General features: G+C 67.5%; 50 protein-coding genes and 1 pseudogene (2 of these 51 cut by a window edge). 26 read left to right on the plus strand and 25 right to left on the minus strand.

Translation table 11 applies throughout. The features are described from left to right. A protein-coding gene (locus AC1DZQ_RS11795) for a GTP pyrophosphokinase (RefSeq protein WP_476963683.1) crosses the window boundary here: on the plus strand, nt 1-42 show its final stretch. Its footprint begins 966 nt before the window's first position; only the last 42 of its 1008 coding nucleotides appear in the window; its start codon lies beyond the left edge, outside the window; it ends in the stop codon at nt 40-42. Between the two features lie 470 nt (nt 43-512). Here AC1DZQ_RS11795 and AC1DZQ_RS11800 read toward each other — a convergent pair whose 3' ends face one another. Further along, the gene (locus tag AC1DZQ_RS11800; protein ID WP_476963684.1) at nt 513-740 is read right to left on the minus strand and encodes a hypothetical protein; all 228 of its coding nucleotides are present in this window, start codon (nt 738-740) and stop codon (nt 513-515) included. Between the two features lie 613 nt (nt 741-1353). On the opposite strand from AC1DZQ_RS11800, the gene AC1DZQ_RS11805 reads away from it, so the two are divergent. The 3 genes from AC1DZQ_RS11805 (at nt 1354) to AC1DZQ_RS11815 (ending at nt 3385) form a co-directional block, all read left to right on the plus strand. Beyond that, nucleotides 1354-2310, plus strand: coding sequence for an IS481 family transposase (locus tag AC1DZQ_RS11805; protein WP_476963685.1), 957 nt, complete (start codon nt 1354-1356; stop codon nt 2308-2310). A gap of 69 nt (nt 2311-2379) precedes the next feature. Then, the gene (locus AC1DZQ_RS11810; protein WP_476963686.1) at nt 2380-2631 is read left to right on the plus strand and encodes a hypothetical protein; all 252 of its coding nucleotides are present in this window, start codon (nt 2380-2382) and stop codon (nt 2629-2631) included. A 268-nt stretch (nt 2632-2899) separates the two neighbouring features. Beyond that, the gene (locus tag AC1DZQ_RS11815; RefSeq protein WP_476963687.1) at nt 2900-3385 is read left to right on the plus strand and encodes a hypothetical protein; all 486 of its coding nucleotides are present in this window, start codon (nt 2900-2902) and stop codon (nt 3383-3385) included. Nucleotides 3386-3739: 354 nt separating this feature from the next. Here the strand turns inward: AC1DZQ_RS11815 and AC1DZQ_RS11820 are convergent, their stop codons facing one another. After that, entirely contained in the window at nt 3740-4408 is a 669-nt protein-coding gene (locus tag AC1DZQ_RS11820; protein WP_476963688.1) for an LGFP repeat-containing protein, read from the minus strand. A gap of 150 nt (nt 4409-4558) precedes the next feature. Here AC1DZQ_RS11820 and AC1DZQ_RS11825 point away from each other — a divergent pair, with 150 nt between their 5' ends. Both AC1DZQ_RS11825 and AC1DZQ_RS11830 read left to right on the plus strand, forming a co-directional pair. Further along, nucleotides 4559-4699 carry a hypothetical protein gene (locus tag AC1DZQ_RS11825; protein WP_476963689.1) on the plus strand — a complete coding sequence of 47 codons (141 nt, stop codon included), beginning with the start codon at nt 4559-4561 and terminating at the stop codon, nt 4697-4699. A gap of 31 nt (nt 4700-4730) precedes the next feature. Beyond that, complete coding sequence (locus AC1DZQ_RS11830; protein ID WP_476963690.1) at nt 4731-5585, plus strand: hypothetical protein; 855 nt, start codon at nt 4731-4733, stop codon at nt 5583-5585. A gap of 538 nt (nt 5586-6123) precedes the next feature. Here the strand turns inward: AC1DZQ_RS11830 and AC1DZQ_RS11835 are convergent. Both AC1DZQ_RS11835 and zwf read right to left on the minus strand, forming a co-directional pair. After that, nucleotides 6124-8019, minus strand: a complete 1896-nt coding sequence (locus AC1DZQ_RS11835; protein ID WP_476963691.1) for a glycoside hydrolase family 15 protein — start codon at nt 8017-8019, stop codon at nt 6124-6126. Continuing rightward, nucleotides 8016-9461, minus strand: a complete 1446-nt coding sequence (zwf, locus tag AC1DZQ_RS11840; protein WP_476963692.1) for a glucose-6-phosphate dehydrogenase — start codon at nt 9459-9461, stop codon at nt 8016-8018. The genes AC1DZQ_RS11835 and zwf overlap by 4 nt, the downstream gene beginning before the upstream one ends. Nucleotides 9462-9681: 220 nt before the next feature. Between zwf and AC1DZQ_RS11845 the strand changes: the two genes are divergently transcribed. From AC1DZQ_RS11845 to AC1DZQ_RS11875, 7 genes are all read left to right on the plus strand, one after another. Then, nucleotides 9682-11262 carry a GMC oxidoreductase gene (locus AC1DZQ_RS11845; protein ID WP_476963693.1) on the plus strand — a complete coding sequence of 527 codons (1581 nt, stop codon included), beginning with the start codon at nt 9682-9684 and terminating at the stop codon, nt 11260-11262. A gap of 48 nt (nt 11263-11310) precedes the next feature. Beyond that, the gene (locus tag AC1DZQ_RS11850; RefSeq protein ID WP_476963694.1) at nt 11311-12720 is read left to right on the plus strand and encodes a cytochrome ubiquinol oxidase subunit I; all 1410 of its coding nucleotides are present in this window, start codon (nt 11311-11313) and stop codon (nt 12718-12720) included. A 9-nt stretch (nt 12721-12729) separates the two neighbouring features. Beyond that, nucleotides 12730-13773 carry a cytochrome d ubiquinol oxidase subunit II gene (locus tag AC1DZQ_RS11855; RefSeq protein WP_476963695.1) on the plus strand — a complete coding sequence of 348 codons (1044 nt, stop codon included), beginning with the start codon at nt 12730-12732 and terminating at the stop codon, nt 13771-13773. Between the two features lie 187 nt (nt 13774-13960). Continuing rightward, on the plus strand, nt 13961-14566 hold the full coding sequence (locus AC1DZQ_RS11860) for a dihydrofolate reductase family protein (protein WP_476963696.1): 606 nt from the start codon (nt 13961-13963) through the stop codon (nt 14564-14566). A gap of 496 nt (nt 14567-15062) precedes the next feature. After that, nucleotides 15063-15710 (plus strand): hypothetical protein, encoded by a 648-nt coding sequence (locus AC1DZQ_RS11865; RefSeq protein WP_476963697.1) that lies wholly within the window; start codon nt 15063-15065, stop codon nt 15708-15710. Nucleotides 15711-16406: 696 nt separating this feature from the next. Further along, nucleotides 16407-16790: a hypothetical protein gene (locus AC1DZQ_RS11870; RefSeq protein ID WP_476963698.1), complete on the plus strand. Its 384-nt coding sequence runs from the start codon at nt 16407-16409 to the stop codon at nt 16788-16790. Between the two features lie 260 nt (nt 16791-17050). Then, entirely contained in the window at nt 17051-17437 is a 387-nt protein-coding gene (locus AC1DZQ_RS11875) for a VOC family protein (protein WP_476963699.1), read from the plus strand. 175 nt (nt 17438-17612) lie between these two features. Here the strand turns inward: AC1DZQ_RS11875 and AC1DZQ_RS11880 are convergent, their stop codons facing one another. From AC1DZQ_RS11880 to AC1DZQ_RS11940, 13 genes are all read right to left on the minus strand, one after another. Beyond that, nucleotides 17613-17879 carry a hypothetical protein gene (locus AC1DZQ_RS11880; RefSeq protein ID WP_476963700.1) on the minus strand — a complete coding sequence of 89 codons (267 nt, stop codon included), beginning with the start codon at nt 17877-17879 and terminating at the stop codon, nt 17613-17615. Nucleotides 17880-18024: 145 nt separating this feature from the next. Then, entirely contained in the window at nt 18025-18666 is a 642-nt protein-coding gene (locus AC1DZQ_RS11885) for a LutC/YkgG family protein (protein ID WP_476963701.1), read from the minus strand. After that, on the minus strand, nt 18663-20228 hold the full coding sequence (locus AC1DZQ_RS11890; RefSeq protein ID WP_476963702.1) for a LutB/LldF family L-lactate oxidation iron-sulfur protein: 1566 nt from the start codon (nt 20226-20228) through the stop codon (nt 18663-18665). The genes AC1DZQ_RS11885 and AC1DZQ_RS11890 overlap by 4 nt, the downstream gene beginning before the upstream one ends. Next, a complete protein-coding gene (locus AC1DZQ_RS11895) occupies nt 20225-21028 on the minus strand; it encodes a (Fe-S)-binding protein (protein ID WP_476963703.1) in 804 nt (267 codons plus the stop codon). Before AC1DZQ_RS11895 ends, AC1DZQ_RS11890 begins: the two co-directional genes overlap by 4 nt. Then, entirely contained in the window at nt 21025-22515 is a 1491-nt protein-coding gene (locus tag AC1DZQ_RS11900) for a rhamnulokinase (RefSeq protein WP_476963704.1), read from the minus strand. Before AC1DZQ_RS11900 ends, AC1DZQ_RS11895 begins: the two co-directional genes overlap by 4 nt. 11 nt (nt 22516-22526) lie before the next feature. Then, nucleotides 22527-24566, minus strand: coding sequence for a bifunctional aldolase/short-chain dehydrogenase (locus tag AC1DZQ_RS11905; RefSeq protein WP_476963705.1), 2040 nt, complete (start codon nt 24564-24566; stop codon nt 22527-22529). A 5-nt stretch (nt 24567-24571) separates the two neighbouring features. After that, complete coding sequence (gene rhaI / locus AC1DZQ_RS11910) at nt 24572-25738, minus strand: L-rhamnose isomerase (protein WP_476963706.1); 1167 nt, start codon at nt 25736-25738, stop codon at nt 24572-24574. Next, entirely contained in the window at nt 25735-26118 is a 384-nt protein-coding gene (locus AC1DZQ_RS11915) for an L-rhamnose mutarotase (RefSeq protein WP_476963707.1), read from the minus strand. Before AC1DZQ_RS11915 ends, rhaI begins: the two co-directional genes overlap by 4 nt. Next, on the minus strand, nt 26115-27563 hold the full coding sequence (locus tag AC1DZQ_RS11920) for an arabinose isomerase (protein WP_476963708.1): 1449 nt from the start codon (nt 27561-27563) through the stop codon (nt 26115-26117). The genes AC1DZQ_RS11915 and AC1DZQ_RS11920 overlap by 4 nt, the downstream gene beginning before the upstream one ends. A 192-nt stretch (nt 27564-27755) precedes the next feature. Further along, the gene (gene rhaS, locus AC1DZQ_RS11925) at nt 27756-28823 is read right to left on the minus strand and encodes a rhamnose ABC transporter substrate-binding protein (protein ID WP_476867315.1); all 1068 of its coding nucleotides are present in this window, start codon (nt 28821-28823) and stop codon (nt 27756-27758) included. An 80-nt stretch (nt 28824-28903) separates the two neighbouring features. After that, a complete protein-coding gene (locus AC1DZQ_RS11930) occupies nt 28904-29986 on the minus strand; it encodes an ABC transporter permease (protein ID WP_476963709.1) in 1083 nt (360 codons plus the stop codon). Next, nucleotides 29979-31025, minus strand: a complete 1047-nt coding sequence (locus AC1DZQ_RS11935) for an ABC transporter permease (RefSeq protein ID WP_476963710.1) — start codon at nt 31023-31025, stop codon at nt 29979-29981. The genes AC1DZQ_RS11930 and AC1DZQ_RS11935 overlap by 8 nt, the downstream gene beginning before the upstream one ends. Continuing rightward, a complete protein-coding gene (locus tag AC1DZQ_RS11940; RefSeq protein WP_476963711.1) occupies nt 31022-32566 on the minus strand; it encodes a sugar ABC transporter ATP-binding protein in 1545 nt (514 codons plus the stop codon). Before AC1DZQ_RS11940 ends, AC1DZQ_RS11935 begins: the two co-directional genes overlap by 4 nt. Before the next feature lie 245 nt (nt 32567-32811). Between AC1DZQ_RS11940 and AC1DZQ_RS11945 the strand changes: the two genes are divergently transcribed. The 7 genes from AC1DZQ_RS11945 to AC1DZQ_RS11975 all read left to right on the plus strand — a co-directional run bounded on the left by AC1DZQ_RS11945 (nt 32812) and on the right by AC1DZQ_RS11975 (nt 41929). After that, complete coding sequence (locus AC1DZQ_RS11945; RefSeq protein ID WP_476963712.1) at nt 32812-33822, plus strand: LacI family DNA-binding transcriptional regulator; 1011 nt, start codon at nt 32812-32814, stop codon at nt 33820-33822. Nucleotides 33823-33834: 12 nt separating this feature from the next. Beyond that, a complete protein-coding gene (locus AC1DZQ_RS11950; protein WP_476963713.1) occupies nt 33835-34458 on the plus strand; it encodes an SRPBCC family protein in 624 nt (207 codons plus the stop codon). 148 nt (nt 34459-34606) lie between these two features. Continuing rightward, nucleotides 34607-34852 carry a hypothetical protein gene (locus AC1DZQ_RS11955; protein ID WP_476963714.1) on the plus strand — a complete coding sequence of 82 codons (246 nt, stop codon included), beginning with the start codon at nt 34607-34609 and terminating at the stop codon, nt 34850-34852. Further along, a complete protein-coding gene (locus tag AC1DZQ_RS11960) occupies nt 34839-34973 on the plus strand; it encodes a hypothetical protein (protein WP_476963715.1) in 135 nt (44 codons plus the stop codon). Before AC1DZQ_RS11955 ends, AC1DZQ_RS11960 begins: the two co-directional genes overlap by 14 nt. A gap of 158 nt (nt 34974-35131) precedes the next feature. Next, on the plus strand, nt 35132-35761 hold the full coding sequence (locus tag AC1DZQ_RS11965; protein ID WP_476963716.1) for a DUF4232 domain-containing protein: 630 nt from the start codon (nt 35132-35134) through the stop codon (nt 35759-35761). Between the two features lie 119 nt (nt 35762-35880). Next, on the plus strand, nt 35881-41070 hold the full coding sequence (locus AC1DZQ_RS11970) for an Lhr family helicase (RefSeq protein WP_476963717.1): 5190 nt from the start codon (nt 35881-35883) through the stop codon (nt 41068-41070). Next, on the plus strand, nt 41063-41929 hold the full coding sequence (locus AC1DZQ_RS11975; protein WP_476963718.1) for an Fpg/Nei family DNA glycosylase: 867 nt from the start codon (nt 41063-41065) through the stop codon (nt 41927-41929). The genes AC1DZQ_RS11970 and AC1DZQ_RS11975 overlap by 8 nt, the downstream gene beginning before the upstream one ends. Before the next feature lie 15 nt (nt 41930-41944). On the opposite strand, the gene yczE is transcribed toward AC1DZQ_RS11975, so the two are convergent. Then, on the minus strand, nt 41945-42613 hold the full coding sequence (yczE, locus tag AC1DZQ_RS11980; protein WP_476963719.1) for a membrane protein YczE: 669 nt from the start codon (nt 42611-42613) through the stop codon (nt 41945-41947). 61 nt (nt 42614-42674) lie between these two features. On the opposite strand from yczE, the gene yczR reads away from it, so the two are divergent. Continuing rightward, a complete protein-coding gene (yczR, locus tag AC1DZQ_RS11985) occupies nt 42675-44198 on the plus strand; it encodes a MocR-like transcription factor YczR (protein ID WP_476963720.1) in 1524 nt (507 codons plus the stop codon). Between the two features lie 276 nt (nt 44199-44474). On the opposite strand, the gene AC1DZQ_RS11990 is transcribed toward yczR, so the two are convergent. Continuing rightward, entirely contained in the window at nt 44475-45167 is a 693-nt protein-coding gene (locus AC1DZQ_RS11990) for an SRPBCC family protein (RefSeq protein ID WP_476963721.1), read from the minus strand. Continuing rightward, nucleotides 45160-45876 carry a helix-turn-helix domain-containing protein gene (locus AC1DZQ_RS11995; RefSeq protein ID WP_476963722.1) on the minus strand — a complete coding sequence of 239 codons (717 nt, stop codon included), beginning with the start codon at nt 45874-45876 and terminating at the stop codon, nt 45160-45162. The genes AC1DZQ_RS11990 and AC1DZQ_RS11995 overlap by 8 nt, the downstream gene beginning before the upstream one ends. Nucleotides 45877-46078: 202 nt before the next feature. On the opposite strand from AC1DZQ_RS11995, the gene AC1DZQ_RS12000 reads away from it, so the two are divergent. Together AC1DZQ_RS12000 and AC1DZQ_RS12005 are read left to right on the plus strand one after the other, a co-directional pair. Beyond that, nucleotides 46079-47044, plus strand: coding sequence for an RluA family pseudouridine synthase (locus tag AC1DZQ_RS12000; protein WP_476963748.1), 966 nt, complete (start codon nt 46079-46081; stop codon nt 47042-47044). Between the two features lie 27 nt (nt 47045-47071). Further along, nucleotides 47072-47707, plus strand: coding sequence for a DedA family protein (locus AC1DZQ_RS12005; RefSeq protein ID WP_476963723.1), 636 nt, complete (start codon nt 47072-47074; stop codon nt 47705-47707). Here AC1DZQ_RS12005 and AC1DZQ_RS12010 read toward each other — a convergent pair. The 3 genes from AC1DZQ_RS12010 to AC1DZQ_RS12020 all read right to left on the minus strand — a co-directional run bounded on the left by AC1DZQ_RS12010 (nt 47704) and on the right by AC1DZQ_RS12020 (nt 51797). Further along, nucleotides 47704-48009 carry a hypothetical protein gene (locus AC1DZQ_RS12010; protein WP_018774310.1) on the minus strand — a complete coding sequence of 102 codons (306 nt, stop codon included), beginning with the start codon at nt 48007-48009 and terminating at the stop codon, nt 47704-47706. The two genes, AC1DZQ_RS12005 and AC1DZQ_RS12010, sit on opposite strands and share 4 nt — an antisense overlap. Before the next feature lie 68 nt (nt 48010-48077). Beyond that, nucleotides 48078-50891: a phosphoenolpyruvate carboxylase gene (gene ppc, locus AC1DZQ_RS12015; protein WP_476963724.1), complete on the minus strand. Its 2814-nt coding sequence runs from the start codon at nt 50889-50891 to the stop codon at nt 48078-48080. A gap of 225 nt (nt 50892-51116) precedes the next feature. Then, nucleotides 51117-51797: an NADPH-dependent F420 reductase gene (locus AC1DZQ_RS12020; RefSeq protein WP_476963725.1), complete on the minus strand. Its 681-nt coding sequence runs from the start codon at nt 51795-51797 to the stop codon at nt 51117-51119. Nucleotides 51798-51965: 168 nt separating this feature from the next. On the opposite strand from AC1DZQ_RS12020, the pseudogene AC1DZQ_RS12025 reads away from it, so the two are divergent. Further along, a pseudogene (locus tag AC1DZQ_RS12025) lies at nt 51966-52157 on the plus strand (TetR/AcrR family transcriptional regulator); the annotation flags it as partial. Between the two features lie 450 nt (nt 52158-52607). Next, the gene (locus AC1DZQ_RS12030; protein WP_476963749.1) at nt 52608-53438 is read left to right on the plus strand and encodes a DUF1684 domain-containing protein; all 831 of its coding nucleotides are present in this window, start codon (nt 52608-52610) and stop codon (nt 53436-53438) included. A gap of 20 nt (nt 53439-53458) precedes the next feature. Here the strand turns inward: AC1DZQ_RS12030 and AC1DZQ_RS12035 are convergent, their stop codons facing one another. Both AC1DZQ_RS12035 and AC1DZQ_RS12040 read right to left on the minus strand, forming a co-directional pair. Continuing rightward, entirely contained in the window at nt 53459-54694 is a 1236-nt protein-coding gene (locus tag AC1DZQ_RS12035; RefSeq protein WP_476963726.1) for an acyl-CoA dehydrogenase family protein, read from the minus strand. After that, nucleotides 54691-55542 (minus strand): SDR family NAD(P)-dependent oxidoreductase, encoded by an 852-nt coding sequence (locus tag AC1DZQ_RS12040; RefSeq protein ID WP_476963727.1) that lies wholly within the window; start codon nt 55540-55542, stop codon nt 54691-54693. Before AC1DZQ_RS12040 ends, AC1DZQ_RS12035 begins: the two co-directional genes overlap by 4 nt. 194 nt (nt 55543-55736) lie before the next feature. On the opposite strand from AC1DZQ_RS12040, the gene AC1DZQ_RS12045 reads away from it, so the two are divergent. Next, a protein-coding gene (locus AC1DZQ_RS12045) for a glycoside hydrolase family 76 protein (protein WP_476963728.1) crosses the window boundary here: on the plus strand, nt 55737-56535 show its 5' portion. 392 nt of this gene lie beyond the right edge of the window; the window shows 799 of its 1191 coding nt (coding positions 1-799); its start codon is at nt 55737-55739; its stop codon lies off the right edge, out of view.

The following is a 56535-nucleotide window of genomic DNA, read 5'->3' on the forward strand; positions in this document are numbered from 1 at the left end:
CCGATTGCTCGCGTTATGGGAAAACGCTCTCAGTTTTCTTAGAGCGATTACCAAGTAGCTGTCGGCTTCCCAGATGGCAATGAATTGCACAATGTGCTCGGGGCGGGGAAACTGAACCGTGACCCGCGTCGATCCGTGGCAGCTGGCTCGCGGTTTTGCGGGCGCCCGGGCGGTCAGGGCAGCAAAAGATCCTTTGATGGTGGCGCAGTCCAGAGTTAGTGCAGCGCCCACCGCTGTCGCTTCAGATCTCGGTTCGGATAGCCAACAAAGCTGTTCGGGACTGGCTGGCGGGACCCGACGGTTGAACCGGTGAAGTGGTTTGGCATTCACGGTAAAGATTTCAGAAAAGTCAGGCTTTTCATTCCCAAGTCTCCCCGGTTGCGCTTTTGTAGCTTCGCGGAGCCTAGACCTCATTGAGCTCAGACCGGGGCATCAGCGGTCTAGAACTCTGGTCGCCGAGTGGCCTCTACAAAGGATCTGGCTCGCTCAACCTTTTCGCTTTCCGCCACACCTTAGGGTCGCTCGACGGCTTCCGGGAGGTTCTCGAGCCATTCCACGGGTTTCTCGCCCAGGCCTGCTGCGACGGCAGTCGCAGTCTCACGCCAGGCTGTGAGTTTGGCAATAACAAGTTGGGGCTGGTTGGTGGCAAAAGACGCACGAGCGGCGGCCAGGACAGCTTCCGCACAGGCTTCCTGGTCAGCCGGGCTCAGGGCCAGCATCCACGGGAAGCGGTCGCTCATGCGATCCGCAAGAGTTCCTTCCGTACCCGTTGTGACAACAACGAGCTGGGCCGCCAGTTCTAACAGTGAAGCCCGGGCTTTGTCTGTGCTCTGGGACATCAGCACCAGGGACTCGGCCGTCACGGCGGGTGATCTGGACAGGGTGGTCCGAGGCAGCTGCAAAGACTTCAGCTGAAGCGCGGCTCAGTTCGGAAGACTTGAACGTCGTTCGGGAACCGGTCGGTGTGCTCATGCCACAACACTAACTCGGAACGTGTTCTGACGTTTGGCCGACCGTCTGATCGCGCGCCGAGCCGCTTTTGACTTTAACGCCCACAACATAACAGGCATTATGTTGTGGGTTGCCTGCGCACTGTCGGCCGAGCAAGCGGCCGGCAGTCGGTGGTCGGTGTTTGCACGACGCTCCGCCGGTATCGGAACATGCGCCGACAGGGTTTTGCCGGCGGGTGCCGCGGGAGGATAGGCTCGGCTCCCGCGAGCCTAACGTCGCCTCATACTCCCGGACTAGGTGTACTGCGCCGGAACGTTGTTGACACGCAAGGCTTGAAAACGAGGAGGACCTCCGGGCTAAGTGGAGCTGTCTAGTTCACACACTTTGCACTCGGAGGTCCTCATGTCCCACGTTAACGCCCGTCTGACAGTTCATGGAAGACGCCTGATCGTTGACCGCGTGGCAGCCGGCCGCCCGGTCGCCCATATCGCCGCGGAGCAGGGCGTTTCCCGGCAGACAGCGTACCGGTGGGTCAGACGCTTCCGGGCCGAAGGGGCCGCCGGGCTGCCGGACCGCTCAAGCCGGCCCCGGTCAACACCCACCCGCACGAGTGCCGAACGTGAACAGGCGGTCCTGGACGCCCGGCGTTCCTCCCGGTTCGGTCCGCTGCGGATTGCTGCGCTCACCGGCGTTCCGGCCCGGACAGTATCCCGCATCCTGCACCGGCACGGGGTTCCGCGGCTGGCGGACTGCGATCCGCTGACCGGTGCCCCGATCCGCGCGACCCGGACAACGACCAACCGGTATGAACGGGCGAAGCCCGGGGAACTGGTCCATCTGGACGTCAAGAAGCTCGGACGCATCCCCGACGGCGGCGGCTGGCGCGCCCACGGCCGCTCGGAGCAGGTCAAGGGACGCGGGATCGGTTACGACTACGTCCACGTCGCGATCGATGACCACACCCGCATCGGCTACGCCGAGGTCCTTCCCGACGAGAAGGGTGCCACCGCGGCCGGGTTCCTCACCCGCGCTGCAGGCTACTTCGCCGGCCAGGGCATCCACAGGATCGAACGCGTCATCACCGACAACGCCCTCGCCTACCGCAACTCCACAGCCTTCCGCCGGGCCGTCGCAGATCTCGGCGCCGTTCAACGCTTCATCAAACCCCACTGCCCCTGGACCAACGGCAAAGCCGAACGCTTCAACCGCACCCTGCAAACCGAATGGGCCTACCGCCAGGTCTTCACCAGCAACACCCAACGCCACGCGGCACTTGCGCCCTGGCTCCAGCACTACAACACTGAACGCATCCACACCGGCATCGGAACCACACCCATCACCCGAGTGTCACCAACCTGATGGCTCAGTACACCTAGGTCCGAAGAGCCCCCCTTGTGCAATGGCGGAACGCCATGCAAGAGTGCGCCCATGAATGAATCCGCTGCTAAGGTCGCGCGCAAACTCAGCACAATTCCAGTTCGTGTGTCTCGCCAAATGACCGCCACCGAGTATCAGGTTCGCGTGGCCGAGGTCCTCAACCTTTTTGATATAGAAGCAGTGGGTGACGAAACGGGTGTGCACTACGGGGACGAGGGCGTTGCGCTGGAAGATCAGCCTCTACTCGCGGCCATTCGCGTACTCATTGGAAGGCGATTCGGCGTCCCGGATGATCTACAGTAGCCCGACACTAGGTGTCCTTCGGATCTAGTGTCGCGTTCCCGGGGCTTGGTCCGGACGAAGGGGTGACATCGGTCGTTCCAGCCGTCACACCGGTCCTGAATCAAACTGCCATATTCACCTGGCCCGGGCCATAGGGGTTCCGCCGGGTTCAACCCCGCAGTAATAGCGAGTTATTGGGGGTTATAGGTTTTTTCTTATAAGTGGCTATAACTCCCTATACGTGGCAATAGTTGGACAGGGAGGGTCTGATAGCCGGCACCGTGGCAAGATGACACTCATTATGGACAGGCAGTTGCGGCGCGCCCCTGACGCGGAATGGGTGTTGATGTACCGGCTCGGGCTGAGCCGGAAACGCATCGCTGATCTGGTGGGGGCCCAGCCCGCCACCGTCGGTTACCACCTCGTCATCGCCCGTCGCCGGGACCCGGAGCTCGAGGCGGGCCATCTGGCCGCCGCCGGCACCCAATCCAGACGCTCCGCTGTGGACCTTGCCCGCATGGACGAGATCATCAACTGGGTTGCGGCCGAAGGCCGGTTCCCCCGTGACCGCTCCGATGACAAGGGGGAACGATCGATGGCCCGGTGGCTCTCTGACCGCCGGCGCGAAGCCGGCGAAGGCACCTTGTCCCCGGCTTACCGAGAAGGCCTCTCCCGGATCCCCATGTGGGCCGAGCACCACAGGGCAGCAGCGGACGAGGCTAGGTGGCGGGCCACGCACCGAGATATGGCCGTCGGGGTGATGTGGTTCGTTTGAGTGCTTGTCGACTATGTGGGCGTAAATGTCATATGCCCAGTCAGCCTCCGCCCTGGACCGGTTACGCGCCCAGTTGCCGACCGCCCAAGCCAGTCCCGTACTGAGGGCAGTTGCGACGGCCACAGAGGCGGCGACAGCCTGCCAGAAAACTTCTGCATCATTCACGCCTGGAAGCCTACAGCGGCGAGCATCGGAACAGTCGCGCTAGCAGACTGCGCCGCTGCCCCCTGCCTGMTTGCGACTTGCAGGGTGCAACAGAGAGCCCCCATCAGCAAATCACGCTGACGGGGTTCCTGCCGGATGAGAGCGACGCGGATGGACGCAGAAGGGTTAGGCCAACCCGCCGCCAACGCCTTACTTGTTGAAGACGACCCATTCGTGCCCTGTAGCACTCTTGTAGACAGAGCCTCCCCTGAACTTCTGTCGAAGTGTGCTGTTAGCTTTTGTTGGGTCAACTTTGACGGGGTCCGACTTCGGGTAGCCGAGGCGGCCGTCCAGTCCGCCGTAACGGTCAAAGGAATAGACGTTGACGACGTGAGCACCATAGACGGGGTGCGAATAGATGGTGCCGTTCTTAAAGAAGGACTGTCGGCTGACGCCGTCCTTGAGTGGACCTGACTCCGGGCCCTGCGGGTACCCCATGTTTTGCGGTCCCCCAGCGCGGAGGTACGCATCCCGGATTGGGGTCCGCAGAGCCCACGTGCCGAGGGAGTACGAGACGATGGAGCCGCCCATGTAGTTTTGCATGACTCCCCAATTCGAGAGCCCGTATTTGGGTGTTCCGACCCTGCCGCGCAGGTATGGATTGCGGGCGCGCACCTCGGCGATCTTTGCGTCGATTTCCGCTTTCTTGGCCGGCGTGTAGTAGTCGTCCAGGGTCCAGGCCTCGGTTCCCACCCCGGTGGGAGGAGCCGGCGGGACTGTTTCTACAGCCTTGGCCGGTGCCGCGAACCCGGAGAGCAATGCCGCTGCAGTCAATGTGGCCAGCACCGTCGATCGACGGAATTGTTTAGTGCTTTTCAATTTGAGACCTTCCCCCCATGTGCGAATGGCTGCACTTTACAGGATGTTGCGCGTCCAAGGTGCTTTGCACATGACGAGCCGGGACTTGGATGGCGCAGCACAGTATTCCCACAGTGCCAACTTGTCGCACCTACGCTCTAATCTCAGCGCGTGGTGAAGATTGATGTTGAAGCGGTGGGCGCGATGCTCGATGAGATGCTGGCGGTCACGGGCCGCTCGCCGTTCGAGGAGTTGGAGCCCGACTATGAGTTCCTGGAACCCGCGCCCTACTGCACTTGCCGGTGCCACTAGCCGCCGGCAGGGGCTGCGATAGCATCCAGCAATGGAAGCCGACGAGATATGGGCCTACCGCGAGACCGGCAAGCATCCACTGGTTCCGGTCCGCTTCATACGCCACCGCCGCAATACCAACAAAAGAAACGCTCACTCGCAAATTCGTTTCGAGGATCCGGATGCGGACGGTCTGGAAGCCTGGGTGCCAACTGGTCGGCTTAAATGCCTCTGGGCGGATGCCGAAGCCTTCCGGGCCAGGGAGCTGCGCTGGTCTGCTGTCTTGGATGCTTCCCGGGAACGTGAGGGCGTGATCATAGCCGTTGATGAAGTCGTGATGACCTTACTCCCCGACGAAAATTGGGGTCATGACCCGCGCACTTCACGAAGCGCGTATGAAGGCGTTTACCCGTTACGTGACCTCGATTCGCTCTCGAAACTGACCAATCTATCCGTGGACGAGCTTCGCGGGGAACCGAGCGCGTTCGAGCTCGACGGAACGTGGATCGTGCCGGTTGCAACCGCTCTTAGCGTTGCTGAAAGGCTTGCTCCGCTGGACCCGTCCGCGGTTCTTCGGGGAGTCGAGCGAGAAGAGCGCGAACTGGCTGCTGTAGAAGAGGATTGGCGATTGCGCGGCCCTGCGTCTGGGCCGGACCGGCAGACTGAAGACCAGTGGGAGGAACGGCGGCTGTCTTTTGCCCTTAGGCGCAAGTGGATCGGCGAAGAAAACATCTCACTACGGGACCAAGCGCTAGCAGCGCAGCAAGAATCCGAACGGCTCACGGGACTGGTCGAATGGGCTATACGCAAGCTCGATCACTACGGGCACGGGCCATCGTCAGCAACGCTGCAACGGTACCTCGACGGGGCGCCTCTGCCGACCTATCGAAGAAAGCCTAGAGATTGACTGGCAGTGGGCACACTTTGGGCACATTTTGGGCACATCTAGCGTGAATTACCGTGATTTCGAGTTATGAACTTCCGCGTATTCTAGCGGTTTTCCTTGCCAGTGCTGGCGCGGGAGAGGTTTCAAATCCCACCGTCACCGCCAGATAGCAAGGCCCCTGCTTCCCTTTGTTTACAAGGGAAGCAGGGGCCCTTGCTTTGCCCAGGCCTGGCTCATTGGCAAAAAAATTGGCAAAGCTTAACTTCGGCGCCTCCGGCCAGCCAACAACTTTACCCTCCAGCCCCGACGTTCAACCTCGATGTCCGGCCTGCAGCGTCGGACAAGCCGTGAAGGCCTTACGCCGCACCGGGATGATCAACAGCACTGTGTCGGAGGCCTCCGATCCGCGAGATGAAACCCTCGAATATGCAAATGAGCCGAGTAAGAGTACGGCTCTGCCAGTGGTTTCTGCGGGACAAGCATCAGGAACCATCACATACCGCGACGTACAGGACCGGGTAGACGCCATCCAGGACGAGAACCAAGCCGGGTCACCTCATCACGAGAACTCCTGGAGCCACTCGGCAAGGATGATCCGCCCTGCTGCCTCGATCAGCGCGAGGTGGGAGAACGCCTGCGGGAAGTTGCCGAGGTGCCTGCCGGTGTTGACATCGAACTCCTCGGCGAAGAGCCCGAGCGGCGAGGCGACCCGCAACAGCTTCTCCATCAGGTCACGCGCCCGCTGCTCCTCGCCGATGATCGCCAGCGCGGACACGAGCCAGAACGAGCAGATCAGGAATGTGCCCTCCTTTCCGGACAGGCCGTCGTCAGTCTCGCCGGTGCGGTAGCGCAGCACGAAGCCGTGCTCTGTCAGCTCGTCGGCGATGGCGAGCACGCTGGCCCGGAGCCGCTTGTCATCTGGGGGCAGGAATCCGAAGATGGCGGCCAGCAAGGTGGAGGCGTCCAGCGCGTCCGTGTCGTAGTGCTGACGGAGCACACCCCGCTTGTCGACGCCGTGCTCGAGGATGTCGGCCTTGATCTCATCCGCGGTGTCCCGCCAAGTCGCGATGAGATCTGTGTCGCCGCGGATCTCGGCCAGCTTCGCGGCGCGATCCAACGCGACCCAGCCCATCAGCTTGGAGGACACGTAGTGCTGGGGCTTACCGCGGGCCTCCCAGATTCCCTGATCGGGTTCGCGCCAGACGGCGGTGGCGCATTCGGCTTGGGACTTGACGATGGGCCATAGCCGTAGTGGCAGCCGGTCACTGCGTCGGGTGTGTAACAGGATGGAGTCGAGCACGGCGCCGAACACGTCGTTTTGGCGTTGGTCGAACGCTCCGTTGCCKATCCGGACCGGTCGGGCACCCGCGTAGCCGGACAGTTCGTCGCGGGTGGACTCGGTCAGGTCGCGCCGGCCGTCGATGCCGTACATGATCTGCAGCGCGCCGTCGGAGTTCGGCTCGAGGTCGGCGACGAACTGGATGAACTCCTCGGCCTCCCAGTCGAGATTCAGGTAATGCAGCGCCTGCAAGGTGAAGGTGGTGTCGCGCATCCAGGTGAAGCGGTAGTCCCAGTTGCGCTCACCGCCAGGCGTCTCCGGCAGCGACGTGGTGAGCGCGGCGACAGTGGCCCCGGTCGGCATGTAGGTGAGGCCCTTGATGGCTAGCGCTGAGCGCTGGATCGGGTCGCGAAAGCGGTGGTCGGGCAGTCGCGCCCGTCCCAACCAGGTGCGCCAGAACCGCGTGGTGGCATTGATGCGGCGGGTGGCGTCCAGGACGTCGCCCGGCGCGTTCAGCCCCTCGGCCCACGACAGTGCGCAGTAGAACTCCTCACCGGCGGACAGGACGTGTCGGGCGCGGACCCGATCGCCCTCGACGCCGAGGGCGAAATCGGTCTGCAGCCTGATTGTCTGGCCCGCACCGCTGGCATCGGCGATGTGTCGACTGCCGTCGACGAGCGTCCATGCGGCTGGCGTCCGGCCGTAGTCGAACACCGGCTCGCAGACCAGCTCCATCTCGACGGTGCCGTCCAGGCAGCGGACGGTACGCACCAGCAGGTGATCGGCGTCGTCGTCGGCGGGCGGTCGGGTATGCGGGGTGACCTCGTCCTCGCTCTCCCGCGGGCCCATGGTCAAGGCGTCGCGGACCTCAACCCAACCCGTCTGGGTCTTCCAGGTCGTGCAGAGGACGTTGGTCCCGGGCTCATACACCTGGGCTGTCGGGTGGTTGGTCCCGAACGGGCCGAGCCTGAAGTAGCCGGCTCCGCGATCGAGCAGGGTGCCGAACACGCTGGGTGAGTCGAAACGCGGGACGCAGAGCCAGCCGACGCTTCCGTCGGGCGCGATGAGGGCGCCCGTGTGGCAGTTCGATAGGAAGGCATAGTCCGCGATCGGCGGGAACGGGGAGGGCGCGGCAGCGCTCTGCTCGGTGGCCTGCCGCGGAGCGTTGGGACTCATGACGGCACCCAGGGCCGGTGCCAACCGACATAGTCGGCGGTCAGTTCATCTGCAGCTGTCGGACCCCAAGACCCGGGCGTGTAGCTGTGCACCGGTGGCGGCGCATCCAGTAGTGGCTGCATGATCCGCCATGTCTCCTCGACCCCGTCCTGGCGGGTGAACCGCGTACTCTTCCCGACCATCGCCGCCTGGAGCAGCACCTCATACGGAGTCGGCCCCTCGCCCCCTTCATCGGCGAACTCCATGTCGAGATCGATGGCGCCGGGGCCGACCGTGTCCGCACGTAGAGCCTCGACCTTGAGCCTGACGCCGGTCGACGGATCAAGCTTGATGACGATCTGGTTGGGCTCTGGTCGGCGATCGGATCCGAAGTTGAAGCCGAGCCGGGGCGGGTGCTTGAACATCAGCCGAAGCTCGGTCTGAGTGACCGGAAGCTTCTTGCCGGTCCGAATGAAGAACGGCACCCCCGACCAGCGCCAATTGTCGATGTCGAGCCGCAACGCGGCGTACGTCTCCGTCGTCGAATCCGCGGCCACGCCGTTGATGCTCCGGTAGCCCTCATACTGGCCGCGGACGTAGTGGACGGGATCGGCCTCGGAGACCGCGCGGAACAAAGCGACCTGTGAGTCCTTGAGCGTTTGTGGATCACCCCCAGACGGTGGCTCCATTGCGGCCGCGGACACGACCTGCATGAGGTGATTGACCACCACGTCGCGCAGCGCACCGACGGGATCGTAGAAGTGGCCACGGTCCTCGACGCCGAAGTCCTCGGCCATCGTGATCTGCACGCATTCGATATAGTTCCGGTTCCAGATCGGCTCAAGCATCGTGTTGGCGAACCGCAGGTAAAGGATCTCCTCCAGGCCCATCTTCCCCAGGTAGTGGTCGATCCGGTACAACTGCGACTCGTCGATGTACTGGTGCAACTCCTCGGCCAGGGCGCGAGCCGAGGCTCGGTCACTCCCGAACGGCTTTTCCACCACCACCCGCCCCGTCGCGGTCAGGCCGGCCCCGGCCAGGCCCTTGACGACTGTACCGAACAGGAAGGGTGGGACTTCGAGGTAGAACACCGGGCTGTCGGCGCCCTTGATCGCCTCGGCGACCCGCCCATAGGTCGCTGCATCGCCGAAGTCGCCCTGCACATAGGACAGCCGGGCCGCGAAACGGTCGAAGACGCCGGCGTCGATCACCTCCCCAGTGCCCTCGATCGACACCCGGGCCCGTTCCACCAACTGGTCAACCGTCCAATCATCGACAGCCACCCCGACGATCGGGCACTCCAACAAACCCCGCCGCTCCAGCCGGTACAACGATCTGAACGTCATCACCCTGGCCAGGTCGCCGGTGATCCCGAACACCACGAACACATCGGCGGAACCCGGACCAGCGCTGGCCGGCTGGCCACGCCCAGCCGCGGTTCGGCTATTCATCGGTGCTGTCATGGCATCTCCTCGACGTGATCGACCCTCTACCGGCAATATGAATCTGCTCGTGGCCTCCGTGCGGGATCTGACGCAGACCGGTTTCTATCTGAGCCAACCACCGCCTCCCGGTCCCCGTCACCACCCATTTTGGGTGATGACGCCGTCCACCCCGGGGGGCAGGCTCAATGTGTAGAGGCAGCATCGGTAGATCCGAGAACCCGCTATAGGAGGATCCGGCATGACAGACGGCCAGCACTATGACGTTGTCATCATCGGGACGGGAGCCGGGGGCGGGACGCTCGGTCACCGGCTTGCTACGAACGGGGCGAAGGTGCTCTGGCTGGAGCGAGGTCCGTTCCTGCCGCGCGAGCGCGATAACTGGCAGACCGAGGCGGTGTTCGTCCGCGGAAAGTACCTTGCGAAAGAGCTGTGGTACGACCGGCACGGCAGCGAGTTCCAGCCCGAGGTCAACTACTACGTCGGCGGGAACACCAAGTTCTACGGCGCGGCACTGTTCCGCCTCCGTCCGGAGGACTTTGGCGAGCTACGCCATCATGGCGGAATCTCACCGGCCTGGCCGATCTCCTACGACGACTTGGAGCCCTACTACACCCAAGCCGAACATCTCTACCTGGTGCACGGTCAGCACGGCGAGGACCCGAGCGAAGGCCATGCCAGCGCGCAGTACGCCCACCCTCCGGTATCCCACGAACCCCGCATCCAGCAGTTGAACGACGACCTGGAGAAGCTCGGGCTGCACCCCTTCCACCTCCCGATCGGCGTCAACCTCCAGGAGATCGAACCTGGACGCGCGGCACGGGCAAGTGCGTGCATCCGCTGCAACCGGGTCGATGGCTTCCCATGCCTGCTGAACGCAAAATCGGACGCGCAAGTCATCTGCGTGGATCCGGTGCTCTCCCAGGACAACGTCACACTGGTCACCGGCGCCCAAGTGCAGCGCCTGGAAACCGACGCCTCAGGACACAGCGTCACCGGGGTCGTCACAACCTTGGACGACGGCACCGAGACCAGATTCACCGGCGACATCGTGGTCGTCGCCTGCGGCGCGGTGAACTCCGCCGCCCTGCTGCTCAGATCTCGCCAAGACCGCCACCCCGACGGGCTGGCCAACAGCTCCGGAGTGGTCGGCCGGCACTACATGCGGCACAACAACATCGCGCTGATGACCGTTTCCCGGGAGCCCAACCCCACGCTGTTCCAGAAGACGCTGGCGATGAACGACTGGTATCTGGGGTCCGACGACTGGGACTATCCGCTCGGCGGTATCCAGATGCTCGGCAAGTCCGACGACGAGGAGCTCCGCGCGCAGTCGCCGCGATGGGCCGGCAAGATCTCTCCGGACCTGCCCTTCGAGGTGCTGGCGCACCACGCCGTCGACTTCTGGCTCTGCGGCGAAGACCTACCGCAGCCCGACAATCGCGTCACGCTCGACGCGGACGACGCCATCCACCTCAGCATCGATGAGAAGAACAACGTCGAAGGAGTAAAGCGGCTGCGCCACAAACTCGACGGCATGCTCGGCAAGCTGGGCATGCACGAGCACCATCTGCTGGACCGGAGCCTCTACCTGCACAAGAGCATGCCGATCGGCGCCACCGCGCACCAAGCAGGCACCGTCCGTTTCGGCCGAGATCGCGCAACCAGCGCTCTCGACGTGAACTGCAAAGCCCACGACCTGGACAACCTCTACGTCGTCGACACCAGCTTCTTCCCCAGCATCGGCGCCGTGAACCCGTCCCTGACCGCAATCGCCAACGCCCTGCGGGTAGGCGACCACCTCACCGAACGCCTTGGCTAGTCCCCGGGTCGCTATGGCAGCTCTCAATCTCGCGGGAAGGGGTGCGACATGACGCTGTTCGCGGACGTCCTCATCCCCGTGATGGAGGTGAACCCGGTTCCGTGGGCTCGCGCACAGATGGCGTTCACGCTGGCCTTCCACATCATCTTGGTGCCACTCGGGGTGTCCTGGTCGGTGATGGCGCTGATCGCCAACTATCGAGGCATCAGGCGGGCCGACGCTGACGCCATCCGGCTCGCGCAGCGCTGGTCGAAGTACATGGCGGTCACCTTCGCAGTCGGCGCCGTCACCGGAACGGTTCTCTCCTTCGAGTTCGGCCTGCTGTGGCCTCAGTTCATGGGTCACTGGGGCGAGGCGTTCGGCGTGCCTTTCGCGTTCGAGGGTCTCTTCTTCTTTCTCGAGGCCGTTTTCATCTCGATCTACATCTTCGGCTGGCGGCGGCTCAAGCCCTGGATCCACTTCTGGACCGGTGTCCCGATCGCCGTCGCCGGCATCTTCGGCAGCGTTTCGGTGGTGGCCGCCAACGCGTGGATGAACTCCCCCGAAGGGGTCACTCTGGACACCGCCGGGAACGTCGTGGCGGTGGACCCGCTCGGGGTGATCTTCAACGGGGCGATGCCGCTGATGGCGGCGCACATGGTGATTGCGGCCTACCTGGTCGGCGGCTTCCTGGTGGCCATGGTTTACGCGACGGCGATGCTGCGCGGGCGGCGGGACCATTATCACAGGCTCGGCTTTCTCATCGCCTTCACTGTGGCCGCCATCGCCGTCCCGGTGCAGATGGGGGTCGGTGACGGTCTAGCTCGCTGGGTTTATAGCAACCAGCCGGTCAAGTTCGCCGCCATCGAGATGGTGCCGACGACCAGCAGCGACGTGCCCGAGACGCTGCTCGGCCATCTCAACTCAGAAGGACAAGTGGTGGGCGGTGTCCCCATCCCCGGGCTCGCCTCATGGTTGTCGGACCCCAGCACTGGCCGGGCGACCGTCGTGCAGGGGCTCGACACTGTACCCGCCGACGAGCGGCCGACGAACCGCCAGGTGAACGTCGTCCATCTCGCTTGGGACATCATGGTCGGCGTCGGCACTGCCCTGTTCCTGCTGACGCTGTGGTACTTGGCATCGTGGATCTTCCGACGAGACATGCCTCGCAGCAAGTGGTTCCTGCGCTGCGCCGTCGCCGCCGGACCCCTCGCCGTCGTGACCATGGAGGCGGGCTGGACCGTGAGCGAGGTCGGCCGTCAGCCGTGGATCGTCTACAACAAGATGCGGGTGGAGGACGCCGCGACCACCAACACCGGAGTCTGGATCACCTTCATCGCGGTCACGATCCTCTATATCGGGCTGGGCGTCACCACAATCCTCGTCTTGCGCGGGATGAGTCGTCGCTACCGTGAGGCACGCCGATTCGAGGAGACAGACTCCCCGTACGGACCGCGCGAGCCGGTGAAAGAGACCTAGGGGTCACCCATGGATACCGCCGCAGCCTTGCTCTTGTTCGCTGCCATCACCATCTACGCGATCTTCGGCGGCGCTGACTTCGGTGCCGGCTTCTGGGACCTGACCGCTGGTGGCGCGCAGCGTGGGGAGCGGCCGCGCGAGGTAATCGACCACTCGATCGGGCCCGTGTGGGAAGCGAACCACGTGTGGCTGATCTTCAGCTTCGTCGTGCTCTGGACGTGCTTCTCCGAGGCCTACGCGTCGATCACCTTGACCATGTTCGTGCCCCTCGCCATTGCGGCCCTCGGCATCGTCCTGCGCGGTGCCAGCTTCGCCTTCCGGAAGGCGGTGTTTCGGCAGCGAGCCCGCCGCAGCTTCGGCGCCATCTTCGCCGTCTCCTCGGTGCTGGTGCCCTACTGCTTCGGCGCCATCGCGGGAGGCATCGCATCCGGCCAGGTTCCGGCCGGCGGTCGGGCGGGCGATCCGCTGCACAGCTGGGTCAACCCGACGTCGGTCGTCATGGGTCTGCTCGCCGTATCCGTGACGGCCTACGTCGCCGCGGTACTGCTCACCTGGGATGCCCATCGCCTCTCCGACGAGGCGATGGTCGGCTACTTCCGCGTCCGCGCCGTGGCGGCTGGGGCCGTGGCTGGAGCCGTCGCCCTGGTCGGTCTCTTCGTCGTACGCAGCGAAGCCAGCTACGTGTTCGGAGGACTCACCTCACGCGCCCTGCCGCTGGTGATCATCTCGGCGGTCGCCGGGCTCGGCGCGCTTTTCCTGCTCCGAGGCCGACCCCACCGCGGAGGACGGCTGGCTGCGATCGCCGCGGCCGGCGCCCTCGTGCTGGCCTGGGGCGTGGCACAGTGGGACTACCTGCTGCCCGAAACGCTCACGGTCTCGGCGGCCGCTGCGCCGTCGGGCACGATCACGGCCGTGCTGGTCGCGGCGGGTCTCGCCGTGCTGTTGATCGTGCCGGCCTTTATCTTGTTGTACGTGCTCGACCAGCGCGGACTGCTTCCCGAAGAAGGCGTCGACGACGAGCCCGACCGGGGCTCCGGGGTCGTCCGTGCCTGACTTCGCTGACGAGGTGGCAAGAAAGGTGAGATCGACGTGGTCGTGGTCGAGGGCGGCCCGACCGGGGTAGAGTCCACCCGCGCGCTGGCCGAGCCCATGCGGGTGGGCGAGGATGCCATCACGTGCTAGGATCCCCAGAATCCGCCACACGACCGCATGCAAGTCGCAATCACTCAGGAGGTTCGCAGTGCCGGACACCACCTGCCACATGTCGATCTCGCTGGATGGCTTCGTCGCCGGGCCGGACCAGAGCCGCGAGAACCCTCTGGGCAAGCGGGGGCTGGAGCTGCACGGCTGGCACATCGGCGACCCGCGAGCCAACGATGCCGACAAAGTCGCGAACGAGTGGCTCATGCGCCCGCGGGGTGCGTATGTGATGGGTCGGAACATGTTCGGCCCGATCCGCGGGGACTGGGATGAGGAATGGACCGGGTGGTGGGGAGCCGAACCGCCGTACCACGCGCCGGTATTCGTGCTGACCCATCACGAACATGACCCGATCCAGATGGACGGCGGGACGATCTTCCACTTCGTCACCGAGGGCTTCGACGCGGCCTACTCCGCAGCGTGCCAGGTCGCCGGGGACAACGGCGTGGACATCGCGGGTGGGGCCTCGACCGTCCGACAGGCACTGATCGCCGGCGTGATCGACGAGCTCACCCTCGACATCGCACCGGTCCTGCTCGGTTCGGGAGAGCGCATCTTCGACGGGGTTGAATCCTTCGGCTTCGAACCGGCCGAGGTGCTTCACTCACCGCTGACCACCCACATCCGCTATCGCCGCGTCAGTTAACTCCGTAGGCGCTGCCGGCCTCCCACGCAGCAGGACGGTCATTATCCAGGTTGGCGGCCGCGGCCTGTGGCGCATCGGAGCCAACGACGTCGAGACCTAAGCCGATCGGGGGCGCCACCGGCTCGACCTACCGGCTCACCCGCCACGACCGGGACAAGTTTGTCCCGGTCGTGGCAACCTACAAGAAGCTCAACTACCTGAACGCTGTCCGCGTCTCAGGGCAGCGCTGGGTACCCGGACCAACCACGGTCTACTAGGGCCGGCGCGAGGGGTAGCTTTTGGGTCCGCCGCGCTGATGGTGCACTCGACGAGCTCGCGGCCAGCCCGTTCGATTATCTCAATGTGTCTCGCCCGATCAGCGACTACACGCCGGAACCGGTTGATTAGACCGCTCCTGCCCCGACGCGCAGCACTGTTGCCCGCCGCGCCTGCTTTGACTCTGCAGACGTCCGGCGTCGATTGCTGGCGAGGCCGGGGAAGGCGTTGAATGTTGCCTATGGTCGACTGGCTTCTCCTCTCCAACCTCGGCACCGCTCTCGGCACGACGGTGCTCGCCATCGCGACGTTCCTCTCCACTAGGTCAGCCAACCGGTCGGCGCGGCTGGCCGAGCGCGCACTGCTGAACGGTTTGCGCCCCATCCTGCTGCCTTCCAACTGGTCGGATGCCCCGCAGAAGGTGCGGTTTATGGAAGGCAAGTGGATGGTCGTGCAGGGTGGCCACGCCGCCCTCGAGATCGCCGACAACACCGTGTACCTGGTGATGTCTCTGCGCAACGCTGGCACAGGGGTGGCGATCCTGCACGGCTGGCATCTGCCACCGGACGCCAGAGCTCCGCTGGCACCAGTCGAGGAGTTCCACCGGCTGACACGCGACATCTACGTGCCCTCCAACGACGCCGGTTTCTGCCAGGTCGCCATCCGGGACCCGGAGTCGGCCGACTACCGCAACGCCACGGCGGGAGCCGCCGGCGACGGCTTCACCGTCGACGTGCTCTATGGAGACGCCGAAGGCTCGCAGCGCGTCGTCTCGCGGTTCTACATCACACCAGGACCCGCAGGCCTTGGCCACGACGAGGACGACACCGGGTGGCTGCTGATGGTCTCGCGCCACTGGAACCTCGATTTGCCGGCGCCGCGCGGCTGAGCCTGGGGGGAGTCGCCGGGCACGGGTCTTGTCATGCCTGAATCAGACCCACATTTGAATCGTGGCTCTCATAAACGAAGGATTCCGAGAACGATCTCAATTGAGAGCTGAAGGCGTGTAAGCCCTTCGGGAGACGCATCTCGATGGCAGTTCTCGAAATCGCACAGCCGATCAAGGTCAGCGAATCGGGTTTTGAGAATCGAAGAGGTGGTGTTGGGTATGTGTGCGGCGCATCCCGTGCCGCTGCCCGGTGGGGCGGAACTATCCGGACGTGTCAGTGCCCATAGTCCCTTGACGCATGGCAAGCACCGGACGCAAAGTTCACACGAGAGTCATGCCTCCGATGGCCGATAACCGTCCGGGCCTAGCCCTCATGCCGCAACAACAGCTGCACGGCGGAGCATATTGCATCCCTTGAGCCCCTCCCAGGCGGAGCCGCTTGCGATCAACCACGGGAGCGCTCCGGTCACCTCTTGAACAGGAGAAGTAGGGATGGATCTCGAGCAACCGCCCCCAAGCCCAAAGACTGTAACTGCGGCTACGGCCGCCAAAGACGCGGCGGGGGCGTCCATTTCCGCGTCGCGGAAGAAAGTTTCGTACGGTGCCCAGGACCGCAGAGGACCACTACTGTGGAATTCAGGCTTGGAAAGGCTCACCAACCGAACCCGTCTGCCGGGACAGCCAGCCGATGTGGGCATGAACCTGTTCTACGAGGACCTTGAGTGGAATCCGCTCTTTGGCCCGGGCGATCCCTCGGGGATCATTCCGAGGGACACGGATCAGGTTCCGCCTAGAAATATGGCTAATGCGGGCGGGCTGATTCTGCCCTGGTGCTCGAATTCGAAAGAGGTCCGCCAGAAGGCCATTGTTGTGTACCGCCTTGGGGAGGACCTGGATACGATCGAAGATCCCCTCCTGTATCTCTTCCAGTATTACTGGGACAACGTGGGGTACTTCTTGCCGGCCACTTTTGGGTCTTTCGATGAGAAGGTCTCCATGGGTGAGGGGCCCAGCTCATCCCTCAATGTGGACTTCATCCTCGGCCCTACAGGAGACCTGGTTGCCAGGGCATGGGCTTAAGGGCCTGGCCGGAGCGCGGCCGCGCATTGGGATCCGCTGTCACTTTTCGAAGTCGTCTGCACTGATAACCCCCAGAATTACGGGGGTAGTGCAGACCGGTATGGACAGGCAGTGTCCGAACCCGTTTGTGCCCTGATCGCTGTTGTTCCCCGTTGCTGAGGCTGGCCCAATGAAGGTTCCAAGGATGTAGTGCGCGCTCTTGAAATCTGAAGGGGCTGGACGTCAGATGGTGTCAGACAACCACACCCAAGGAGGCCACCATGACGGTCACTTTCAACCACACCATCATCTACGCAACAGACAAGCGCCGTTCGGCGAAGTTCCTGGCCAACGTACTGGGGCTGCCGGAACCCCAACCTATGTGGTCTTTCATGTCCGTACCCCTTGACCATGGAGTAGCCCTCGATTTCGCCACGGCGGACCGGCCCATCTCCCCGCAGCACTACGCCTTCCTGGTCAGCGAGGAGGACTTCGACGGAATCTTCGCAAGAATCCAGGCCGAGGGCATCCCCTACTGGGCAGACCCGGGACGGTCCCGCCCACAGCAGATCAACCATAACGACGGCGGACGCGGCGTCTACTTCGCGGACCCTGACGGACATTTCCTCGAGGCGATCACGCGTCCGTATGGATCGGGTGCTGCATGATTCCCAGTTGCCGGGTTTGATGTGGTTGGCGCGAGGCTAGGATCCTGGATGAGCGGGACAAAGGCCGACAGAACCAGCCCCACCGAGAAAGATCCCGGGTACGCGATCTATCGGAGCCTCGCGCGCATGGATGGCAGCGTCAGCAAAGCGCGGTTCCGGCGAGCGCTGCAGGCGTTCACGGCTCCCCGTCGAGTTGCTCCATCTCGAGGCACGCGTCCTCGTAGGAAACCTCGCCGTTCCGGAATGCCTGTTCGAGTTCCCTGGCCCTGCGTCGTGAAGAAGCCGTGCTCAGTGTTCCCGTGAGGCTAGCCTCGAGATAGTCGAGCCGGGAGTGCGTGGGCTCGTGGTTCCCGGCGATCGGGTGCCTGCGGGTCGTCTTGTGGAACCAAGTGCCAGGGTGCATCACGCGTTGTGCATAGGCTCTGGGATCGACTAAGTACATGCTTCCATGATCGAACTCCCCGCTGAGAAGACCATGAGTATCTTCTGGGTGATCGGGGCGAGCGATTCCCCGGACCCCGTCTCCGCCGAACAGGGAAAAGCCCTGCTTCCCTTAGCCGCTAGGGAAGCAGGCCCGCCCTGTCCGCCTACCCGCGCACGATCACGACGTCCAGGGTTCGCGGACCGTGGACGCCTTCGACGCGTTCGAGCTCGATGTCGCTGGTGGCGCTGGGACCGCTGATCCAGGTCTGCGGGCGGGTGGCATCGAGCCGGCGGAGGGCCTCCGGCAGGATGGCCTTGATGTCCCCGGCCCGGACTATGCAGATGTGTCGGTCCGGGACGAGGCTGATGACCCGGCGGCCCTGGTCCGGGCCGGCGTCGAGGATGATGGTGCCGGTTTCGGCAACCGCGACGGCGCTGCCGGTCACGACGGCGTCGACCCCGTCCAGCTCCTCGACGCTCAGCCGGTGCCCGGGTGCGTCGGTGACGCGGCGGCCGGAACCGCCGTCGTGCGCGTCCGCCTCCGCGAACAGGGCCTGGTCGAGGCCGTGCGGCACGGCGTAGCGGCCGGCGCCTTCGAGCAGCGCGGCGAGCCGCTGCGGCACCGCGACCGCATCCTCGACGAAGACGTTCGCCTTGTAGTCGACGAGCCGGTCCGTCAACAGCTCGATGAGCTCCTCCTGGCCCAAGGCGGAAGTGCGGCGGTAGTCGCGGGGCACGTCCGGTACCGCCGGGGCGTCCCGGAGTGCGGAGCGGATCCGGTCGAGTATTTCTGCGCGCGCGTTCACGGGTTCTCCTCTGTACCAGCGGACTCTGTGTCGGCGGGTCCTGTACCGGCGTCCCCAGTACCGCTTGGGGTCGTCGGACCGGCCGGGGCCTGGTGTTCCTTGTCCCACCATTGCCGGAAGGACTGTCCGGGCGGGGCGGGGATGTCCCGGCTTTGGGTCCAGCCGGCGGCGATGCCGGGCAGTTTGGTGATTTTCCGGTCCGGTCCCGCGGCGAGTCGGCCCAGCGGCAGCGCCTTCTCGACGAGGCCAAAGTTCTTTCCGGAGGACAGCGCCCAGGAGGCCGCCTTCATGCCCAGGTCCATCTGGCTCGGCAGTCGCTTCTTTCCCCGTTTGCTGTCCACGTCTTCGCCGCGCAGGTGCACCAGGATGTCCGGGATGTTGATCTTCACCGGGCAGGCGTCGTAGCAGGCGCCGCACAGGGAGGAGGCGTAGGGCAGGGAACTGTTCTCCTCGGCCGTGATCCCGGTCAGCAGCGGCGACAGGATCGCGCCGATCGGTCCCGGGTAGGTGGATCCGTAGGCGTGCCCGCCGGTGCGTTCGTAGACGGGGCAGACGTTCATGCAGGCGCTGCAGCGGATGCAGTGCAGGGCGGAGCGGCCCATTTCGTCGGCCAGGGCGGCGCTGCGCCCGTTGTCCAGCAGGATCAGGTGGACGTTCTGCGGCCCGTCGTCGGGCGTGACCCCGGTCCACAGCGAGGTGTACGGATTCATCCGCTCCCCCGTCGAAGACCGCGGGAGCAGCTGCATGAACACCTCGAGGTCCTCCCACGCCGGCAGCAGCTTCTCCACGCCCATGACGGTAATCAGGGTTTCCGGCAGGGTCAGGCACATGCGCCCGTTGCCTTCGGATTCGACGACGGCGAGCGTGCCGGAGTCGGCGAGGGCGAAGTTCGCCCCGGACACGGCCACCTTGGCGCTGAGGAACTTGCGGCGCAGGTGTGCCCGCGCGGCCGCGGCGAGGCGAGCCGGTTCGTTGGTCAGTTCCGGGTCCACGCCCTCCATTTCGCGCAGGAAGATGTCCCTGACCTGGCTGCGGTTCTTGTGGATCGCCGGGACCAGGATGTGGCTGGGCTTGTCGTGGTCCAGCTGGACAATGAGCTCGGCGAGGTCGGTCTCGAACGCCGCGATCCCCTGCTCCTCGAGGTACTCGTTGAGGCCGATTTCCTGGGTGGCCATGGACTTGACCTTGACCACCTCGTCGGCGCCCTGCTCCCGGATGAGGGCGGTGACAATCCGGTTGGCTTCGCCGGCGTCGCGGGCCCAGTGGATGGTTCCGCCGCGGGCGGTGAAGTTCGCCTCGAACTGCTCGAGCAGCTCCGGCAGCCGGGCCATGACGGATTCCTTGATCGCCCGGCCCGCGTCGCGCAGCTCCTCCCAGTCGGGGAGCTCGGACACGACGGCCAGCCGCTTGTCCCGGATGGTCCGGGTGGCGTGGCCGAGGTTGGCCCGCAGCTGGGTGTTGCCGAGTTCGCGGTGCGCGGCTTTCGGGAAGGGCTCGTGTTCGTGCAGGTTGCCGATGCCGAAGACCGGCAGGGACGGCATCCCCAGGAATGTGCCGCTCATCGTGCGGTCCTTCCGGTGGTGAGGCGGACGTCGCCGGTGACGGCGGCGGGATGCTCGAGGGTGCTGGCCAGGATCTCGGCGAAGTGCATCGTGGTGACGCCGCTGCCCTGCCGTGACAGGCCACCGCCGATATGCAGCAGGCAGGACGCGTCGCCGCCGGAGCAGAGATCCGCGCCCGTGCCGCAGATGTTGGCGGTCTTGTCCGCGAGCATCGCCGAGGACACGTCCGCGTTCTTCATCGAGAACGTGCCGCCGAAGCCGCAGCACTGCTCGGCTTCCGGCAGCTCGGCTACCTCGATGCCGGCCACCGAGCGCAGCAGGTCCAGTTGCCGGTCGCCGAGCCGGAGCAGCCGCATGCCGTGGCAGCTGGGGTGGTAGGTGATCCGGTGCGGGAAGTAGGAGCCCAGCTGCGCCGCGGCGTCCGTGACGCCCAGGACATCGACCAGGAGCTGGGAGAGCTCGTAGGTTTTGTGCCCGAGGGCGGCTGCCCGGGCTTCCAGCCCGGCGTCCCCGCAGCGGCGGGCGATCATGGGGTGCTGGTGCTTCACGGAGGCGACGCAGGAGCCGGACGGTGCGACGGCGACGTCGTACTCATCTTCTTCGAATGCCTTTACGTGGTTGGCGACGACGGGCAGCGCCTCCTTGAAGTAGCCGCTGTTGACGTGCATCTGCCCGCAACAGGCCTGTCCGGCGGGGAAGATGACCTCGTGGCCGAGCCGTTCCAGGATGGACACCGTAGCGCGGGCAGTGGCCGGGTACATGGCGTCCACGATGCACGTGGCAAAAAGAGCGATCCTCACAGGGCACCTCCGGCGCTCTGGTGTGCGGCCCGGTGTGAGGGCACGTACTCCGCCGGCTGCTGGGAGGCACGGACGACGGCGCGCAGCTCGCCCAGGCCGCCGCCGAGCGCGCCGGCGGCGCGGGCCTGGACCAGGACGTTGCCCAGTGCCGTGGCCTCGACGGGTCCGGCGATGACGGGTTTGCCAGTTGCGTCGGCGGTGAGCTGGCACAGAAGCCGGTTCTGGGATCCGCCGCCCACAATGTGCACGACGCCGGCCCGCAGGTCCGCGAGCCGTTCGGCGTCGGCGATGGTCTGGGCGTAGCCGGCGGCGAGGCTGTCCAGGATGCACCGCACGATGTGCGCGGGATGCTCCGGCAGGACCGTGCCGGTGGCGCGGACGGCGGCCCGAATGCGTGCGGGCATGTTGTCCGGGGCGATGAAGTAGGGGTCGTCGGCGTTGATGACCGGGCCACCGGGAGGAAGAGTTGCAGCCGCGTCGAGCAGCTCCTCGAGTCCGGGCCGGTAGCCCTCGGCGGCCCAGGTGCGCTGGCATTCGCTGAGGAGCCAGAGGCCGCCGACGTTGCGCAGGTAGCGGATGGTGCCGTCCACGCCGCGTTCGTTGGTGAAGTTGGCGGCCCGGCTGGCCTCGGTCAGGACCGGATGGGTCAGCTCGACGCCGACCAGCGACCAGGTGCCCGAGGAGACGTAGGCGAAGTCCTTCCGGTCCGCGGGTACGGCGGCGACGGCGGAGGCGGTGTCGTGCGAGCCGACGGCGACCACCTTAGTGGCGGCGGGCAGGCCGGTCCGTTCCGCGATCTCCGGCAGCAGGGTGCCGAGGATCTCGCCGGGCTGGATCAGCGGCGGGAAAAGGTCCCCGGGCAGGCCCAGGGCGGTGAGGAACTCGGTGGCCCACTCCCCCGCGACGGCGTCGAAGAGCCCGGTGGTGGAGGCGTTGGTGGCCTCGGTGCGGCGCCGTCCCGTCAGCAGGAACCCGATGAGGTCCGGGATCAGCAGCGCCTGCAGTCCGTCCAGGCCGGGCTCGGTGGCGAGCTGGTAGATCGTGTTGAACGGCAGGAACTGCAGCCCGGTGGTGGCGTACAGCCGGGCCGGGTCGAGGTCCTGGTGGACCCGGGCGACGGCACCCCGGGACCGGTCATCGCGGTAGCTGAACGGCGGGGCGACCAGTTCGCCGGCGGCGTTCACCAGGCCGTAGTCCACGGCCCAGGTGTCGATCCCGATGCTGGCGATGCCCTCGCCGCGGGCCGCGGCCGCCGTGGCGGCGGCCGCGAGCCCGGTGAGGACCTCGGCGAACAGCACGTCGAAGTCCCAGCGGAGGCCGCCGTCGAACTCCTTGACGCCGTTGGGGAACCGGTGCACCGTCTCGAGCTCGGCCCGGCCGCCGGTGACCCGGCCCAGGATGACCCGTCCCGAGGAGGCGCCAATGTCGACGGCGACAAACAGGCCGCCGCTGGCTGGTGCGGTATCCGCTGGTGGCACCGTATTCATCCCAGGAAGGCTCATCGCAGGAAGGCCGCGGCCACGCCGGCGTCCACGGGGATGTGGAGCCCGGTGGTGTGGGAGAGCTCGCTGCCGGTGAGCACGGCGGCGGCGTTGGCCACGTTTTCGGGCAGGACTTCGCGCTTGAGCAGGGTGCGCTGGGCGTAGTACTTGCCCAGTTCCTCTTCCTGCACCCCGTAGACGGCGGCGCGCTTGGCGCCCCAGCCGCCGGCGAAGATCCCGGAGCCGCGGACCACGCCGTCGGGGTTGATGCCGTTGACCCGGATCCCGTACTCGCCCAGTTCCGCGGCGAGGAGCCGGACCTGGTGGGCCTGGTCTGCCTTGGTGGCGGAGTAGGCGATGTTGTTCGGGCCGGCGAACACGGAGTTCTTGGAGGAGATGTAGATGATGTCCCCGCCCATCTCCTGCCCGATCATCACCTGCGCGGCCGCCTTGGCCACCAGGAACGAGCCCTTGGCCATGACGTTGTGCTGGAGGTCCCAGTCCTTTTCCGTGGTTTCCAGGAGCGGCTTGGAGATGGAGAGCCCGGCGTTGTTGACCACCAGGTCCAGGCCGCCGAAGGCCAGGACGGCTTCCTGGATGGCCGCGGCGATCTGGGCTTCGTCGGTGACGTCGGCCTGGACGCCGATCGCGACGTCCGCGCCGCCGAGTTCCGCGGCCACGGCCCGGGCGTTGTCCAGGTTCAGGTCCGCGATGACCACGCACGCGCCGTCGGCGGCGAAGCGGGTGGCGATCGCCTTGCCGATGCCCGACGCCGCCCCGGTCACCAGGGCGATCCGGCCAACATGGGATTTCGGCTTGGGCATCCGGGCCAGTTTGGCTTCCTCGAGTGCCCAGTACTCGATCCGGAACTTCTCGGATTCCTCGATCGGGGCGTAGGTGGAGACGGCCTCGGCGCCGCGCATGACGTTGATGGCGTTGAGGTAGAACTCCCCGGCCACCCGGGCGGTCTGCTTGTTCGCCCCGAAGGAGAACATGCCCACGCCGGGAACCAGCACGATCGCCGGGTCCGCGCCGCGCAGGGCGGGGCTGTCCGGGGTCGCGTGCCGATCGTAATACTCCTGGTAGCCCTCGCGGTAGGCGGCGTGGAGTTCCTTCAGCCGGGCCACGGAGTCCTCCACCGGGGCGTCGGCGGGCAGGTCCAGGACCAGCGGCTTGACCTTGGTGCGCAGGAAGTGGTCCGGGCAGGACGTGCCCAGGGACCCGAGCCGCGGGTGCTCGGCGCTTTCCAGGAACTCCAGGACGGCGGGGTCGTCGCTGAAGTGCCCCAGCTGCGGCTTGTCCGTAGAGGCGAGTCCGCGGATCACGGGCGCCAGGGCGGCGGCCTTCGCGCGCCGCTCGGTCTCCGGCAGGGCGGCGTAGCCGGGCAGCTTCGGCCCGAACGGCTCCGTCCGGCCGTGGTCCTTGATGTACTGCTCGGCCTGCTCGATGATCCACAGCGAGTTGGCTTCGGCTTCCTCGCTGGTGGCGCCCCAAGCGGTGATGCCGTGGCCGCCGAGGATGGTGCCGACCGCGTGCGGGTTGGCGTCCTTGATCGCGGCGATGTCCAGGCCCAGCTGGAAACCGGGGCGCCGCCACGGCACCCACGCCACCTTCTCGCCGAAGATCTCCTTGGTCAGGGCCTCGCCGTCGGCGGCCGTGGCGATGGCGATCCCGGAGTCCGGGTGCAGGTGGTCCACGTGCGCGGCGTCGACCAGGCCGTGCATGGCGGTGTCGATCGACGGCGCGGCGCCGCCCTTGCCGTGCAGGCAGTAGTCGAACGCGGCCACCATTTCGTCTTCACGCTCGACGCCGGGGTACACGTTTTTGAGCGCCTGCAGCCGGTCCAGCCGCAGCACGGCAAGACCCTCGGCCTTCAGCGTGCCCAGGTCCCCGCCGGAACCCTTGACCCACAGGAGTTCGACGTCCTCGCCGGTCACTGGGTCCTTTTCGGTGCCCTTGGCGGAGGTGTTGCCGCCGGCGAAGTTGGTGTTCCGCTTGTCCGCGCCGAGGCGGTTGGAACGGGCAATCAGTTCTTCAACAGTCTTGTTGTCAGTCATAACTCTTAGGCGCCCCATCCGGCTTGCTGGCCGCCGACGCGGTCCTCGTTGATCTTCTTCTGGTAGCCGCTGGCCTTGAAGGCGGCCATCGGGTCCGCGGGCAGCCCGCGGGATTCACGCCACTGCGCCAGGGCGGGGCGGACATCGGTGTAGAAGGCATCGTTGAAGATGCCGTTGGCGGTCAGGACGTCGCCGCTGCGCTGGGCCTCGGCCAGCGCGTCGGTGTCGATCAGCAGGGCGCGGGCGGTCATTTCCTGAACATTGAGCACGGAGCGGATCTGGCCCGGGATCTTTTCCTCCAGGTTGTGGCACTGGTCCAGCATCAGGGCGACGCCGGACTCCTTACCGAAGCCGCCGCCGCGGATGACCTCGTGCATGATCCGGAAGAGCTGGAAGGGATCCGCCGCACCGACAATCAGGTCATCGTCCGCGTAGAAGCGGGAGTTGAAGTCGAAGGAGCCGAGCTTGCCCAGGCGCAGCAGCTGCATGACGATGAATTCGATGTTGGTGCCCGGGGCGTGGTGGCCGGTGTCGAGGCAGACGAAGGCCTGCTCGCCCAGCGCCAGGGTCTGGGCGTAGGACGTGCCCCAGTCCGGAACGTCGGTGTGGTAAAAAGCCGGCTCGAAGAACTTGTATTCCAGCACCAGGCGCTGTTCCTCGCCCAGGGCGGCGTAGATCTCCTGCAGGGATTCGGCCAGGCGGTCCTGCCGGCCGCGCATGTCGTCCTGGCCCGGGTAGTTGGTGCCGTCCGCGAGCCAGATCTTCAAATCGCGCGAGCCCGTGGCGTGCATGATCTCCAGGCACTCCAGGTGGTGGTCGATGGCCCGGCGGCGCACCGCGGGGTTCAGGGAGGTCAGCGAGCCGAACTTGTACTCGTCATCCTGGAAGGTATTGGAGTTCACCGTGCCCAGGCCCACGCCCAGACCCGCCGCGTACTCCTTCAGGGCCGCGTAGTCATCCACCTTGTCCCAGGGAATGTGCAGGGCGACCGTGGGTGCCAGGCCGGTGAGTTCGTGGACCTTCGCGGCGTCGGCCAGCTTCTCCTGGATGGTGCGCGGGGTGCCGGGGGTGCCGAAGACCTTGAAGCGGGTGCCGGAGTTGCCGTAGGCCCAGGACGGGACCTCGATGGCGAGTTCCCCGAGGCGGCCCAGGGCCGTATCTGTGGTGTTCATGATTGTTCCTTTTGCGGTTGGTGGTTGTCCCCGGAGGCGTTGGCCGCGGACAACTGGTCCTCGAGATTGAAGATTTCGGTGAGCTGGAGGAAGCCCTGGTCCGGCGCTCCGGCGAGGTCGTCGAAGAATCCGGCCATGTCGGCCTGCCAGCGGGCGTTGACGTCCGTGGCTGCCATCCGGGCCTGGGCTTCGGTCAGGCTGTCCGTTTCGAAATAGCCGATCAGGAGCCCGTCGGGCCGGAGGAAGAGTGAGTAGTTGTTCCAGCCCGAGGCCTTGAGGGCCCGGAGCATCTCCGGCCAGACGGCGGCGTGCCGGCGGGTGTATTCCTCGATCAGCGCGGGCCTGACCTGGAGCTGGAAGCAGACGCGGTGCGTGCTCATGAGAGCACCACGTGGCGGTGTTCGATGCCCAACAGGGACGCGGCGGCCTTGATTTCGGCGGCACGGTGGCCGACGCACAGGGCCCAGTGGTGGCCGATTCCTGTCTGGCTCCACAGGTCCACCCAGAGCCCGGGGTCCCCGCCGAAGTCCACCCGGGAGGTCGTGTTGCCGATCTGCAGGAGCGGGCCGGGGACCACCTCGCCTTCGGAAGTGACGAACACGTAGCTTCCGTCCGGGTCCTGGCCGAGGCCGAAGGTGGTGACGGGGCCGTGGCGCACATCGAATTCGACCGAAACGCCCCAGCCGCGCTTGCCGTGGTAAATCCCGAGTCCACGCAGGAGCGGGTCCTGGCCGGACACGGCGAGGTGGGCCGGGCCGTCGTGTCCCATTTCGACCACGTTGTCCACGAAGTTCAGGGCCTGGATCTCGGTAAATGATCCCCCGGCGCCGATCGCCTGGGCCGCCAGCATGGCGATGGAGGTCCGCAGCTCGAACTCGCCGGCCATCGGAATGCCCCGGGCCGTCAGGATGGAGGAGCCCAGGATCATCCCGGCGCCCAGCCGTTCGTGCTGTTCACCGGCCAGTCCGCGGTGGTAGTAGGCCACGGAGTCGAGGTCAAAGTCCTCCACGAGGCGGTCCAAACCCACCGACACCTTCGCGCCCCACGCGAAGTCGTCGTCGTTCACGGAGTCATCCACCACGAAAAGTTCGCGGGCAAGCTCCAGGCGTTCGGTCACCTCCGCCTCCGTCACGGCGTTGACCCGCTCGCGGAGGTCATCGAATTCCAGCACCTCCACGTGGGAGCCAAAAGTGGTGGAGACAGTGGTGAGGTCGGTGGCGACATCCAGCATGCCCGGATAGAGGTGGCCCATGAGTCCGTGCCGGGCATTGCGGAGCCGGGCGCGGACGCCGGCGGCGTGCACCCACGCGGTGATCCGCTCCCATGCGGACTCCTGCTTCAGGTGCCCCGAGACTGAGCGGAAGTCGATCCCGGCCCGGCGGAAGACGTTGGCGACCTCCGGCACCGGGCATTGGCCGCAGTAGGCCAGCCATTTGCCGGTGTCAAAGTTGGCGTGGTCCATCGCTTCGGTTGGCTGCAGGTCGATCACCAGGACGGGGGTCTTCGCCCGCTGGGCGATCGGCAGGACCATGGAGGACGTCAGGTACGTGGTGAGGAAGATGACGATGAGGTCACAGTCCGCGACGCGGAGCTTTTCGCCGGCCGTCGCGGCTTCCTGCGCGTCGGAGATGAAGCCGGTGTCGACGACGTCGGCGTCGAGCCCCTGGAAGCGGCTGGTGACGTAGCGGACGGAGTCCCTCAGCTGCGGCAACAGCTCCGGGAACTGGGGCCAGTAGGCGCCCAGACCGCCGGAGACCAGCCCGATGCGGGTGCGGCGGCGGCGGTGCGGGTGCAGCAGCCGGTCTGCCGGTTGTTTCTGGTTCATGTGGGGCCTTCCGGCATAAAAAGGGGGAACTGGGGCTACGGAACGCGGTTTCCGGGCACGGCGGTGGAGCAGGGCGCCGTGGACCCGGTGCTGCGGCACCGGTGAAGTGGGACGAAGTGAAGCTAGGAGGGGTGAGGTGCCGGGCGGGCTGTCGGCGGCCCGCCCGGCCGCTCGGGATGGGTCAGGAACGGATCAGAAGTTGTACTTGTCGATGTTCTCGGCGTTGAAGACGGTCGGCGGGCCGACGATCACCAGGCCGCCCTTTTCGACTTTGCGTTCGCCCAGCTCGCCGGCGGTGAAGGTGTCCCCTTCGGCGCCGGTGATCTTGCCGTCCTTGAGGGCCTTGCCGGCGAACGCCGCAACGTAGCCAAGCTGTGCCGGATCCCAGAGGGCGAACTCCTTGACGGTGCCGTCCTTCACGAAGGGCCGCATTTCATTCGGGAGCCCCAGCCCGGTGAGGGCAACCTTGCCCTTGTACGCGGACGTTGAAAGGTACCGGGCGGTGGCGGCGATGCCCACCGTGGTCGGGGAGATGATGCCCTTCAGGTTCGGGTGGGCCTGCATGAGGCCCTGGGCTTCCTGGAAGGACTTGGTGTCGTTGTCATCGCCGTAGACCTTGGCCACAAGCTTGATGTCCTTGTACGCGGGGTTGGAGGCGAGCTCCTCCTCCATGTACTTGATCCATTCGTTCTGGTTGGTGGCGTTGGCGGTGGCGGACAGGATGGCGATCTCGCCGCTGCCGCCGATCTGCTCGGAGATCAGCTTGGTCTGGATCAGGGCAACGTCTTTGGCGACGACCTGGCTGATGAAGACGTCGCGGCAGTCAGGGTTGGTGTCGGAGTCGAACGCGACGATCTTGGCGCCGGCGGAGCGGGCTTCGCCGAGGGCCGTGCAGACGGCGTCGGGGTCATTGGCGGCAATCGCGATGACGTTCGTGCCGGCCTGCGTCTCGGCGTTGATGAAGGAAACCTGGCTGGAGGCGGAGGCTTCCAGGGGTCCGACGACCTGTGAGGAGGCGAATCCTGCCTCGGTGGCGCCCTTCTTGCCGCCGCCCAGGACGACGTCCGTGTACGGGTTGTTCAGCTGCTTGGGGATGAAGGTGATCTTCTGGTCCCCGCCGCCTGCCGAGGGGCTGCTGGTATCGCTGGAGGATGCAGAGCCGCTGTTGCAGGCTGTCAGCGCCAGTGCGGCCACGGCGGTGATGGCCACCATGCTTCCCAGTCGGCCGGTCCGGCCCTTGTTCTTGCGGTTCAACATCATTGTTCTTCCCTTTTCCTTCGTGCGGTCGGTACAGCCGGTCCCAGGCGGGCGCGGTTTGTGGTGGTGCTGGTGTGCAGATTTCAGGTGGTCTTGCGGGTGAAACTTCGGCGGACGCGGCGGGTGTGCCGCCATTGCCTGATGGCGGAGCCGATGCTCGGCGCCACCACCGAGAAGATCAGCAGCAGTCCGGTCACCGTGATGAGGACGACGTCGGACACCCGGGCCAGGCGGAGGGCGTAGTTGAGCGTCCCGATCAGCAGGACACCGGCGATGACGCCGGGGATGGAGCCTTTCCCGCCGAAGATCGACACGCCGCCGAGCAGGACGGCGGCGATGACGGCCAGTTCCAGGCCGGAGGCGTTGTCGCTGCGGGCGCTTGTGTAGCGCAGCGTCCAGTAGATGCCGGCCAGGGCCGAGACGGCGCCGGACCCGACGTAGAGCCAGAACTTGCTCCGGGCGACGTTGATGCCGACGAAGCTGGCGGCCTCCTTGCTGTAGCCCATCGCATAGAGCCCGCGTCCGAACGGCGTGAAGTGCAGCAGCACGCCGAAGAAGACCATCACCACGACGACGCCGATCATCACCGTGGGGATGCCGGTGCCGCCGATTTTTGAGGTGAAGAAGGCGGTCAGCGCCTTTGGGAAGTTGGCCACGGCGTTGTCGCCGATGATGACCAGGGCCAGGCCGCGGAACAACGCCAGGGTGCCGATGGTCACGGCCAGGGAGGGCAGGCCGAGGACGGCGATCAGGAAGCCGTTGAACATGCCGGCCGCAATTCCTGCCAGCAGGCTGATTGCCAGGGCCAGCCAGATGTCCGTCCCGCCGGCCCAGAGGACGCCCATCAGGGCGCTGGTCAGGCCGGCGGTGCTGGCCACGGACAGGTCGATTTCGCCCGTGATGATGATCAGCGTCATCGGCATGGCGATCAGCAGGACCGGGATGACGTCCAGGAGCAGGAAGCCGGTGGTGACCGGCGAGGCGAAGCGCGGGATGGCGATGGCTGCGTAGATCAGGAAAGCAATCAGGGCGTAGATGGTGATGGCGTCACGGCCGGTCAGGATCCGTGCGGCGCCGGTCCGGCCCTTCGGTTCGCTGGCCAGCGGCTTGGTGTTGTCAGCCACGGGAGCCGGCGCCGTGCTGGTGGTGGACGTGGTTTCAGACATTGCGAGCCTCGCTAATCCGCAGTTTCTTGGCTGTGCGCAGGCTGGCCACGCGGTCGATGATGATGGCGGTGAGGATCAGCACGCCGACGATCGCCTGCTGCCAGAATTTGTCCACCCGCAGGGCGGTCAGTGAGCTGGTGATGGTGGTCAGAAGGATGGCGCCGAGGGCGGCCCCGGTCACCGATCCGCTGCCGCCGAAGATCGCCACGCCACCGACGACGGCGGCCGCCACGACGGTCAGTTCCATGCCGGTGCCGGTGGTGGCGCCGACGGAGTTGAAGCGGCTGGCGTAGAGCACACCCGCCAGCCCGGCGAGCGCGCCGTTGGCCAGGAACGCGAGGAACACGCGCTTGGAGACCTTGATGCCGAAGGCGGTGGCCGCGTCCGGGTCCGAGCCGATCGCGTACAGGTCACGGCCCGGGCGGGTGCCGGACATGTAGATGGCCACGGCGATCACGACGACGATGGCCAGCAGTGTGATGACGGGGAACCCCAGAAAGGTGTTCACTGAGAGGGCGCCGAACTCCTCCGGACGGTCGCCGGCGAAGTACTGCTTGCCGCCGGCCCAGGCGTTGTTCAGGCCGCGGTACACATAGAGCGTCCCGAGCGTGATGACCAGGGCGGGCACTTTGGCCAGGGTGACCAGGGCGCCGTTGACGGCGCCCAGCAGCGCCCCGAAGGCCATGCCGATCACAAAGACTGCGATGATCGGCACGTCCGGCATGGCCGAGAAAAGGGAGCCGGTGCCGAAGGCGACCAGCCCCAACATGGAGCCGACGGAAAGGTCGATGTTCCTGGTGATGATCAGCAGGGTCTGCCCTACCGCCAGAATCATGATGATCGTGGCGTTGAGCAGCAGGTCCTTCACGCCCTGGGCGGTGAGGAACAGCGGGTTGATCAGGTAGGTGACGAGTACCAGCAGTGCCAGCGCGATCAGCACGGGGAGTTCGCGCATCCGCAGCAGTGAGGCGACGGCGCCCCGGGCGCCGGCGGCGGGTGCCGGCGTCGTTGCGTTCTTGTGGTCCAGAGCTGAGCTCACAGGGTTCCTCCTGCGGAAGACGTGGCGGCGTGCATGACCGATTCGGGATTCGCATCGGCACGGTCGAGTTCGGCGGTGATCCGGCCTTCGCGCATGACCAGGACGCGGTCCGCCATGCCGAGGACCTCGGGCAGTTCGGAGGAGATCATCAGGATCGCGATCCCGCGCCCGGCGAGGTCCGAAATGAGCCGGTGGACCTCGCTCTTGGTGCCGACGTCGATGCCGCGGGTGGGCTCGTCGATGATCAGCAGCCGCGGGTCCGTGGCCAGCCACTTGGCGAGCACCACCTTTTGCTGGTTGCCGCCGGAGAGCGTGGAGACGGCGTACTCCTGCGAGCCGGTCTTGACCTGGAGCCTTTTGCTCCATTCCTGGGCCGCGCGCCGCTCGGCGCCCCCGTTGATCAGGCCCACCGTCGTGAACTTGTTGCGCAGCGTGAGCGTGACGTTCCGGGCCACGGACAGGTCCATCACCAGGCCCTGCTTGCGGCGGTCCTCCGGCACGAAGCCCATGCCGGCGGTGATGGCCACCTGGGGATTGCGCGGCTTGAGCTTGCGTCCGTCGAAGGTGATATCGCCGGCGTCGTAGGGATCGATGCCGAACACGGCGCGGGCCACCTCGGTGCGGCCGGCGCCGACGAGGCCGGCCAAGGCAACGATTTCCCCGGCGCGGACCTCGAAGCTGATATCGCGGAACACCCCGGCGCGGCTGAGGCCGTCCACTTTCAGGACCACGTCGCCGATCTCGGCAGGGGTCTTGGGGAACAGGGCGCCAATGTCGCGGCCCACCATCTCGCGAACGATCTGCTCGACGGTGACGTCTGCCGTGCGGTGGGTGGAGATGTACCGGCCGTCCCGCATCACGGTGATGCGGTCGCACAGGTCAAAGACCTCGTCGAAACGGTGCGAAATGAAGAGGATGCCGGTCCCGCGGTCCCGGAGGCTCCGGGCCACGGAGAACAGCCGTTCCACCTCGACGCCGCTGAGGGCTGCCGTGGGCTCGTCCATCACCAGGACTTTGGCGTCCAGCGAAATGGCCTTGGCGATTTCAATGATCTGCTGGTCCGCGATGGACAGGCCTTCAGCGATGCGGGTCGGGTCGATCGGAACGCCAAGCCGCTCGAACAGCTTGCGCGCCTCCCTGACCATGGTCGCTTTGCTGATGAGCCCGAAGCGGCCCTTGGGCTGGCGGCCGATGAAGATGTTCTCCGCGACGCTCAGGTCCGGGAAGAGTGTGGGTTCCTGGTAGATGACCGAGATTCCGGCGTCCTTGCTCTCGGCAACATTGCGGAACTGGACGCTCTGGCCTGCCACCTGGAAGTCGCCGGAATCGGGGTGGTGCAGGCCGGCGAGGATTTTCACCAGCGTGGACTTGCCGGCGCCGTTCTCGCCGACGAGTGCGTGGATTTCGCCGGCCTCGAGGTGGATGGTGCCGTCGGCCAGGGCGACCACCGGGCCGAAGGTCTTGGCTGCGTGGGAGAGCGAGAGAACCGGAGCCTGCTCCCCCTCATCGGGGCCGGACCGGGAACTGTGTGTCTGCTGCATAAAATTGACCGCACCTTTGGGGCTTAGTGAACACTGCAATGAATCGTTTCATAACCAGTTGTGACTTGAATCATAAGGTCTTCAAATCAACACGTCAACTCACGTCACGCATCCATTACGCGGCTTTTGATTCGTTTCAATGAAAGGGTTCAAAGTGGGCCCCGGACGGGTATCCTGATGTGAGTATTTGCGTACGCGCCGCCTGGCCCCAAGGGCTGCGGCGTCCACCTTCAGGAGCACAGGAAATGGTTTCAGCGAGCGTCAAGGACGTCGCGGCACTGGCCGGCGTCTCGGTGGGGACGGTCTCCAATGTGCTGAACCGGCCGCAGAAGGTCTCCGCGGAAGTTACCCTGAGGGTCCAGTCCGCCATCGACAAGCTCGGCTTCGTCCGGAACGACGCCGCGCGCCAGTTGCGCGCGGGCATGAGCCACAGCATCGGCCTGGTGGTCCTGGACGCTGCCAACCCCTTCTTCTCGGATCTGGCCCGGGGCGCGGAGGACCGCGCCACCGCGGAGAACTTCACTGTCCTCGTCGGCAACAGCAACGAGGACGAGGGCCGGGAATCCGCGTATCTGGACCTCTTTGAGCAGCAGCGCGTGCGGGGCGTGCTGCTGTCCCCGGTAGGAAATGTGATCCCCCGGCTGGAGCAGCTCCGGCGCCGGGGCATCCCGACGGTACTCGTGGACCGGCAGACAGAGAACATGAGCTTCTCCTCGGTGGCCGTGGATGACCTGGCGGGCGGGGAGATGGCTGCGGCCCACTTGTTGTCGCTGGGCCGGCGGCGGATCGCGTTTGTCGGCGGCCCGGCAAGCATCCGTCAGGTGGCGGACCGTCTGGCAGGGGCGCGGAAGGCTATCGACGCCGTCGCGGGTGCAACGCTCGAGGTCATCGCAACGGAATCCCTGACTGTACTTTCGGGCAGGGCTGCCGGCGAGTCCATCCGGTCCCGGCCCGAAGCCGAACGCCCGGATGCGATCTTTGCAGCCAACGACCTGCTTGCCGTGGGCGCCCTGCAGGGGCTGATGCTCATGGGCGGCGTCAAGGTGCCGCAGGAGATCGCCCTGATCGGCTACGACGACATCGAGTTCGCCGCCGCCGCCGTCGTGCCGCTGTCCTCCATCCGGCAGCCCAGCGCCCTCATCGGCTCCACCGCACTGGAACTGTTGCTCCGGGAGGCGGCAGCGGAGGACGGCTTTGCACCCACCCAGGTGGTCTTTCCGCCCGAATTGATAGTGAGGGCATCCACCCAGGGCTGAAAGGAGGCCCCGATGGGCAGCACAGACTACGAGTTCCGGACCGTCTGGCGCGTGGCGGGCACGCCGGAGGAGGTCGCGGCCGTCCTGGGCGACGCCCCGGCCATGCCCCGCTGGTGGCCTTCCGTCTATCTCAGCGTCGAGCCCGTGGCCGGCGGCCCGGAGCCCGCGCCCGGACTACCCAGACCCGTACGCCTCCACACGAAAGGCTGGCTGCCCTATACGCTCCGCTGGACCCTCACGGTTACGGAGCCCGTCACGGCCCGCGGCTTCGCCCTCACCGCGGCAGGCGATCTAAACGGCACCGGCCGCTGGACCTTCGAGCCGGACGGACCGGAAACGGTCATCACCTACGACTGGCGCGTCAGCGCCGCCAAGCCCCTGCTGCGGCGGCTGAGCTGGCTGCTCAAACCCGGCTTCGCCGCCAATCACCGCTGGGCGATGGCCCGCGGCCAGGAGAGCCTTGCCCTGGAACTGCGCCGGCGCAGGGCCGCCGCGGGGAGCCCGGCGGAGCGCACCGGAGGAGTTGCTGTTCCACCGCCGCCTCCGCCCACCTTTGCCTGGCTGACCCGGCGCGCGGCCCGCAGTCCCGCAGCCCGCACTCCCGCAGCCCCGACGGATACGTACCCGACCGCCTAGCGTCTGGACTGCCGCACCTGGACTGCTGCACTGGACTCCTGCACAGCGGGACGGAAGTTCCTCAGTCACTTGACCATTGAGGCGGCAGGCCACTGCACGGTTAGCTGGATCACATCCTCGTTTCCCCCGTGACCGTTCAGGACTTTTCATGACTTTGCAGAAAAACCGCCCTTCCGGCAGCGCCACCCACTGGGACGACGTCGAGATCGGCGACGCCGTCCACCTCCGCCGCGGCGGCCGCCTTGAGTACGCGGGATTCGTCGACAACCGCACTCCCGACGGCGCCGTCGTATGGGTGCTGTCCGATGGCGGGCACCGGCAGCTGTTCCACATTGCCGACGGCTTCGAACTGAGCGTGGCAGACCCCGAAGGAGACCGCCATGCTGGCAACTGACCGGCCGACGGCCCTGGCGCGGCAGCCGGAATTCCTGTCCGGCTCTACGGCCGGGACGGACCCCTGGCCCGCTTCCTGCCCCGAGGACTGCCACTACTGCTCGGGGCCCGAGACCGACTAGAGCAGTCGCTCTCTGGTTCCGGGAACCAGCACGCGGCGCGGTTGACCTCGGCCGATGCCCGGAAATCACAATCCGGACATCATTTCGGGCTCCGCCGCAGTGGCATCGTTGACTAAGGCAACGGCGGGGATAATGGTTGAGCCATGAGGTCTCAGCGAATGAAGCACGCACTGGTTGTGACAATGGCTGCCGCGGCGGCCCTCCTCCTCAGCGGCTGCGGGGGCGGCTCGACGCAGGCCCAGTCGGCCACGTCCCCACCCACCCCATCTGCCACCGAAACAAGCCAGCCGGCAACGTCCGGGGCCGCGACTTCCGGGGCCGCCACGGAATCCTCTGCGGCCGCCGCACCGTCAAACGCCAAGGCCGGCCCCCAACTGTGCCAGGCCGCAAGCCTGACCGGCACCACCGACGCCACGGGCGGAGGCGCGGCCGGCAGCATTTACATGCAGCTGATCCTGACCAACTCCGGCACCGAACCGTGCCTGCTGAAGGGCTTTGCGGGCGTCTCCCTCACCGCAGGGGCCGACGGTGAGCCGATCGGCGCCGCCGCCACCCGCGACGACTCGGGCCCGGTCACCGACGTCACGCTTGCCCCGGGCAAGGCCGGCACTGCCACCCTGCGCTACACCCAGGCCGCCAACTACCCGGACTGCACCCGGACACCGGCGGCAGGATTCCGGGTGTACCCGCCCAATGACACCGCGTCGCTGTTCGTCCCGCAGCCGCTGGACGCCTGCTCCAACACGGAGATCAACCTGCTGACCATCGGAGCTTTTCAGCCCAAGTAACACCCGTCCCCCGCGTCTCTGCGCCCGTCCGTCTTGGAGCCCCGGCCCCTCCCGGACCCGCCGGGGTCCCGTAATCGGGCCCGGCTAATAGTGTCGGTGGGGTAGGGCATGATGGAGGAATGAAGGGGCAGGAGCTCTCCGGAGGCGCACTCGCGTCCGACGCCATGGACCGGTTCAGCCGGCCGACCCGGGACTGGTTCCTGGGCGCTTTTTCCGCGCCCACCCCGGCCCAGAACGGCGCCTGGAATGCCATCTCCTCCGGTGCGCACGCCCTCGTCGTCGCACCCACGGGGTCCGGCAAGACGCTCGCCGCGTTCCTCTGGGCACTGGACCGGCTGCTCGTCTCCGCTCCCGCCGAGCCCGAGGCCCTGCCCGGCCTGGACCCGGCGGCCAAGGGCGGGCGCCGGAAGGCTGCTCAAGGTAAGGCAGCCCAGCGCAAGACCCGTGTGCTGTACATTTCCCCGCTCAAGGCCCTCGGCGTCGACGTCGAACGCAACCTGCGCGCGCCGCTGATCGGCATCACGCAGACCGCCAAACGCCTGGACCTGCCCGCCCCGCTCATTACCGTGGGCGTCCGGTCCGGGGACACGACGGCGTCCGACCGCCGCTCGCTGCTCAGCCACCCGCCCGATATCCTCATCACCACCCCGGAATCCCTCTTCCTGATGCTGACGTCCAAGGCTCGCGAAACCCTCAGCGAGGTGGACACGATCATTGTCGACGAGGTCCACGCCGTCGCCGGCACCAAGCGCGGGGCGCACCTGGCGGTGTCGCTGGAACGGCTGGACGCGCTGCTGTCCAAGCCCGCCCAGCGGATCGGGCTCTCGGCCACCGTGGAACCCAAGGAGCTGGTGGCGCAGTTCCTCGCCGGTTCGGCGCCGGTGGAGATTGTGGCCCCTCCGTCGCGGAAGAACTGGGACCTGACCGTCTCTGTCCCGGTGGAGGACATGTCCGATCTCCAGGGCGCCGCCGGGGCCTTCGACTCCGGTCCGGCGTCCGGGCTGCAGCCCCAGGCGTCGATCTGGCCGCATGTGGAGGAGAAAATCGTGGACCTGGTGCTGGCCAACCAGTCCACCATTGTGTTCGCGAACTCCCGCCGCCTCGCCGAGCGGCTGACCGCCCGGCTCAACGAGATCTACGCCGAGCGCCAGCTCTTGGCTGCCGGCGGCGGCTGGACCGACTTTGGCGCCGGCGCACCTGACTTCGAGGCCGTACCGGACTTCGGCGCCGTGCCGGCTGCCGTAGCGAATGCAGCGTCGATTGCGGCGCCGAGTGCAGTGCCGTCCGGCGCGGCCGCACAGCCCACGTCCACCGCCACGCCGGCCCACATGATGGCCCAGGCCGGCAGCACCGCCGGCGCCGATCCCGTGCTGGCCCGCGCGCACCACGGCTCCGTGTCCAAGGACCAGCGCGCCCTGATTGAGGATGACCTGAAATCCGGGCGGCTGCGCTGCGTCGTGGCCACGTCCTCGCTCGAGCTCGGCATCGACATGGGTGCCGTGGACCTGGTGGTGCAGGTCGAGTCGCCGCCCTCGGTGGCCAGCGGCCTGCAGCGGGTGGGCCGCGCCGGCCACCAGGTCGGTGAAATCTCCCAGGGCGTCCTGTTCCCGAAGCACCGGGCAGACCTCGTCCACACGGCCATCACGGTGGAGCGGATGCTCGCGGGCAAGATCGAGCGGCTCAGCGTGCCGGCCAACCCGCTGGACATCCTGGCCCAGCAGACGGTCGCCGCCACCGCCCTGGGTGCCATCGATGTGGAGGAGTGGTTCGCCACGGTCCGGCGGTCCGCGCCCTTCGCCTCGCTCCCCCGCTCCGCGTTCGAGGCCACCCTGGATCTCCTGGCCGGGCGGTATCCGTCGGATGAGTTCGCGGAACTACGTCCGCGGGTCATCTGGGACCGGAACGCCGGGACCATCGAGGGCAGGCCCGGCGCGCAGCGGCTTGCCGTCACCTCCGGAGGCACCATCCCGGACCGCGGACTGTTCGGCGTCTACATCATCGGCACCGAAGTCGAGGGCACCGGCTCCGGCGGCTCCTCCGGCGGCGCCAGTGCGGACGGCAGGGCGGCCAGCCCGGCCGCCGCCGCGGCCAAGGGCGGGCGCCGGGTGGGCGAACTCGACGAGGAAATGGTCTACGAATCCCGGGTTGGCGACATCTTCGCCCTCGGCGCCACCAGCTGGAAGATCGAGGACATCACGCACGACCGTGTCCTGGTCTCGCCGGCGTTCGGCCAGCCCGGCAAGCTCCCCTTCTGGAAGGGCGACTCCCTCGGTCGGCCCGTGGACCTGGGCCGCGCCCTCGGCGCGTTCATGCGCGAACTGGCGGCGTCCGACGTCGGGCCCGCAACCGAGCGGTGCAAGGCCAGCGGACTGGACGACTACGCCGCGAACAACCTGATCCAGTACCTCGCCGAACAACGGCTCGCCACCGAGGTGGTCCCCAGCGACACGACCCTCGTGGTGGAACGCTTCCACGACGAGCTCGGCGACTGGCGCGTGGTGCTGCACAGCCCCTTCGGCATGCCCGTACACGCACCCTGGGCCCTGGCCGTGGGCCAGCGTCTGCAGCAGCGCTACGGGATGGACGGTTCGGCCATGGCAGCCGACGACGGCATCGTGCTGCGCGTGCCCATGATGGAGGACGAGCCGCCGGGCGCCGAGCTGTTCCTCTTCGACCCGGAAGAAATCGAGCAGATCGTGACGGCGGAGGTCGGCGGCAGCGCCCTCTTCGCCTCCCGGTTCCGCGAGTGTGCCGCCCGTGCGCTGCTCCTGCCCCGGCAGAATCCGGGCAAGCGGCAGCCCTTGTGGCAGCAGCGGCAGCGCTCGGCGCAGCTGCTGGATGTTGCCCGGAAGTACCCGACGTTCCCGATTGTCCTCGAAACGGTCCGCGAGTGCCTGCAGGATGTCTACGACCTTCCGGCGCTGAAGGACATCGCCGCCTCGGTGGAGCGCCGCGAGCTCAGGATCGTCCAGACCACCACCCAGCAGCCCTCCCCGTTCGCGAAGTCCTTGCTCTTCGGTTACGTGGCCCAGTTCCTGTACGAGGGCGACTCCCCGCTGGCGGAGCGCCGGGCCGCCGCCCTGGCCCTCGATTCCACTCTGCTCAATGAGCTCATGGGTCGGGTGGAGCTGCGCGAACTGCTGGATGCGAAAGTCATCGAGGCCACCGAGCGCGAGCTGCAGCGGCTGGCCCGGGACCGCCAGGTGCGCGGGCTGGAGGGCGTCGCGGACCTGCTGCGCCTCCTGGGTCCGCTCTCGCCGGACGAGGTCGCCGTCCGCCTGGAGCCGGCGGCGGGCCCGGCCCTGGCGGGCGAAACAGCCGAGGCCGCCCCGGCGGCTGAGCCGGCCGCAACGCCAGCGGTGCTGCCGGCCGAAACCCCTGCGACGGAGGCCGACGCCGCCGCCCACCTCGCCGCCCTGCAGCGGGCCAACCGGGCGATCAAGGTCAACATCGGCGGCATCGAACGCTTCGCGGCCGTCGAGGATGCCGCCCGGCTCCGGGATGCCCTCGGCGTACCGCTGCCCATGGGGGTGCCGCTGGCGTTCATCGAACCGGTCGCGGACCCGCTCGGCGACCTCGTCTCGCGCTACGCCCGCACCCACGGGCCCTTCACCGCCGCCGAGGCCGCGGCGCGGCTGGGACTCGGCGTCGCCGTCGTCGGCACGGCGCTGAAGCGGCTGGCCGCGGACGGCCGCGTGGTGGAAGGAGAGTTCCGCCCGCACGCCACGCCACCGGCCGGCACGTCGGGCAGTACGGCAGCCGGCGCTGAGGACTCCGGTGCGGAGGGATCCGGCGTTGAGGCGGCCCCGGCCGACCTCGCTGTAATGCCGGCTGCCGTTCTGCCCGTCGTTCTGCCTTCGGCCGGTGTGAGCGAATGGTGCGACGCCGAGGTCCTCCGCAAGCTGCGCCGCCGTTCGCTCGCCGCGCTCCGCGCCGAAGTCGAGCCGGTGGACGCCGCCGCGTACGGCCGTTTCCTTCCCGCCTGRCAGAACGTGCGGACCCCTGGCGGCCGCGGGCAGTCCGCGCTCCGCGGCCTGGACGGCATCATCACGGCCATCGACCAGCTCTCCGGCGTGCCCATTCCTGCCTCCGCGTGGGAGCCGCTTGTCCTGGCCAGCCGCGTCTCCAATTACCAGCCGGCCATGCTGGACGAGCTCATGGCCGCCGGCGAAGTCCTCTGGTCCGGTGCCGGCTCGCTGCCCGGCAACGACGGCTGGGTGAGCCTGCACCTCGCGGATTCGGCCGAACTGACACTGAACCCCGCCATTGATTTCGAACCCGGCGACGCGCAGCGGCGGCTCCTCGAGCACCTGACAAACAACGGCGGAGGCTACTTCTTCCGGCAGCTGACCGAGGTTGCCGGCGGCATGGATACGGTGCTGAGCGACCAGGACGTGGTGTCCGCACTCTGGGATCTCGCCTGGGCGGGCCGGATTACCGGCGACACCTTCGCCCCCGTCAGGGCCCTGATCGCCGGCGGCCACACCGCGCACCGGCAGGTCGGGCGTGCCCCGCGGGCCCGCGCGCCGCGGCTGAGCCGGCTCGGACGGGCGCACGGCACCGGGCTGCTGGGATCGCCGGGACTCACCGGCGGCCGGTACGGCTCCGTGACCGGCACGGCGCCCGCTCCCCCGCTCGCCGCGGGTCGCTGGTCCGCGCTGCCCTCCCCCGAACTCGATCCCACCATCCATGCCCGGGCCACCGCGGAACTGCTTCTGGACCGCTACGGCGTGGTCACCCGCGGCTCGGTCATGGCAGAAAACATCCTCGGCGGCTTCGGCCTCATGTACAAGATCCTGGCCCGGCTCGAGGAAGCCGGACGCTGCCGCCGCGGCTATTTCATCGAACACCTGGGCGCGGCGCAGTTCGCCGTCCCGGCCACGGTGGACCGGCTCCGGTCCTACGTCGAGGACGCCCAGCTGCACAAGGCCGAGCCGGTGGCCCTGGCCCTCGCCGCGACCGACCCCGCCAACCCGTACGGCGCCGCGCTGCCGTGGCCTGCGCTCAATGTCGACGCCGGCACGGGCCACCGCCCCGGCCGGAAGGCCGGCGCCCTCGTGGTCCTGGTCGACGGCGCCCTGGCGCTGTACGTCGAACGCGGCGGCAAGACCCTCCTCGCGTTCAGCGACGACACAGACGTCCTGGCCGCGGCCGGTGCGGCCTTGGTGGGCGTGGTGACCCGCGGCGCGGTGGACAAGCTGATCATGGAAAAGGTCAACGGCCACGGCATCCTGGACACCCCAGTGGCGGCCGCCCTTGCCCAGGCCGGGGCCTACTCCACGCCGAAGGGACTGAGGATCCGTGCCTGAGGGTGATTCCGTTTTTCGTGCCGCGGCACAGCTGCACGCCGTACTGGCCGGGAAGGAACTGGTCTCGTCCGATTTCCGGGTCCCGCGCTTCGCCACCCTGAAGCTCGGCGGCTGGACCGTGGCCGAGGTGGTCCCCCGCGGCAAGCACCTGCTGATGCGTGTGCAGGGCCCGACGCCGAAGGACCGGCTCACCATCCACTCACACCTGAAGATGGAGGGCAGCTGGCAGGTCTACCCGCCCGGGGGCCGCTGGCGGAAGCCCGGCTTCACCGCCCGCTGCGTACTGCGCACCGCCACGGCCGACGCCGTCGGATTCTCCCTGGGCATCCTCGAGGTGGTCCGCACCGACCAGGAAGACTCGATCGTGGGGCACCTCGGCCCGGATCTGCTGGGCCCGGACTGGGACGCGGCAGAGGCCGAACGCCGGCTGCTCGCGGCACCGGACATGCCCATCGGCGTCGCCCTGCTGGACCAGAGCAAGCTGGCGGGGATCGGGAACATCTACCGGTGCGAGGCCTGCTTCCTTGCGGGCGTCCATCCGGCGTCGCCCGTCTCCGCTGTGCCGGATCTTCCCGCCATCATCACCGATGCCCAGGTCCTGCTCTCCGCCAACCTCGGGGCCGGCCGCCGGACCACTGTGCTGAACGCGCGGGGTGTCCCGGTGGGCCGCACCGCCGGGCGCCCCGGCTACTGGGTCTACCGGCGCGAGCACCAGCCGTGCCTCAAATGCGGCACCCCGATCCGCCGCGGAATCCTTGGCAGGGACAACGGCACCGGCACCTACACCGAGGAACGGGACATCTACTACTGCCCCACGTGCCAGCCCCTGCCGGCCCCGGGACCAGAAAGCCTCAGCTGACTGGACCCWGGGGAATCAGTCCGTCGGGCCGCTGGCTGCCGTTGCCGGGACGGCCGTCCCGGCAACGGCAGCTTCCGCTTCAGTTCCGGCCGCGGGGACGGGACGCGTTTCCGGAACCGTGAACCGCGGCAGCAGCAACTGCACCAGGGGTCCAATGGCCAGCGCGTACAGCACCGTGCCCACGCCGACTGAGCCGCCCAGGAGCCAGCCGGCGCCAAGTACCACCACTTCAATGCCGGTGCGGCAGACCCGGACCGGCCAGCCCGTTCGCCGGGCGAGGCCTGTCATGAGGCCGTCCCGTGCGCCCGGGCCCAGCCGGGCGCCGATGTAGCAGGCGGAGGCGACGCCGTTGAGCAGCACGGCCCCGACGAGCAGGCCGATCTGGCCGCCCAGATGCGAAAACTTTGGAATCAGGGCCAGGCCGATGTCCGCGAAGACCCCCACCAACACCGCATTGCAGAGGGTACCGACGCCGGGCCATTGCCGGAGCGGGATCCAGAGCAGCAGCACCAGGAAGCTGACGATCACCACCACCGTACCGAGGCTGAGCCCGGTCCTGGCCGCCAGTCCCTGGTGGAGCACGTCCCACGGTGCCGTGCCGAGGCTGGCCCGGATCACCATGGCGAGGGAGATGCCGTACAGGGCGAGGCCGATCAGGAGCTGGAGGAGTCTGCGGGTCAACATGGTGTCCATCCTCCATGACAACTGGCCTTGCAATCCATAGCCAGTTTGAAATACTGGCTCTATGTCCGTCTCTTTGACTCCGGGGTCGCTGACCCGCCTGCTGGGCGAGTGGAACGTCGGCGCCGCACCCGCCTACCGCGAGCTGGCCGACGTCGTCCGCCTGCTCATCCTCGACGGCCGCGTCGCCCTCGACGTCGCCCTACCGAGCGAGCGCTCGCTGGCAGCCACCCTTGGCATCAGCCGCACCACCGTGACCGCGGCGTACGCCCTGCTGCGCGAACAGGGTTTCCTCAGCAGTGGCCAGGGCAGCCGCAGCCGGAGCTGCATCCCGAGCCAGGGGCCCGCGCATGCCGGCGGCCACGACGGCGCCCTGCGACTGAGCGGCGCGCCCGGTCTGGCCGTGCCGGACGGGATCCTGGACCTGGCCTACGCCTCCCTGCCCGCCAGCGGCGAAGTGGTGCACCGGGCCTTTGCCGCGGCCCTGACCGAACTGCCGGCCCTGCTGCCGGGCTTCGGCTACGACGCCCTGGGCGTGGGCCCGCTCCGCGAAGCCATTGCGGCCCGGTACACCGCCGCCGGGGTTCCCACCACGGCCGGGCAGATCCTGGTCACCTCCGGCGCCCAGCATGCGCTGAACATTGTGCTCCGCACCTTGGCCGGACGGTCGGGGACCAAGGTGCTGGTAGAACATCCGAGCTACCCAAACGCCCTCGACGCCATCCGGGCCGCGGGCTGCCGCTCGGTCCCGGTGGCCATGCCCGCGGCAGCCCCGATCGGCGCCGACCACAACGGCTCTGTCCCTCAGGGCGGAGGCGGCTGGGACCTCGAGGCCATGGAAACGGCGCTGCTGCAGCAGCGGCCCGCGATGGCCTACGTGGTGCCGGACTTCCACAACCCCACCGGCCGTCTCATGCCCGATTCCCAACGGCGCCGCCTCGTGAAGGCGGCCGCGGCGTCGGGCACCGTGCTGGTGGCGGACGAGACGCTGCGGGAGCTGAACCTCGACGGCGCCGCCTCGACCCCCATGGCCGCGTTCAGCCCGGCGGTGGTCTCAATCGGTTCCCTCAGCAAGTCGCACTGGGCAGGGCTGCGCACCGGCTGGATCCGCGCCAGCGAGCCCCTCATTCAGCGCTTCGCCGCGGCCCGCACCACCCTGGACCTGGGCGGGCCCGTGGTGGAACAGCTCGCCGCGGCGCATCTGGTCAACGCCATGACGGAGCCGCTCCCCGCCCGGCTCGCCGCACTGCGCGAGAACCGGGACACACTGCTGCACCTGATAGGCGAGCACCTGCCGGGCTGGGAACCGGAATGGCCCGACGGCGGCCTGTCCGTCTGGTGCCGCCTTCCGGCGCCGATCAGCACGGCACTGGCAGTGCTGGCCCCCGACGTCGGCATCCGGCTGGCAGCGGGGCCCCGGTTCGGCGTCGGCGGCGCGTTTGAGCAGTACCTGCGGCTGCCGTTCACCCTGCCACCGGAGCAACTGGAGACGGCCGTGCTGGCATTGCGTTCGGCGCAGGACCGACTGGAGGCCGCGCCGCAGCTGCGGCGCAACCTGTCAGCCCCGCCGGCCGCGGCCATCGCCTGAGCCGAGGCGCCCGCCTGCGACGCCCGCACTTTCCTGCGCTGCGTACGTGCCCTGCCGACGGATGCCGGAACTTTCCTGCGCTGCGCAGATGCTCTGCCGACGCCCGCTCTTTCCTGCGCAGCCGACATGCCCTGCCGACGCCCGCTCTTTCCTGCGCCGCGGAGATGGCCCAGGGATGCCGGAACTTTCCTGCGCTGCGCACATGCCCTGTCGACGCCCGAATCCGGGTGTCGACAGGGCATCTGCGCATCGCCAGGGAGGATGCGTGTCGCGGGCCTACGCGTAGACGTTCGCCAGGAAGCCGGCCCAGGCCTTGGTCGTCGCCCCGGTGTCCCCGCTGCCGCTGAAGTCGTGCACGGTCATGCCCACCGGTGCGCCGAAGGCGTTGCGCCCGAAGAAGCGGTACATCGTGTCCGCGGTCCGCAGGCCGAGGAAGTTCTCGTTCGAGAAGTCGACTTCGCCCATGAGCTGCCCGACGCCGTCGAGTTCCAGCTCCACCGTCTCCCCCTGGGCCGCAGTATCGACGCCAAGGGCCCTCTTGAGCCGGTCGAAGCCGTCCGGGGTCTGCGACGCGGCGGGTGCCTGGATGTCCGTGAAGACCACGGGCTTGCCGTCGAAGTACTTCAGGTACTGGCCCAGGGTGTGCAGATAGAAGGCCGTGTGCTTGCTGGCGCCGTCGTACTGCTCATCCCAGTTGTCCGCGAAGATGCCGCTGTGCACGTAGTGCAGCCGGGCCCGGTCGCCGTCGAGCGGTTCGAGGACGTGCTCCAGCTGGTTGAACCAGCCATCCGGACCGTCCATCCGGGACACCAGGTGCGAGGGATATTCGTCCACGGTCCGGACCGCCGGCCATTGGTCCGTGGGGAACATCCAGGCCGGGGTGTCCTTGGTGACTGCCTCCCACACCCGTTCCGGAGTACCGGGCAGTTCGGTGTCGTAGACGATTTCGAATTTCCGCTTGTCAGTCATTGTCCTGCTCCTTAGCTTGTGGGTTTGCAGTTTGTGGTTGTTTAGCTTGGGGGGGGGGGGCTGCGTGTGGGTCTGCGTGCGCTGCCGTGGGCGCCGGCGCCTTCAGCGACGGGTGGAGCGCGATGACCAGCCGGTGCTTGCGGCCCGCCGGCGGGGAAGCTGCCGGCGAACCCTCCGGGAGGTCGCGTCCGCCGTCGTGGTACTTATCCACGAGCCGGGTCACGGCGACGCCAAGCTCCTCGGCGAAGGCCGCCCGGTCCGCCGCCGAACGGAACGTGATCTCGCCGTCGATGGCAAAGGTGGCGAGTTTCTGCTTGGCAGCGGCCGCCCCGGCGATCAGCTGACCCATTTCCTGGACCATGCGGGCGGCGAGCGCCAGCAGCCAGAAGGCGGAAAAGCGGTCCGAGAACCGGTGCGGGTCCGGCGCCACGGATGCCAGGGCCGCCGGCGAGATCAGGTACGACGCCGCCGTCGCCCGCAGGATGCGTTCGGTCACGTTGCCGCGCCGCCGCTCCTCGACGAGCTCGACGAGCCCATGCCGTTCGAGGGCCTTGAGGTGATAGTTCACCTTCTGCCGCGGCAGGCCCACCTTCGCGGCGAGCTGCGTCGCGGATCCGGGCTCGGCCAGCTCGCGCAGTATTCGCGTCCGGATCGGGTCCAGCGATGCCTCCGCCGCGGCCGGATCCTCAATCACTCCGATATCCAACATGCTTCAAGTCTGCCCGCCGACAATTTTATTTGTCAAGAACTTTTTTCTCGTCGGCTCTCCCGTTGCGGTCCCAACGAGTTCGCCGGAAGCGTCCGAGGTTGTTTGCGGCGAATTGGAGCTCGGGGCCGGCGGACTGGGGGCCGGCGGGCGGCGGGGGGCGCAGGCGGGGCGGGAGAGGCCGGGCCCGTAGAATGGTCGGGTGATGCAATCCCCCCTCCCCGTGCGCGACGGCGTCAATGCGACGCGCCTGCGCCTGCCGGACGAGGGACCCTGGGAGACCGCGCTGGACTACATGATGCACCGCTGGGGGCACATCGATCCGCAGGGCATCGAGGACCGGTTCGACGCCGGCGAGATCGTCGGCGAGGCGGGGATCGCCCTGGACCGCACCACGCCGATGCAGGACCATACGTTCATCTGGTACTACCGCACCTTGCCGCCGGAGGCCCGGATCCCGGTGGAGCTGAGCATCTTGCACCAGGACGATCACCTCCTGGTTGTGGACAAGCCGCACTTCCTGCCCACCACCCCCGGTGGGACGTATATCCAGGAATCGGCCCTGGTCCGGCTCCGGAACCAGCTCGGCCTCCCGGACCTGATCCCCATGCATCGTCTGGACCGCATGACCGCCGGCATCCTGCTGCTCTCCACGAACCCCGAGACCCGGGGCAAGTACCAGGTGCTCTTCGAAAAGCGCCAGGTCCAGAAGGAGTACGAGTGTGTGTCCGCCGCGGAGCCGGCGCCGGGCCATCCCGCGGTGGATTTCCCTGCGGTGGTGCGGAACCGGATGACCAAGTCCCGCAGCTACCTGCTGGCCGAGGTTGTCGACGGCGAACCCAACGCGGAAACCCGGATCGAGCGGCTGCACACATTTGACGCCGGCGGCACCGTCCGTGGCACCGACGGCGGCCCCGACGTCGATGCCCAGCGCCGGGCGCTGTACCGGCTGGAACCGCATTCCGGGAAGACCCACCAGCTCCGCGTGCACATGGCCTCACTGGGTCTGGGGATAGTCAACGATGCGTTCTACCCGGAGCTGCTGGACAAAGCCCCGGACAACTACGCCAAGCCGCTGCAGCTCCTGGCCCGCGGGATCCGCTTCGTGGACCCCATCTCCGGGAACCCGGTGGAATACCGCAGCAGACTGGAACTCAGCGAGGCACGCTAGCGGCTGGAAGTGCGGTACCTTGTGCCCATGGACTTCGGAAATGCGGACAGCTGGGGCGCCGCGATCTATTTCTGGATCTTCCCCTTCGTGATCGGCGATGCGATTTTCCCGCCTGTCCCCTCGGAAATGCTGGTCATCACCGGCGGCGCGCTGTCCGCGGAGGGCCGGGTCAACGGCTTCCTTGTGGTGCTCCTCGCCGCCGTGTCCTCATGGCTTGGGGACCTTCTCGTCTTCCAGCTCTTCAAGCGCCGGCTGAGCCACGTGCTGGACCGCTGGAGATGGGGCCTGCAGTTCCACGCGGCCGTGCACGCGGCGATCGCGAAAGCCGGCCGGTCCTCCACGTACGGTGCGATCATCGGCCTCCGCTTCATCCCCGGCGGGCGGCTGGCCACGACGGCCGCGGCGGGGATCGCCAACGTCTCGACCCGCGGGTTCAGCCTCTGCGCGGCTCTCGGCGGCCTGCTCTGGGCAGCCTGGTCCGTGGCGCTGGGCTATTTCATGGGCTCCGCCACCGGACTGCCCTTCTGGGCGAGCTCCCTGATCGGCGTCGGCGTCGGGCTGTTGGTCGGAGCCGTCGTGGGCGTAATCGTCACACGACGCCGGGGCAGCCCCTCCCCCGTGGAGTCCGCCGCGATCGACCCGGACGAGGAACTGGACTTCTAGACGGGCGCCCAGCGGCCGCGGCTGCGGCGCAGCACGGTCAGCGCTCCGGTGAGCGCAACGCGTTCGACGGCGTCGCGCATCATGGCTGCCGACTCCAGCGCCTGGCTGTTTTCGGCGCTGTACGCGGTGGCATCGACCAGGAATCGCAGATTCAGCTGCGGTACCCCGCCGGCGAGCTCCAGCTGGTGCGATTCGACGTGGTGCCGCGTCCCGAGCGCCTCGATGGCCGCGGCCATGACCGCCTCGGGAGCGGTGCCCGGCTTGAGCCCGGTGATCTTCAGTCTGGTCTGGAACGACGGCATGGAACAACCCTATCCGCCCCCGCAGACGCTCCCCCACACGCGAGGGAGCGCCCGGTTGGGAGCGCAGGCTACCCGGTGTTGCGCAGTCCGGCGGCGACCCCGTTGACCGTGATCAGCATGGCGCGCTGGAGGCGCTCGTCGATCTCGGCCCCGGTCATGCCCGCCGCGGCCTCGGCCCGGACGCGGCGCAGCAGTTCCACCTGCAGGTAGCTGATGGGGTCGAGGTACTGGTCCCGGATCTCCAGGGAGCGCTTCAGGGTGGGCTGGGCATCGAGGATCACGTGCTCCCCGGTGAGGTTCTGGATTTCCTCGACCGTGAGCTCATACTCGGCCCGGATGGCACGGAACAGGTGATGCAGCTCCTCCGGCACCAGGGTGGAGACGTAGTAGCCGGCAATGTCCATGTCCGTCTTCGCCAGGGTCATCTCAACGTTGGAAAGCACCGACCTGAAGAAGTGCCAGCCCTCGATCATCTCCTTGAGCTGAGCCGAGTTACCGGCCTCGCGCGCTGCCTTGAGGCCGGAGCCCACACCGAACCAGCCCGGCACGATCTGCCGTGACTGCGTCCAGCCGAACACCCACGGGATGGCCCGCAGCCCCTCCAGCCCGGCGCCGGAATCGGGCCGCTTGGACGGACGGGATCCGATGTTCAGGGATCCCAGCTGCTCCACCGGGGTGGAAGCCATGAAGTAGGCGGGCAGGTCGGGATCCTCAATCAGCGTGCGGTAGCGCGCAAACGCGGCGTCGGAGACGATTTCCATGACGTGGCCGTAGCGCACGCGCTGGTCCTCCGAGGTGCGCGGCGCGCGGTGCAGCGCCGAGCCCTGCAGCACCGCGGCCAGGGAGAGCTCGAGATTTTCGCGGGCCAGCTCCGGCAGGGAGTACTTGTCCGAGATGACCTCGCCCTGCTCGGTGAACTTGATCTCGCCCTCGAGCACGCCGTTGGGCTGGGCCATGATGGCGTCGTAGGTCGGCCCGCCGCCGCGGCCCACGGAGCCGCCGCGGCCGTGGAAGAGGCGCACGCGGACGCCGTGCTTCGCGGCCACGTCCCGCAGCTTGCGCTGGGTCTTGTAGATTTCCCACTGGCTGGTCATGACGCCGGATTCCTTATTGGAGTCCGAGTAGCCGAGCATGATCTCCTGCACGTCGCCGCGGAGCCGGACCAACTCGCGGTAGGACGCGTCAGAGAGCAGCCGGTCCACGATCTCGGCCGAGGCGCGGAGCTCGTCCACGGTTTCCAGCAGCGGTGCGAAGCCGATCTTGGCGTAGGGCGCCTCGCCGAAGAGGCTGACCAGGCCGGCCTCGCGGGCCAGCACGGCCGCTGCCAGCACGTCGTCAGCGCCGCGGGTCATGGAGATGATGTAGGTCTCAATCACGTCGGGGCCGTAGGTGCGCAGGGCACGCCGGATCTCCCGGAAGACGTCGTAGGTGCCGTCGGCGACGCCGTCGAGCTTGATCGGGTGGCCGGAGAGCGGGCGCCGGGACGCGAGTTCGGAGCCCAGCACTTCGAGCCGCTCGGCGCGGCTGAGTTCCGCGTACCGGACACCGGGGCCGCCGAGGCGGTCCATGAGCTGGCCGACGGCGTCGTGGTGGTGGTCGGCGTGCTCGCGGATGTCGAGGGTGGCCAGGTGCAGGCCAAAGGAGGCGATGGCGCGGCGGACCCGGGACAGGGCGCCGTCGGCGGCGAGGGCGGCGTGGTGGTTCCGCAGCGACCGTTCCAGCAGGCCGAGCTCGGCGAGGAGTTCCGCGGTGGCGGTGTAGTCGCGGCCGGGCTCGTGCGCGGATCCGGCCGCGACCCGCCGGCCGGTGTTGATCAGCTTGGCCTTGATACAGGTGAGTTTGAGCCGGTAGGGCTCCTGCGCGTTCAGTTCCAGGACGCGGCGGTCCAGGCCGGGCAGGTTGCCGAGGTCGACGTCGATCGAGTCCAGGAGTTCCTGGTCCGCCCCGGCCAACGCGGTCGAGTTGGACAGGATGGAGATGAGCCCGTCGATCAGGCCGATGCTGATCCGTACAGCGTGCTGGTTCTGGATCTGGAGGATTTCGCGGGTGACGGCGGCGGTGACGTTCGGGTTGCCGTCCCGGTCCCCGCCGATCCAGGAGCCGAAGCGGATCGGGGCCTTTTGCGGCGGCAGCGTGACGCCGTGCTCGGCGAGCAGCTCGGAGAGGTCCGAGAGCATCTCCGGCATGGCGTCGCTGAGGATCCCGGTGAGGTAGTAGATGGCGTTCCGGGCCTCGTCAACGGGGGTGGGCCGGACCTGGCGGAGCTCGTCCGTCTGCCACATCTGGTCGATCACCTCGGACAGGTGGCGGTCCTGGCGGCGGCGCGCGGACGTGCCCTCTCCCGTGGATTCGGACAGGATGTCCGAGAGCCGGCGGATTTTGTCCAGCACGGAGCGGCGGGAGGCCTCGGTGGGGTGTGCGGTGAAGATAGGGCGAACGTCGAGCTCGTTGACGACTTCCTGCAGCACGGAATTGCCGGCCTGGTCAGCGATTTCCTCCACGGCTTTGGCGAGCCAGCCGTCCTTCTCCTGCCGCGTGCGCAGCCCGCGGACCCGGTGGACCTGCTCGGCGGCGTTAGCCAGGTGGAAGTAGAACGCGAACGCGCGGACCAGGTCGGTGGCCTGGTCCAGCGGCAGGGAGCCGAGCAGTTCGCGGACCTGGGCGACGACATCGTACGAGCTCCACGGCCCGGTGGCGTCGGCCCCGCCGCGGGCGGCCTCCTTGGATTCCTTGGTCAGCAGGCGCACCTGCTCGACGAGGTCGAGGAGTTCGGGCCCGTGCTGGCGGACCAGGGATTCGCCGAGGAGGGTGGAGACCCGGCGGACATCAGCCCGGAGTTCGGCGGCAAGATCGGTGTCGGAATGCATTGCAGTGTCAGCCATGGAAACTATCTTTCGAGGGTTCGACTTGGCTCGTACACTGCGCTGGATACTGTGAGCCCGATTACTTCTTCCCATGGGATGTTACCCCCAGGCACTCCCGGCTGGAATTCCGTCTCAGATAGTGTCGGGCYCCGCCGCGACGGCCCCGATTCCCAACTGACTCGCAGCTGGGGCCGTTTTGGGCGCCCAGAACGGCCCCAGCTGCGAGTCAGTTGGGTGAATGGGTTAGCGCGCGATCTTGAAGTTGAACTCGCCCGTGCCCAGCGCGCCCCAGATCCGCAGCCAGATCGGCAGGATCATTTCCGCGCCGCGGGCACTCGTGATGTCCCCGAGGTCGACCACGTCGCGGTGGCCGAAGCCCTTGAGGAGTTCCGTTACGGCGGCCTTGGCGTCGGCGTCGTCCCCGGAGACGAACACCGAGTGGTCACCGCCCGCCACGCGCGCCGGATCCACCATCACGGACGCCGTCATGGTGTTCAGCGTCTTGACCACTTTGGCCTCGGGGAAGGCGCGCTGGATCTCTTCGCCCAGGCTGTCCGTGTTCACCGGATTCAGCGACGGCGGCATGCCCTGCGAGAAGTCCAACGGGTTGGCAACGTCCATGATGATCTTGCCGGCGAGGTTCCCGGTGCCCGCGGCGGCCAACGCAGCCAGGGAGCCGCCGCCGTTGGTGGCGTTGACGACCAGCTCGGCGCCGGAGGCTGCGTCGGCAAAGGCGGCGACGTCGATTCCGGCGTTCGCGGCGTGCCACTGGGCCAACGGCGCGGTGCCCATCATGTCCGGCTCCGTCCGGGCGAGCGTTGCCTGCGGGTCGCGGGTGCCGATCACGACGTCGTGCCCCAGTCCCGCCAGTGCGCCGGCAATCGTGCGCCCCACCATGCCGGTTCCCAGTACTGCAATCTTCATGGCGTCCTCATTCCGCTCACCAAAGAGCTCGGCCCAAATTCCAAGGGTAGACAGATCCGTCTACCCTTGGACACGACGCTAGCAGACCCGCCCGCCCGCAACAAGGCATCCGACCTCCGGCAGGATTCAAGTCGGGCGTAGACAGACTTGTCTGTGTACGATTGAGCCATGACCTCGCCAGCAGCCACCGCCTCGCCGGCTGCGCGCACCCCCGCCGGGCAAGCGCGCGAGAAGATCCTGGCCACGGCCTTCCGGCTCTTCTACGCGCAGGGCTTTCGGGCCGCCGGCATCGACACCATCATCGCCGAGTCCGGCGTCGCGAAAGCCACGTTCTACAAGTACTTTCCGGCCAAGGACGACCTCATCCTGGCCTACCTGGAGAAGGTCGACGGCGTCTGGACCGGGCAGCTGCACGCCGCCGCCGAGGCAGCGGGCGAAGACCCGGCCGCGCAGCTCGTGGGCCTGTTCGATGCCCTGACAACCGCCTGCCGGCGCGACGGCTACCGTGGCTGCGCCTTCATCAACGCGGCAGCCGAGTTGGCCGCCGGCACCCGGGTGCACAACCGGACCGTGGCCCACAAGCACCAGATCCGCGCTTGGATCCGGGACCTGGCCGCCCGCGCCGGCGCCCGGGACCCGGACCAGCTCGCCCGCAGCCTGACCCTGGTGCTCGACGGCGGCCTGGCCAGCGGGGTGCTCGACGGCGACCCGGACGCGGCCGCCGCGGCCGGAGCCACCGCGGCCCAACTCGTGGCAGCCAGCCTACGAACCCCACCGGACGCAGCCCCGACGGAAACCCTGGAGGAACCCATGAACACCACTGAGCCCGCGGCCGACCCGCAGCTTGCCCGCTGGCAGCGCTTCCGGAACAGCCGCAACGCGGCCCTCGCCAGCGAGCACGGCTGGCTGACGCTGACCTCCTTCCAGTGGCTGGAAGGCGAGCCGGCCGCCGTGGAGCTCGCCCCCGGACTCTGGTCCACGGACGGCACGACGGCGTTCCTCACCGCCGCCGCGCCCGAGGGCCTGACGCTCGTGGACACCGGCGAGCCCGTGGACGGGACCATCAGCGCCGTGCTCTCGGACGAGGAATCACTGATGTGGGTCCAGTACGGCGGCGACGACGGCCGCCAGGTGGTGGTGGAGCTCGCCATGAGGGCGGACAAGTACGCCATCCGCACGCGCGACTCCCGGTCCCCGGCGTTCACGGAGTTCGACGGCGTGCCCACCTTCGACTTCCGCCCGGACCTTGTCGTCGAGGCCCGGTTCGTGCCCTATCCCGAGCCGGTGGACGTGCCGATCGGCACCGCCAACCCACTCGTGGACGGGGTCCACCGCTCGGTCGGCGAGCTGGTCTTCCGGCTTCCCGACACGGAGCACGAGTTCCACCTGCAGGCAGAGGAGGAGAAGCTCGGCGCGTTGACGGTCACGTTCCACGACGAGACCAATGGAGAAAGCACCGACGAGTGGCGCAAGGTCTCCACCCCAAAGCCCCGCCCGGACAATACCGTCATCCTGGACTTCAACCGGGCCATCAACTACCCCAGCGCCTTCACCCCATACGGCACCTGCCCCATGCCGGTGAAGAACAACAGCCTGGACTACCGGATCGCGGCTGGCGAGAAGGAGCCGGGCCTCTTCTAACCGGCCTTCTAACCGCTCTTCTAGACGATCGCGGACACGCCGGTGACGGCACGTCCCGTGATCAGGGTGTTGATCTCGAACGAGCCCTCGTAGGTGTAGATCGCCTCGGCGTCGGAGAAGATCTTGGCCATCCGGTAGTCGGTGACGATCCCGTTGCCGCCCAGCAGGGACCGGCCCATCGCCACAGTTTCACGCATCCGGGCGCTGACGTAGGACTTTGCGAGGGCCACCTGCGGCATGTCCGCGGCGCCCTGGTCCTGCAGCTGCGCGATCCGGACCATCATGCCCATGCTGGCCACGGCGTTGCCGAGCATGGTCACCAGCTGCTGCTGGACCAGCTGGAACTTCGCCAGCGGGCGGCCGAACTGCTGGCGTTCGACGGCGTACTGCCGGGCGACGTCGAACGCCGCGAGCTGTTGCCCCACGCCCTGCCAGGCCACCATGATCCGGGAACCGCGCAGGAGTTCGTTGGTGTCCTCGAAGCTGCTGATGCCAGCGAAGCGGTCCGTTTCGGCCACCCGGACGTCGGTGAAGACGATGTCCGCGTTCTGCACCGTGCGCAGGGCAATCTTGTTCTCGATCCGGCTCCGGCTCACGCCCGGCAGGGTGGCGTCGACGATGAAGCCGCGGATCCCGCCGTCGGCCTCGTCCCGGGCCCAGACGAGCATGTAGTCGCAAAACGTCCCGTTGCCGATCCAGCGCTTGGCTCCGTTGAGCACCCACGCATCGCCGCCGTCGGCCGCGCCGCCGAGGACCCGCTTGGCCCGGGTTTCCATGCCGCCGGCAACGTCCGAGCCGTGGTCCGGTTCGGTGAGGGCAAAGGCGCCGGTGGTGCGCAGGTTCGCCGCGTCCTCAAGCAGGCGCGCCTTCTGCTCCTCGGAGCCGAAGCCGTAGAGCGACTCCACGAAGAGGTCATGGTGGACCAGGAAGAAGGTTGCGAGCGAGGTGTCCACCCGGGTCATCTCGGCGATGACGATCCCGGCGAACAGGTTGCTGTAGCCGCGCTGGGCGGGCGCGCTGAGCTCCAAGGCGGCCAGCTTGGGCAGGATGTGGGCCGGGAATTCGGCCTTGTTCCACCAGTCCGTGGCGAAGGGGGCGACCTCGGCCGCCAGGAACTCCCGCAGCTGCGCCAGTTTGGCCCGCTCCGCGGCGCTGAGCAGGGATTCGTAATCGAAGAAGTCCGCCGTCGGCAGCCCCGCCACAGACGGCGCAGCCGTGGCGGCCAGCCCTGTCCCGGTCATCTCTGAACTGGTCATTTCGGGCCCATGCGGATGGCGCCGTCGAGGCGGATCGTCTCGCCGTTGAGCATGGCGTTCTCCACAATGTGCGCGGCGAGGTTCGCGTATTCGGCCGGGCGGCCCAACCGCGAGGGGTGCGGCACCTGCTGGCCCAGGGAGTCCTGGGCCTCCTGCGGCAGTCCGGCCATCATGGGAGTCTCGAAGATGCCCGGCGCGATGGTGACCACCCGGATCAGCGAGCGCGCGAGTTCGCGGGCGATCGGCAATGTCATGGCGGCGACAGCGCCCTTGGAGGCGGCGTAGGCGGGCTGGCCGATCTGCCCATCGAAAGCGGCAACGGAGGCGGTGTTGATGATAACACCACGTTCGGGGCCACCGAGTTCCGTGGCGGCAGGCTCGGTGGCTGCCATGGCGGCCGCGGCGAGGCGGATCACGTTGAAGGTGCCCACGAGGTTGATCTGGATGACGCGGTTGAAAGCCTCCAGCGGGAGCACCCCGTCACGGCCCAGGACCTTGCCGGGGGTCGCGATCCCGGCACAGTTGACCACGATGCGCAGCGCACCGAGGGCGGCGGCGGCGTCGACGGCGGCCTGCACCTGGACCTCGTCCGTGACGTCGGCAGGGACGAAGACGGCCGTGCGGCCGCCTCTGGCCGGGGTGCCGTCGACAGCAGCACCGGCACCGGCGTCGGCCGGAGAGGCAGCAGCGCCGGATGCGGTCAGTTCGGCGGCAAAGGCGTCCCCGGCGGAACCCGGCAGGTCCACGAGCACCACCGACGCGCCGGCGTCGAACAGGCGCCTGGCCGTGGCCGCTCCGAGACCCGAGGCCCCGCCCGTGATCAGCGCGACAGTACCGTTGATGTCCATCCATCCTCCTTGATGTGGAACCGAACCCCGGCCGCGAAGCCTCGACGCGGGCGGCGCCTGCAGAGGCGGCCCGCGGGGAACATTAGTTAGTGAATGTTAACTGGAATGCGGCCAATGCGCACCTTTGGGACGCACAAGCCGGAGGTGCGGTCACGGTCGCGGTCCGGACCGGCTCCCGCGATTAGGCTTGAGCCATGACCCGAGCCGACGCCTCCGCCCCCAACTGGTCCTTCCGCGCGGACGAGGCCGCCCGCTCGGTGACCAGGCTCTTCGGGCAGCGGCTATTCTTCCTCCCCGGAACCCACATCGCGGCGATCCTCCGGCCCTCGGGCCGGCTCAAGAACCTCTCGCGGCCCTGGCACTACTGGTGGCAGGCGCACTACCTGGACTGCCTCGTGGACGCCGGCCGCCGGGAGCTGGGGTCGCCCGGGAATCCGGGAGCCAAGTTCGACGGCGAGAACCGGCCCAGCGCCGGCCGGCTCGCCTCCCGGCTGGTCACGGGCATCCGGCTGCGCAATTTCCTCACGGTGGTCAACAACTACTACGACGACATGGCCTGGCTGGCCCTGGCCACGCTCCGGCTGGACAAGCTCGCCGAGGACACCCGCAAACACACCGGCCGGGAGCGCAACGCCAAGGTCCTGCAAAGCCTGACCCTGCAGTTCGACTCCGCCTCCACGGACGACCTGGGCGGCGGCACCTTCTGGAGCACGAAGCGCGACTTCAAGAACACGCCCGCCACCGCACCCGTGGCCCTGTACTACGCGCGGACCGGCAACACGGCCAAGGCGCAGTCCCTGCTGGACTGGCTGGACGTCAGGCTCTACGAGCCCGAGCAAGGCCTCTACCGCGACGGCCTGCGGATTTCCGGGGCGGGGGATGTGGTGCTGGAAGAGACCATTTACACCTACAACCAGGGGCCCGTCCTCGGTGCCCTGCTGGAACTCGGGGGCGAGGCCAACCTCGGGCGCGCGGCCGCACTGGTGGACGCCG

Source organism: Arthrobacter sp. P1_C12_2, from assembly GCF_056406415.1.

What these genes read in the sequence shown, in the direction of transcription:
- AC1DZQ_RS11800 (WP_476963684.1), bottom strand. Translation starts at nt 740, where the DNA reads ATGAGCGACCGCTTCCCGTGGATGCTGGCCCTGAGCCCGGCTGACCAG.
- AC1DZQ_RS11830 (WP_476963690.1), top strand. Translation starts at nt 4,731, where the DNA reads ATGGAAGCCGACGAGATATGGGCCTACCGCGAGACCGGCAAGCATCCA.
- AC1DZQ_RS11905 (WP_476963705.1), bottom strand. Translation starts at nt 24,566, where the DNA reads ATGACTGACAACAAGACTGTTGAAGAACTGATTGCCCGTTCCAACCGC.
- AC1DZQ_RS11965 (WP_476963716.1), top strand. Translation starts at nt 35,132, where the DNA reads ATGAAGCACGCACTGGTTGTGACAATGGCTGCCGCGGCGGCCCTCCTC.
- AC1DZQ_RS11940 (WP_476963711.1), bottom strand. Translation starts at nt 32,566, where the DNA reads ATGCAGCAGACACACAGTTCCCGGTCCGGCCCCGATGAGGGGGAGCAG.
- AC1DZQ_RS11805 (WP_476963685.1), top strand. Translation starts at nt 1,354, where the DNA reads ATGTCCCACGTTAACGCCCGTCTGACAGTTCATGGAAGACGCCTGATC.
- AC1DZQ_RS12030 (WP_476963749.1), top strand. Translation starts at nt 52,608, where the DNA reads ATGAACACCACTGAGCCCGCGGCCGACCCGCAGCTTGCCCGCTGGCAG.
- AC1DZQ_RS11995 (WP_476963722.1), bottom strand. Translation starts at nt 45,876, where the DNA reads ATGTTGGATATCGGAGTGATTGAGGATCCGGCCGCGGCGGAGGCATCG.
- AC1DZQ_RS11915 (WP_476963707.1), bottom strand. Translation starts at nt 26,118, where the DNA reads ATGAGCACGCACCGCGTCTGCTTCCAGCTCCAGGTCAGGCCCGCGCTG.
- AC1DZQ_RS11890 (WP_476963702.1), bottom strand. Translation starts at nt 20,228, where the DNA reads ATGAGCGGCACATTCCTGGGGATGCCGTCCCTGCCGGTCTTCGGCATC.
- AC1DZQ_RS11955 (WP_476963714.1), top strand. Translation starts at nt 34,607, where the DNA reads ATGACTTTGCAGAAAAACCGCCCTTCCGGCAGCGCCACCCACTGGGAC.
- AC1DZQ_RS12000 (WP_476963748.1), top strand. Translation starts at nt 46,079, where the DNA reads ATGCAATCCCCCCTCCCCGTGCGCGACGGCGTCAATGCGACGCGCCTG.
- AC1DZQ_RS11855 (WP_476963695.1), top strand. Translation starts at nt 12,730, where the DNA reads ATGGATACCGCCGCAGCCTTGCTCTTGTTCGCTGCCATCACCATCTAC.
- AC1DZQ_RS11845 (WP_476963693.1), top strand. Translation starts at nt 9,682, where the DNA reads ATGACAGACGGCCAGCACTATGACGTTGTCATCATCGGGACGGGAGCC.
- AC1DZQ_RS11920 (WP_476963708.1), bottom strand. Translation starts at nt 27,563, where the DNA reads ATGAACCAGAAACAACCGGCAGACCGGCTGCTGCACCCGCACCGCCGC.
- AC1DZQ_RS12035 (WP_476963726.1), bottom strand. Translation starts at nt 54,694, where the DNA reads ATGACCAGTTCAGAGATGACCGGGACAGGGCTGGCCGCCACGGCTGCG.
- yczR (WP_476963720.1), top strand. Translation starts at nt 42,675, where the DNA reads ATGTCCGTCTCTTTGACTCCGGGGTCGCTGACCCGCCTGCTGGGCGAG.
- AC1DZQ_RS11945 (WP_476963712.1), top strand. Translation starts at nt 32,812, where the DNA reads ATGGTTTCAGCGAGCGTCAAGGACGTCGCGGCACTGGCCGGCGTCTCG.
- AC1DZQ_RS12020 (WP_476963725.1), bottom strand. Translation starts at nt 51,797, where the DNA reads ATGAAGATTGCAGTACTGGGAACCGGCATGGTGGGGCGCACGATTGCC.
- AC1DZQ_RS12040 (WP_476963727.1), bottom strand. Translation starts at nt 55,542, where the DNA reads ATGGACATCAACGGTACTGTCGCGCTGATCACGGGCGGGGCCTCGGGT.
- AC1DZQ_RS11875 (WP_476963699.1), top strand. Translation starts at nt 17,051, where the DNA reads ATGACGGTCACTTTCAACCACACCATCATCTACGCAACAGACAAGCGC.
- ppc (WP_476963724.1), bottom strand. Translation starts at nt 50,891, where the DNA reads ATGGCTGACACTGCAATGCATTCCGACACCGATCTTGCCGCCGAACTC.
- rhaS (WP_476867315.1), bottom strand. Translation starts at nt 28,823, where the DNA reads ATGATGTTGAACCGCAAGAACAAGGGCCGGACCGGCCGACTGGGAAGC.
- AC1DZQ_RS11950 (WP_476963713.1), top strand. Translation starts at nt 33,835, where the DNA reads ATGGGCAGCACAGACTACGAGTTCCGGACCGTCTGGCGCGTGGCGGGC.
- AC1DZQ_RS11990 (WP_476963721.1), bottom strand. Translation starts at nt 45,167, where the DNA reads ATGACTGACAAGCGGAAATTCGAAATCGTCTACGACACCGAACTGCCC.
- AC1DZQ_RS11850 (WP_476963694.1), top strand. Translation starts at nt 11,311, where the DNA reads ATGACGCTGTTCGCGGACGTCCTCATCCCCGTGATGGAGGTGAACCCG.
- AC1DZQ_RS11900 (WP_476963704.1), bottom strand. Translation starts at nt 22,515, where the DNA reads ATGAATACGGTGCCACCAGCGGATACCGCACCAGCCAGCGGCGGCCTG.
- AC1DZQ_RS11930 (WP_476963709.1), bottom strand. Translation starts at nt 29,986, where the DNA reads ATGTCTGAAACCACGTCCACCACCAGCACGGCGCCGGCTCCCGTGGCT.
- AC1DZQ_RS11865 (WP_476963697.1), top strand. Translation starts at nt 15,063, where the DNA reads ATGGTCGACTGGCTTCTCCTCTCCAACCTCGGCACCGCTCTCGGCACG.
- AC1DZQ_RS11810 (WP_476963686.1), top strand. Translation starts at nt 2,380, where the DNA reads ATGAATGAATCCGCTGCTAAGGTCGCGCGCAAACTCAGCACAATTCCA.
- zwf (WP_476963692.1), bottom strand. Translation starts at nt 9,461, where the DNA reads ATGACAGCACCGATGAATAGCCGAACCGCGGCTGGGCGTGGCCAGCCG.
- rhaI (WP_476963706.1), bottom strand. Translation starts at nt 25,738, where the DNA reads ATGAACACCACAGATACGGCCCTGGGCCGCCTCGGGGAACTCGCCATC.
- AC1DZQ_RS11960 (WP_476963715.1), top strand. Translation starts at nt 34,839, where the DNA reads ATGCTGGCAACTGACCGGCCGACGGCCCTGGCGCGGCAGCCGGAATTC.
- AC1DZQ_RS12010 (WP_018774310.1), bottom strand. Translation starts at nt 48,009, where the DNA reads ATGCCGTCGTTCCAGACCAGACTGAAGATCACCGGGCTCAAGCCGGGC.
- AC1DZQ_RS11880 (WP_476963700.1), bottom strand. Translation starts at nt 17,879, where the DNA reads ATGTACTTAGTCGATCCCAGAGCCTATGCACAACGCGTGATGCACCCT.
- AC1DZQ_RS12005 (WP_476963723.1), top strand. Translation starts at nt 47,072, where the DNA reads ATGGACTTCGGAAATGCGGACAGCTGGGGCGCCGCGATCTATTTCTGG.
- yczE (WP_476963719.1), bottom strand. Translation starts at nt 42,613, where the DNA reads ATGTTGACCCGCAGACTCCTCCAGCTCCTGATCGGCCTCGCCCTGTAC.
- AC1DZQ_RS11870 (WP_476963698.1), top strand. Translation starts at nt 16,407, where the DNA reads ATGAACCTGTTCTACGAGGACCTTGAGTGGAATCCGCTCTTTGGCCCG.
- AC1DZQ_RS11815 (WP_476963687.1), top strand. Translation starts at nt 2,900, where the DNA reads ATGACACTCATTATGGACAGGCAGTTGCGGCGCGCCCCTGACGCGGAA.